Below are 55,677 nucleotides of genomic sequence, written 5' to 3' on the forward strand. Positions count from 1 at the left end.
CGTGGCGATCGGCACCGAGCACGACCTGCCGGTCTACCGCGTCACCGGACTGCTCAACCATGCAGGCGTCGCCGCCGCCGCCAACGACCCGGTGACCATGCGCCAGGTGACCACCGAGGCCCTGGAACTCGCGCGCGCCTACCGCATGCCCGAGGCCATCGCCGCCGCCGAGATCGCGCTGGCGGGCCTGGCGCTCATCGAAGGCCGATACGCCGACGCCGAGCACCTCTACATCAAGGCCGACGAGGGCATGCGGCGCGTCGGATCGGTGCACGCCACGGGCTTCCACCAACTCGCCCTGGCCGTGCTCTGGCTGAACGACGGCACGCTCGGCGCGCACCTGGACGACGTGCGCGCCCTCCACGCCATGCTCGGCCCCATGGCCTCCGACCTGCTCGCGCTGGCCCTCCACGCCAACGGCCTGGACGCCGAAGCCCGCGAGGTCCGCGCGTCACCCGGCCCGATCCGCCCCGACTTCTTCTTCACCTTCCTCACAACGTTGCGCGCGATGGCCGTCGTCGCCCTGAACGACCGCGACGCCGCCGAGGAGCTCTACGCGACGCTCCTCCCCCACCGCGACGGCCCCCCGGCAGGCGCCGCAAGCCTGTCGGTGGCACTCCGCCCGGTCGCCCACACCCTCGGCGAGCTGGCCGTCCTCCTGGACCGCCCCGAAGCCTCCGCCCACTTCACCCAGGCCGCCACCATCGCCGACCATTGGAACGCCCCCCACTGGGCCGCCGAATCCCGATCAAAATCAACCCCCTGACCGGCCCCACGACGTCGGCCCTACGACGCCGATGAAGCGCGAGGTCCTCGCTCTCCGCCGCCAGGGCAGGACCGCTGACGGCCGACCAGTTGGAATCCATCACGCGCCATAGCCGACGCCATCGTGGTGGGCTAGGGCTTGGTGGGGAGTTGGCCGGCCTTGTTCACCACGCCGCGTTGGAGGATGGCGGTGATGGCGGTGGTCATGCCCTTCTTGGCGTTTTTGGTGTCTTCCACCATGGAGCCGCGTTCACCAAGGTAGGTGAGTGTCTTCCGGTCGAAGATCCACTCGTTGCGCTCGCCGTAGGCGACCAGCGCGACGGCCACGCCGTGCCGGCCGGCCGCGTCGACCGAGTCGGGCACCACGACCACACCGGGGATCCTGGCGGCGGCGCGGTAGATGGCGGCGGCGAGTTCGGGCGGCAGGATCTGCTCACCCAGTAGCTGGCCGAGCGCCTGGAAGGCCGCAGCGTCGCGGGCGGATGGGGCGGCGGTCTTGCCGGACTTGGGAATTTTGGCGTAGACGCCGTCCAGCAGCGCGCCCGGCTCAGTCGGCAGGGCGGCGAGCTTGCGGTAGGTCATGTCCTTCCCGGTGCCGACCAGGGGCAGTTTCCGGCCGCCCTCGCGGAGCAGGCCGTGCCCGCCCACGCTTTGCGCCAGCCAGATCTCCCGCTCCCGCAGCGGCTCCAGCACCCGCGGCCCGTTCTCCTCCTGGCTGGTCCAGGCGACCTTGCTCTTGATGTAGACGAACTGGTCATCGCGCACGGGCGGGGCGGTCTGGTGCGCGGCGGCCAGCGAGATGCGGTCCAGCAGCACCGTGGCATTGTTCTGGTCACCGGCCCCGGCCGCAGGCGGACGCGAGGGCGAGGTGTGCCCACCGAGCGGGAGGGCGAACAGGCCCGCCGCCACGGCCGCGGCCGCCAGCGGGACCGCCAGCAGGGCCGGCCGACGGCGCTTCGGCCGTCGCGGGGCGGTCGCGGGCTCTTCGATCTGCAGCATCAGATGATCCTTGAGGAGTCGGCGCCGGCCGGCGGAGAGCTCGGGGTCGCCCGGGGGCGGCAGGAGCCGCACGAGCTCGGAGAGCTCGTCGGGTTCGGGGCCGCGCCGTGGGGTGCCGTTCACGAGTGCCTCTCCTGCCTCGCCCCGACCGCGGGCTCGCGGTCGTCACCAATGAGCTGTCCGCCGCCGAACGCCGGTTCCCGTTCGGCGGCGGTGAGTCTGCGCAACCGGGCGCGGGCTCGCGACAACCGTGACCGCACGGTGCCCTCGGCGATGCCGAGCGCCTCGGCCGCCTCCGCGTAGTTCAGGCCCGCCCACACGCACAGCGTGAACACCTCGCGCTCGGCCTTGCGCAACCGGCCCAGCGCGACGCGGGCGGCGGCCAGCTCCTCGGCATCGGCGAGCCGTCCCACCAGCTCCTCGGAGAAGTCCGGCACCACCTCCCGGACGGGCAACCGGCCCATCGCCGCCTCATGCCGCCGCGCGGACCGCGCCGCGTTGCGCAGGACATTGGTCGCGATACCCAGCAGCCACGGCCGCAGCGACTCGCCCTCCAGCCGGATTCTCTCCCGCACCCGCCACGCCTCCAGGAAAGTGAGCGACACGACGTCCTCGGCCGTCGCCCAGTCCCCGCAGACCCGGACCGCATATCGGTACACGACCCGTGCGTGCTCATCGAAGAGGTCCCCGAACGCGACGGGGTCACCTGCCCGTATCCGGGCTCGCGCTGACAACTCCACACCCTGTCCTGTCCAACCGTCCCGTCCGGTTCCCTGTGATCCCGGTCATGATGACGAACACCCCGGATGACCGGTCCCCACAGCCGGGTCATCGAGTCGGTTGGGAACTAGCCACCTCGCGACCGACGGCGGGCCACGCGGGCGCCGCGCGCCGGATCACGCCCCCACAACCGGGCGGTTTCGGGACGGGGGCGGCGTCCGCGCAGCTCACCAGCGTTCCCGTATCGAGCGCTGCGTTGGTCGGGTTGGACGCTGTGTCGACCCGGAACTCGGGGCCGTGTCACCAGAGGAAGCCGGCTCTGCGCGACGGCGGCGACGGTTCATGCAACGCAACAATGATCATTCTGCGAGACCTCTGGATCACGCGCGGGTTCAGCAGTCGAGTCGGCCGGTCACTCGTGGATGGATCGCCGGGTCGGTGTGGTCGTGGTGGCTCGCCAGGTGGGTGTTAGGCAGCGGTACCGGCTCATCGACGCCTCGACGCCTCGCGCTGTATTCGACAGGCTCAGTCGCGCATGGGCGCAGGTGCCGGGGCGGCAAATTGACCCATGGATGAGGGGAGCAAATGAACCTTCTGGCGGGTCTTTGGTTTCCGTAGATTTATCTCTGTCAGCAAGAAAGACCTGGTCAGTGGCCGGGTTGAAGCTCTGGGAGAGATCATGAACGCTGCGCTGAACCTGTCGTCCGCCGCTTCCGTCCTGGTGCGCGCCGACGAGGCCGAGATCGTCGAGGACGGCGCGCTCAGCCTGATCACGCTGCTCGCCGACGCGGGTGAGACCGGCGGCGCGCTCACCGCGAACAAGGCCACCCTCCGCAAGGGGTCGCCGGGCGCTCCGGCGCACTTCCACGCCAAGGCCACGGAGATGTTCCTCGTCCTGGACGGCACGGCGCGCTTCCTCGTGGACGACGAGATCGTGACGGTCGAGAAGGGCGGCTTCCTGACCGTCCCGCCGCGGGTGCCGCACGCCTTCGCCCCGGCCCCGGACGCCGAGGCCGAGCTGCTCGTCGTCTTCACGCCGGGCATGGAGCGCTTCGACTACTACCGCCTGCTGGAGCGCGTCTACCGCGGCGAGGCCACGATGCAGGACATCCGCGACAGCTCGGAGAAGTACGACAACCACTACTTCGAAAGCCCGGTGTGGGCCAAGGCGCTGGCCGAGGGCTGACCCTCCGCGTTCGGCTCGGAGGGGTGCCCCTCCGAGCCTGGCCATGTCGATTCCCCCCATTCTGCGCAAGCGGTCCTCGTCATGCCCTCCACCACACACGCCGCGCCGCAGCCCGCGCGATCGCGCTCCTGGCGCTGCTCGTTGTCGCGTTCGGTGGGGTTCCTGCTGCTGGGCAGAACACCCGACCAGGTCTGGCGCCACCGCTCGTTTGCCTGCCGAGTCAGCGACCTCATCTCGGGTTCGGTTTCTACGCCACGAGGGGAAGCTCAGGTCGACTGGGCGCGTGCCTGCGCGTACATCTGCATCCACGCGCAGGCCACCTCGATCGGGCCGAACAGGGTACGGCCCAGCTCGCTCAGCGCGTACTCCACCCTCGGCGGGTTCTCCCCGTAGTCCGTGCGCCGTACCAGCCCGTCGCGCTCCATGGCCCGCAGCGACTCGGTCAGCACCTTGGGGGTGATGCCCCCGAGCGCGGTCTGCAGCTCGGTGAACCTGCGCGGCTCCTCCCGCAGGCACGCCGCGATCCTCACCGTCCACTTGCCGCCTATCTTGATCGGCGGCAGGCCGGGCGCGCACCCGGCGAACATGTCCTGTTCAAGTGGGGGCATGCCTCCACACTATCGTTGCGGTAAGCGGCCATAGCGGACCTAACGTCTGCCCATGGATACCGATGTGATCGTCGTGGGGGCCGGCCCTACCGGCCTCATGCTCGCCGCCGAACTCGCCCTCGGCGGTGCCTCCGCGCTGGTGGTCGAGGCGCTGCCCGAGCGCAGCGGCCAGTCCAAAGCACTGGGGGTGCAGCCGCGCACCGCCGAGGTGCTGGAACTGCGCGGCCTGCTGGAGCCGCTGCTGACCGGCGGCGTCCAACGGGTACCCGGCGGGCACTTCGCCGGAATGCGGCTGGACTTCACCGCCTGGGACACCGCCCATCCCTACATGATCGGCACACCGCAGTCGAAAGTGGAGCCGGTGCTGGAGGGACGGGTGCGTGAGCTCGGCGTGCGCGTGCTGCGCGGCCAGCCACTGGTGGAGCTGTGGCAGGACGACACGGGGGTGAGCGCACGTCTAGGGGACGGCGCCGTACTACGGGGGGCCTGGCTGGCAGGCTGCGATGGCGGGCGCAGCACCGTACGGACGCTACTGGGGGTGGATTTCCCCGGCCTGGAAGGCCGGCAGGCGATGGCGGTGGCCGACATCAGGCTCGCCGGGCGGGTGGGGGCACGCTGGCGGCTGCCGGAGATGACACCCTCGCCGGCCGGCCGCGCCTACCTGACGCCGCTGGAGGGCGGGGTGCACCGGATCCTGTTCTACGGGCCCGAGCAGCAGGACCTGCCGCGCGAGGCGCCGGTCACCGAGCAGGAGGTCGGCAGGGCGCTGATGCTACTGCCCGAACCGGAGGCGCGCCTGGAGTCGATCGTGTGGGCCTCGCGCTTCAGCGACGCCTCCCGGCAGGTGGAGGACTACCGGCACGGACGAGTGCTGCTGGCCGGCGACGCCGCCCACATCCACTCCCCGATGGGCGGGCAGGGCCTGAACCTGGGCGTGCAGGACTCCTTCAACCTGGGCTGGAAGCTGGCCGCCCAGGTGCGCGGGCACGCGCCCGCGCACCTGCTGGACACCTACCACGCCGAGCGTCACCCAGTGGCGGCCAGGGTGCTGGCCAACACCCGCGCCCAGTCGCTGCTGCTGGTGGCCCAGGAGGAGCATCTGGCGCTGCGTGAGATCGTGGCCGGCCTGCTGGCGGTACCGGAGGCCAACGCGGTGATCGCGGGCATGATCTCCGGGCTGGACATCCACTACGAGCTGCCCGGCCCGGCGCACCCGCTGCTGGGCCGGCGCCTGCCCGGCGCGTCCGCGCTGCCCGACAGGCGCGGCGCGCTGCTGGGGGCGGGCTCGGAGCTGCGGACGCTGGCCGGCCAGTGGGGTTCCAGGGGGGCGGTCCCGCAGGAGGCAGGGCAGGAGACCGCGAACGAAGCGGTGCTGGTACGGCCGGACGGCTATGTCGCCTGGGCCGGACACCGGGAGCAGGACCTGGCCGAGGCGTTGCACCACTGGTTCGGGCCGCCGGCCTGAGCCCGAGCCGCGGAGAGCGGGCCGTGTGTGCCCCACCCCCACAGAGCCACGGACGTGGGCAGGTAACGGCGACGGGCATGCGGCCGCACGTTCAACGCCGGGTTCGGGCACGACGACGCGGCCCCGGGGGGCAGGCTCGGGGCCGCGCTCCAACAGGCTCGATCAGCCGATCGGTGGTGCGAGGTATTCCAGCGCGTAACCGTCGCCGGAGGGGGTCACGCGGGCGATGCCGGGTGAGTCGAGGTGGGCGCCGGCCACGAAGTGGTGGGGTCGGGCCAGTTGTTCGAGGAGCGCCGCTCGCGCGGCCCGCGCCTGGGGCTGGTCGCCGTCGAGTTCCCAGGTCACGTTCGGCTGATCGAACTGGAGCGTGGGAACGTGAACGGTGTCGCCCCAGGCGAGAAGGCGGCCGGCGCCGCTGCTGACCTCGTAAACGGTGTGACCGGGTGTGTGGCCCGGCGTCGGGATCGCCGTGGCCCAGTCGTTGATCGCGACCTTCTCCGACACGGGGACGACCCGGTCGCGGATCGGCTCGAGCCGTCCGGTGAACACCGAGGTGTCGCCCGCGCCGATCCACACGCGCTCGAGATTGGCGAACGCCTCTGAACCGTTCGGCGCGATCAGGCCGCTCACGTGGTCTTCGTGCTTGTGGGTGATGGCCACGTCGGTGACACCGGCGCGGTCGACTCCCGCTTCGTCGAGCGCGTCGTAGATCAGTCCCATGGTGGGGTCGTGCCAGGCGTTGGACGCGCCGGTGTCGATGAGAAGCGACCGCGTGCCGTCGGTGACGAAGAAGGCGTTGACCGACAGCCGCAGGTTGTCGCCGACCAGCGGGACGGCGTCCGGCAGCTCGCCGAGCGCGTACCCGTCCTCATCGCGGAGCCGCGTCGGCGGCATGTCGATGTACCCGTCTCGCAACGAGACCACCTGCAGATCGCCGAAGTCGAACGTGGCGTGGAGCCGCCCACTCGAGATCAAACGCATGGAACCTCCGTCATGTTGGGCGCACATCGTGCATCTCCGATAGAAGATACAGATCTTCTATCGGAGAAACCATACACTGTGTGCGGCGCAGCACCCCATCGACGAGGAGCACGGTGATCGACCAAGACGGAAACGCGGCCGAAGCGCAGCAGGGTGACGACCTGGCCGGCGCGTTCGGCGGCAACGTGCGGCGACGCCGCGAGGAGGCGGGCCTGACGCTGGAGCAGCTGTCCACACGGTCGTCGGTCAGCCGGGCGATGTTGTCCAAGGTCGAACGCGGTGAGAAGAGCCCGACCATCGGCGTCGCGTCCAGAATCGCCCACGCGCTCAACGCGTCGCTCTCGGACCTGATCGGCGCGCCGACCGCCGCCGCGTCCGGCGTGGCCATCGTCATGCGCAAGAACGACCGCCCCGTCTTCCGTGACCCGGAAACCGGCTTCGAGCGGCACATGGTGTCAGCGGCCCCGGGCGCGGGAGGGGCCGAGATGGTCGTCCACCACCTCCCCGCGCAGGTCTCCACCGGACTGCTGCCCGCGTATCCGCCGGGCACGGAGAAACAACTCGTGGTGCTCGAAGGCACCCTCACCGTCGCGATCGGCGGGATCAACGAGACCCTGAACGCAGGCGACTCCCTGTTCCTCCAGGCCGACGCGGACCACGGCTTCGCCAACCGAACGAACGCCCCCTGCGAATACATCATGGTCATCTCACGCAGAACCTGACCAGCCACACCCCGCAAGCCCGCACGAACCCGACCAGCCCATCACCGATCTCCCGGCTCCTTCGGGACGCCGACTGGCGAGCGGCGCCGCGAACCGTCGTCCGGTCGACACCCGAAGTCGACTGCGCGGATGCCCGCACTCCCTCGCACGCTGACACCCTCCGGGGTCAGCGTGCGAGGGCGAGCTCGATTCTGCGCCGGGTCACGTCCACGTGGATGATCTTCACAGTAAGAACATCGCCGAGCTTCACCGATACTTCCCCAGGTCGGCGCCCTGCAGCAGGCCTACGAAGCCGTTGGATGCCTCTTCGACGCGGACGAAAGCACCGAGGGAAGCGATCTTGGTGACGGGGCCGGTGATGGTCTGGCCGCCCCTGCGCTGTAGTCCGCCAAGGGCTCGACCTGGAGTGCCTTGAGGGAGAGCGGTACGCGTCCTCGGCGGGTGTCGACGTCAAGGACCCGGGCGCTGATCTCCTGTCCGACGGCGACCACGTCGGACGGACGCTTGATGGGACGCCCGGACAGCTGGGGAATGTCGATCATCGCGGTGAAGCCGCCGATGTCCACGAAGGTCACTGCGAAGCCGGCGATCTCGATCATCGTTCCGGTGACGATCTGGCCTGGACGTAATGTCTGCAGGAAGGCCAACTCCCGTTCGGCGGGCTCCGGCAATATTCGCTCGCCTCCGCTCGTGGCCTGGATGATCACGACGGGTGCTCCGGGGTGACGGGGTCGCTGCGGAAGGTCAGTGCTTCGGGGCTGAGGCCGAGGGCATTGAGCAGGAGGTGGATCGCCGCGTCAGTCTGCTTCCGAGAGCGGCTCACGGGCAGACCCACCCAGATGTACGTCGTGGCGTCGTGGGCCGCATTGGCCCGGCTGAGAGCGAAGTCGGTCCTTTGAATGCAGAACATGGCGGCGTCGACCGGCCCGGGTTCTTCCCAACTACGCTCGATCTGGAGCCGCAGCCGGGCGGCGAGCGGTTCCAGGGGTGCCGCCAGGCCTGCGACGATACGGAACCGACTGGAGGCGTACTCCCACATGCCGGACTGAAAAGCGGGGTTGCGCTTGCCGCCCTGGCAGGACGCCGCGGCCTCCCAGTCGGGTTCTGGACCCGGTACCTCGATCATTGCTGCAGATTTCTGTGTCGGTGGTGACCGTAATGTAGCGGTGGGCCGCCCCCCAACGCTGACCTCCCCACAGCTCACAGCCTGACCACTTCGGCGGCGACCATTCGCCACGACTTGTGGGCGCCTCTCGGCCTACTACCTCGATCTCCGTGCATGATCTGGGTGTGGAGAGTTCGTGGGGCGATGACCTGACGGGTCCGTTGGCGGATGCCGAGCGACCTGCCGATGTTCGTCAGGCGGCCGCGTTGTGCATGGCAGCGGAGTTCGGGCCGGACGGCTTCCGGTGGATCAAGTCTCGGCGGTGTCTGGAGCGACGCGATGGCGCTGGACGGGTTGAGCGCCTGACGTTGGAGCCGAGCTATTACAACAGGACCGGCTCATTCATGGAGTTCGCGGTTGCCCAACTGCACGTGGATGAGCGGGCCGTGGGTTCCTGGCGGATCGCCAACCACACCTCGACGGTGATCCGCCCGGATGGCGCCCTGGATGTTGTGTGTTTCACCAGCTGTCATGACCTGGGCCGTGTCGACTTTCGGAACACGGTGGGACTGACACGGCCGGAGAAGCGGGTGGCCCATCTTGCGACGCTCTGCGGGCAGATCCGGCAGATCGTGCTTCCCTGGTTCGAGAGCACCCGGGATCCACAGCGGCTGGTGGAGGCGGTGCCCGAGGCCCTTCTGGGACCGTTCGCGTACGCGCCCGACCTGGTGGAGTTCCTCGTTGTGCGCGGAGAACACGAGCAGGCACGCCTGCTGATCGAGCGGGTCCTGGAAGTCGAGCCGAAGCAGCGAGAAGCGTTTGAGGAAGGACGGCGGCTGGCCGGTCTTGGGATCTCCGGCCGGCCTCGCTGGCACACTCCTCAGGTCCTCGGCTGGACCAGCGCCGTTCTTGACCTCTGCTGAGTCAGCCAACGGACGGGACGTCGATCCCCGTCCCCTGCGGGTTGTGCCCCGGCTGTCGGGGGTGGCCACCAGTTGGGGTGACGGTAAGGGGGGCCAGGTTTCGTGGAGGTGGGTCCAGAGTAGGGCGCCGGGTGTGGTGGGGTGGCGTCGGAACACCACGGTTGAGCGGCGGGAGCGGTCGGGGTGCGTCTCGGTGTAGGACGCCACGACCAGGTCGCCGTCGGCGGCGACCAGCGACACGTCGTGGATCGTGATGGTGAGGTCGGGGGCCGTGCCGTGGGCCGACCTCATCCAGGTGAGCACCTCGGCCGCGGTGAGGACCGTGCCGTCCGGGGTGACCAGGGTGAAGTCCGGTGTGTGCGCGGCGGCGAGGTCGTCGAAGGACGAGGTGGGCAGGTCCCCCGTCAGCCATCCGGCGATGACCTCGTGGTGGCGGACGATCTCGGCGCGGCAGGCGTCCAGCAAGGTCATGCCAGCTCCCGCCAGGGCTGGGCGGCGGCCCAGGCGCGGGCCGGGGCGGGTTCCACGCCCAGGAGTTTCGTGCCGGGGCTCTCGGCATACAGGGACGGATCCTCGGCGGCGATCCAGCGGTAGGTCCCGGCGACCCCCTCGGCCATGGCCGGGCCAAGGGCGTGCGCCAGGCCGGTCGCGAACTCCTCGACGTCCTGCGCGACGTAGACGACCTCGCGGCCCAGCGCGGATCCCACCGCCGCCGCAAGTTCCGGACCGGTCAGAGCCTCCGGCCCGCCGATGTCCAGGGCTTGGCCGATGACGCCGTCCACGGTCAGCGCCGCCAGCGTCGCCTCGGCCAGGTCGGCGTGCGACAGCCAGGAGACGCGGGCGTCGGCGGGCAGCGGGTAGCCCAGCACGCCCTGGTGGACGAGCGGGCCCGCCACCCACGGGGCCAGCAGGTTGTCCAGGTAGACCGGCGCACGCAGCACCACCGCGGGCAGACCAGAGCCGAGCAATGTCTCCGTCGCCGCTCGGCGTCCCTCGAACACCGCCACCCGCGTCGGGACGGCCGGGACGCGGTTGCCCAGGTTGAGGACCACGCGCCCAAGGCCCGCCGAGCGAGCCGCCCGCACGAGCGTCGCGGCCATAGCCTCCGCCTGCGCCGGGTCCTCCAGCATCGGGAGCGTCACCGACGCGCCGGTCGCGCCTTCGAACGCCGCCGCCAGCCGGCCGGCGTCCAGTAGGTCCGCCGCGAACGGCTCGGTGCCGGGCAGCGTGCGGCCATCACGGCTGACGCCCCTCACCCGGTGCCCCTCCGCCAGCAGCCGCCGCACCACCGCGCCGCCCTGGAAACCGCCCGCGCCCACCACCGTGTAGGTCATCGTCATCCCCTCGATCGTCGTTCGTGATCAGTCTCGGGGTGCGGCGCGGTACCTTCGATAAGGAAAAGTCCTCGTTGCTTAAAGGATCGTCCATGGACGCCGATCTGCTCGGTGAGCTGCTCGACCCGCTGCGGCTGTCGGGGGTCTTCCACAGCCGATGGCGGGCGCACGCGCCGTGGGGCGTGGTCGGCGAACGGGACGACTGCGCGCTGCTGCACTACGTCCAGGAGGGCGAGTGCGTGATCGAGGCGGTGGAGGGCGTCGGACCCGTCCGGCTGCACGCCGGTGACCTGGCGGTTTTCCCGCACGGGGACGGGCACCGGCTGGGCGACGCGTCCGGCGGCTCGGCCGTGCCGCTGGCAGGACTGCTGCCAGCGCGGCGGCCCGGCGCGGTCGCCACCGTCGAGATCCCCGGCGACGGGCCCGTGACGACCATGCTGTGCGGCGGCCTGCACTACGAGGCCGCCGCGGCCTCCCCGCTATACCGGGCGCTGCCGCCGATGCTGGTGCTGGACCGGACGGACCTGGCCCGACACCCGCTCCTGGCCGACACCCTGCACAAGCTCGCGGAGGAGTGGACAGACGGCGAGCCGGGCGCGGGCCTGGTGGCGCTGCGCGCGTTCGAGCTGGTCTACGTGCTGGCACTGCGGGCGGCCGTCTCCAGGGACGACTGCGACGCCCCGGCCGTCCTGCGCGCCATGCGGGACCCCGCGATCGGCCGCGCGCTGCTGGCGCTGCAGACCCGCTACGCCGAGCCGTGGACGCTGGCGTCCCTGGCCGCTGAGGCGGGCCTGTCGCGGTCGGCGTTCGCGGCGACGTTCCGCGACCTGGTCGGAGCCCCGCCCATGCGGCACCTGGCCGAGCGCCGCATGCGGGAGGCCGCGCGGCTCCTCACCACGACGTCCATCCCCACGGCGGCCGTCGCCGAACGGGTCGGCTACGCCTCCGCCGTCGGCTTCCACCTGGCCTTCCGCTCCTGGGCTGGCACGACGCCCGGCGAGTACCGCCGAGTCCGTCCGGCGGCCTGAACAGTCACGAAGGGCCAGGTGGAAGCCCGCCAGGTCCAGGTTGAAGAACCTGCGCAGCGAGCGGTGCATGGATCGTCCGTGGAGCTGCCGACACGGCCGTCCGCAGGTTCCCCGACCCTGGTGATGGGCTGCTGCCGGACCAGGCATTTCCCGCAACTCGCGCGGAGGCATCACATGCCCTTGGTCCAACACGAGGTCGCAGGTCGACCGGTGCTGGCGGCTTCGCGGCCTGACCGTCCGATGGTCGGTCCGCCTCGTGGTCCTGCGCCGAAAACCGGTCGCGACCGGGCCCGTGGCACCTTACCGTCGCGGGCATGGATCTTCCCGACTGGGCTCGTGGCGTCTCGAGGATCGCGGTGCTCACCGGTGCCGGGATCAGCACCGACTCCGGCATCCCCGACTACCGGGGCGCCAATGGCGTGTGGACCAAGAACCCCGAGTTGCTGGGCCTGTTCAACCGCAAGGCCTTCCTTGCCGAGGCCGACGTGCGCCGCCGGTTCTGGGCCGCGTTGTCCGTCCTGGAGGGACGCGACGCCGAGCCCAACGCCGCCCACCTGGCGCTGGCGCGGCTGGAGTCCACCGGCCTGTCGTTGCGGGTCCTCACCCAGAACGTCGACGGCCTGCACCAGCGGGCCGGGTCCACGCAACGCAAAGTCCTCGAACTGCACGGGTCGATGGCCACCACCACCTGCACCCGGTGTGCCGCCAGGACGCCGACCGAGGAGGTTCTCCACAGAGGCGAGGACGATCCTGCCTGCGCCTCGTGCGGCGGGATCCTCCAGCCGTCGATCGTCCTGTTCGGGCAGTTCCTCGACCAGGATCTCCTGGGCAAGGCCGCCAACATCGCCCGGGTCGCGCAACTGTTCGTCGCGATCGGCAGTTCGCTGCTGGTCGAGCCCGCGGCCGGCCTGTGCCGGGTCGCCGTCGAGGCCGGGGCCACACTGGTGATCATCAACCGGGACCCGACACCGTACGACGACCTCGCCACCGAAGTGATCAGGGAGCCGATCGGCGTGGCCGTCCCCGCGCTATGCGCGGCACTCACCGCGTTGAATCCTGGGACGAACTGACCGTTCACCCCTCAGTCCCGTGCATGCCCGACGACGCCGAGACGGCGAGTTGTCGGTGCGCCACGCCAGACTTGCGAGTGCACGTCCGACGTCGGCCACCGAGGGGTTCCGCATGCATCAGACCCAGTTCTGCGCGTTTCTCGGGCACGACTGTGTCGCGGAGGAATGGTCGGAGGTGCAGTCCTGGGAACGACGAGCGCTTGTGCTGGCGTCCCAGGCGCACTTGCTGTCGTGCTGGATCGCCGAGGACGCGCCGGAAAGTACGGCCGTCCCGGCGCTCCTGCTCGCGGCCAGTGAGTACGACGCGCCGAACGACATCGAGGCGCCGAATGTGGCGACGGCGTACGAATGCGGGCTGTTCCCGCACATCGATCCGCCGTCGAACACCGCCAGGCACGTGCTCGGGCTGCAAGCCATCGACGAGGAGGAGTTGCAGCGGCTTGTCTGGGAGGAATTGTTGAGCCCGTGGCCCACAGGCGAAACCGTGGCGAGCGAAAGAGTCATGGCATTGGGCCGTGAGTTCCTAGAGGAGGTGACGCACTACTTTCGGGACGCGTACGTCGCCGAGACGGTGAACATCACCGACAACATGCCCGTCCCGGAGGAATTGCATCTCGTGGTGGCGACCTCAGGCGACGAGCTGACACGGTTGAGCGTCCTGCGGTCCGCGACCGCGCCGGCGCGGCGCGACGACCTGATCCCCGATCCAGCCTGTTCCTTCGGCGGCCATGCATGCCCCGACAAGCATGTGCTCGACCAAGACGCCGCAGATCGCGCGCATGTGGCGTTGCGCGCGGTCAGTGCGGGCGCGACCCTCAGCCTGAGGCTGTCGGACTGCCCATGGACGGCCGAACTCAACGGCGACGAAAAGCCGTTCGACGTCGCCGAGTGGTACGCCGCCCTGGACGGCCTTCGCACCGAATGCCTCAACAACTACATCGACCACACCGAGGACATCGACGACCACTCCCTCGTCTACGCCGCCGTCCTCGGCGACGAGATGTTCTGCGAACTCCTCGACATCCCACTCCGCCGAATCTCCGGCCCCGCACCCCAACGCGCCCTCCACATCACCGGCTCCTGCGAAGACGGCGACTGGCTCAGCACCGAACGGCCCTCCAGGTTCGTCCTCTTCGGCCCCACCGAGGCGATCTTCCTGCAGATCGACGCCGTCGACGCCTGACCACGCTGGACGTGCCCTCGGGGTCACACATGCACAGCTGCGCACCCCTCCCCCCACCCGAGCGACGAGTGACCGACACCGCGCAGGCGCCGAAGTCCGCCCGGCACCACGACAAGGTCACAGCGGGCTCAGGCAGGCAGGCCACGCCGCACGCCTCGGTGACACCGAGTGCGGCCTCCAGGCCGGGCTTCGAGATCCGAAGTGGGTGCAGAAGCTCACCGACGAGGACCGCCGGGCGCTCTCACCCCTGTTCTGGGTCCACATCAACCCCCAGGCCCACCCGAGAAGATCCGGGCCTACGCCGACGCCCCTGACCAGGACGGCGCGCCCATGGGGCTGAGGAGCTGGCGGACAGCCCGTTGGCGTTACAAATGATCATCGGTGAAATGGAGGTTGGCGGCTGGGGAACCCCAGCAGCCGTCTTCCCCGGGCGCAGGGCCTTCGGCCTCGCCGCCGCAGACGTTCGTCTCGCTGGACCTCTTGCGCGTCAGTCCGGCAGCCAGTGCAGCTCGTGCGCCAGGGTTTTGGCGACGACACGGATGCGCCGGTGTAGTGGCGACTGCTCGCGTGGGAGGACCAGGTGGATCGTCAGGCTGGGCGCGCCCCGCAGCGGTCGCCAGGTGAGACCGGCCGGTGATGCCGTGACCGCGGCCTCTCCGGCCGGGGCGAGGGTGACCCCGTCGCGCAGGTCACGCTGAGACATGTCGAAGGAGACTGCGGGCGTGTGGAATCGAGGGTGTGGTCGGATGTCTCGGAACAGTGCGGACAGCTGATCGTGGATCACGGGGTTGGCCGCACGGTCCGGGAGTCGCAGCGGATACGCGGCCGCGTCGGCGATCTCGATCTCCGGGTGTTCGGCCAGCGGATGGTGCTGTGCCAACTGGACCCCGATGCGCTGACGCCGCAGCAGGAACCGGCGCACGCCACGGCCCGGCTGTTCACCGCGGGTGATCCCGGCATCGATGCGGCCGTCGGCGACCGCAGGGGAGATCTCCGGTGTCGCCATCGGGACCGCGCCGACCTCCAGTCCGCTGTTGCCGCGAATCAGCCCGTCCACCAGGGCCGGTGCCGTCTCGGCCCCGGCGCTGAGGCTGTATCCGATGCGCAGCGTGCCCAGTTCACCGGCCGCCGCGCTCCGGGCGGTGTCCCATGCCCGGTCCAGCGCCGCCAGCGCGGACGGCGCGGACTCCGCCAAAGCCGCACCGGCCGTGGTCAACACGACGCTACGCGTGTTGCGGGCCAGCAGGGCCGTGCCGAGTTCCGCCTCCAATCGGCGCATCCGGGCGCTGAGTGCGGGCTGTGCGATACCGATCCGTGCGGCCGCGCGGGTGAAGTTCAACTCCTGCGCCAGCACCAGGAAGTACCGCAGGCTCACCGTATCCGGCGCCACGCGCCCTCCCTGCCGATTGATAACGATCCATTCTGAGCCTATCCCGTACCGGTCTTTCCCCCGACCGCACATCAAGCCCTAACCTGCGCATGCCGGGATCGATCGATCTGAGTGTCAATTCGAAGTCAGACGTGTCCGGCCGAACACAGGAGGTTTCCATGGCTAAGGGCTACTGGGTCAGTGTCTACCCCGCCATTTCCGACCCTGAGAGGCTGACTCCCTACGACAAGCTGGCCCGTCTGGCCGTCCAGGCTGGGGGCGGGCGCGTCCTGTCCCGGGGCGGTCGAATCGTCGCCCACGAGGCCGGAATCACACAACGCGTCGTTCTGATCGAGTTCGACAACTTTGAACAGGCCGTCGCGGCATACGAGAGCGAGGCATACCAGAAGGCGCTGGTCGCCCTGCCCGACGGCGTCGAGCGCGACTTCCGCATCATCGAAGGCATCGACTGACCGGCGGGCCAAGCCATCGCTGAGCATCCGTCACCTGAAACGCACACAGTGCAGGACGGCACCGGCTGAGGCAGGACGGTACGCGTCCGGGACGCGTTCGGTCGGCCGTTGCGGCCAGGTCCGGCTATCAGCGGAACGCCGTTCGCGGTTGCCGTTCGTTGAGCGTCGAAGGGGGCCGATGTCCTGGCCGGATGTCACGGTGGTCGATGCGTGCGTGCGGCGCGACGGCCGGGGCGGCAGCCCCACGGCCGTCACCGACGACGACCCGGCGGCGACGGACCCGGACCGGCGCGCGGTCGCTGCTGCGGCCGGCACCTCGCACGCGGCGTTCCTCGGCCCGGGGCGGACGCCGGACGGTGGCCGGCCGGTCCGGTTCTTCACCGCCACCGCCGAACTGTCCGGCTGCGGTCACGGCACCGTCGCCGCGCAGGCCGTCCGGTTGACCCGCACCGCGCTGGACGAGCTGAACGACCGCCAACACACCGGCGGGCGCACGTTCGACACCGTCGCGATCCGCCGCCCCGCCGGCATCGAGGTGTGGTTCGACCAGGGCCTCGTCGCGCTGCGTCACCCGGCGCCGGACGAGCGCGCCGCGATCGTCGCCGCGCTCGGGCTCACCGCGGACGACCCGCATCCGACCGACGCGCCACGGATCGCCGCGCCCGGCGCACCACGCATGCTGGTACCGGTCCACGACCGGTCGGCGCTGCTCCGAGTCCACCCACACCTCGGCAGGCTGACAGCGGCGTGCCGGCGGTACGGGCTCCTCGGCTGTTTCGTGTACGCACCGCCGGTGGGCGACCGACCGGGTGCGGCGCGGATGTTCGCGCCGGCGATCGGTGTCGACGAGGACGTCGCCAACGCCAACAGCACCGGCTGCCTGGCCGCCCACCTCCTCGACACGACAGGGGCGCAGACGGTCGCGATCGAGGTGGGGCAGGGTGACACCCTCGGTCGACCGGCCAGGGTGCTCGCCTCGGCCCGACGCGGGCCGGCGGGCATCACGACCCGGGTCGGCGGGTTGGCGGTGGTCCGCGACGGACACCGAGGCGACGACTAGACCGTCCCTCTTCTGCGATCCGCGCATGGGGCCGGGGCTGTCCGCTGCGTTCAAGCGTTGGCACCCGGTGGCGGCCGTCAGCGGAGCGCGGCATCGAGGGGGCGCGGCTGGGTGTCCATCGGGAGACGCACAGCTTGGCGGCGACGACGGTTGGAGGGCTTGTGCTGCCTGCCGGTTCTGCTCCATGGTTTCGCTACCGGTTCAGGGGTGGTTCGCGGCCTGTGCGGCTGCCAATCCGTACGGGGCGAAAACGATCGTTATTGTCCCTGCATAACGGCGCTGGCTTGCCCACCGAAGATGATCCTGCCTATCGGGACTTCTCCGAGCGCCGGCCCTCAAGGGCCGATCCAGGATCGGAGACTGCTCGAGATCATCACTAGCGCCGTTTCCGTGAATCATGTTAGTCCCGGGCAGGCAAGAACAAGGGCAGGCCGCCGTCCGTCGCCTCGCTCTACCGGGCCTTGCCGAAGCCGAGGCGGCAGCCGAACAGGCCGCCGCGAACGACCGCGTGACGCTGCGCCCAAGCTCGCCCCGATCCGGCAGCGCAGCGATCCGGAAACACCCGCGGGAGCCGAGCTCCACGACCGCCTCCAGGCTCAGGTCCTCCAACGCCGCGCGGGCCAGTAGCCCAAATCCGCACCCACTACTGGCCCCGCCACCCGCCTGTTGCCGGTTTCCGCCGTACCTTGGCTGCCCCAAGGTCAGCCCGTGGTGAACTCGAAGGTCGGGTTCCGCCTGGCCCCCACCCGCTCCAGCGCCTCGGCCAGCAGGTGGACCTGGTCCAGGGAACTGCTGGCCGGGTAGAGCACCAGGTCGTCGACGCCCGCGTCCGACAAGGCGATCAGCTCCTTGAGCAGGCGCTCGTCGGAGTCGAGTGAGTCGGCGCGGACCGGCTCGTAGTACGGCGACTCCTTGGAGCCGTAGTAATGAGCCACGTACTCGTCGGTGAGCTGGACGGCCTCGGAACCGCAGCAGAAGTAGCGGCCGGTGAGGATGTGCGGCTTGCCGGGCCGCTCAGCCGTGGCCCATGCCTCGGTGACGCCCTGCACGCCGTTCACCAGCAGGTCCAGGCTCAGTGTCGGCGCCACCCAGCCGTCACCGAAGCGGGCGGCGCGGGCATAGCCCGCGGGGATCAGGCCACCGATGAGCAGCTTGGGACGGCCCTTGCCGGGCAGCGGGGTGGGTCCGGAGACGCTGGTGACCTCCCCGTCCCAGACACGACGCATTTCGGTCAGGGTGTCGTCGAAGAGTTTGCCGTGGCCCTTTTCGGGAGCACCGCTGAGGGTGAAGTCGTCCGGCCAGGCCCCGATGCCCAGGCCCGCCGTGAGCCGGCCCTCCGAGATCAGGTCGACGGTAGCGAGCTGCTTGGCCAACAGGATCGGGTTGCCCCGCCATCCGACGTTCAGCACGCTGGTGAACAGCTGGACGCGTTCGGTCACCGCTGCGGCGATGCCGAGGGAGACCAGCGGGTCCAGGATGTCGTAGACCAGGCGGTCGATGGATCCCAGGGAATGGAAGCCGAGGCGCTCGCTGTCCTCCGCCCACTGCTTGACCTCCCGCGCAGGACGTCCGGGAACGGCGATCGGCAGACCAATTCCAATATTCACGAGCACTCCGTCTCAACCAAGATCTCACTACGGGAACAACGGTCCGGACAGCCCGTTTTTTCCGGCCGTCCTCATGCGCCCGCCGAGGCGCATGGGCGGGACGATATTCAGCAAGATCGGCATCGGTCTTGTACGGATCGGACACGCTCCAGGGATCTCCCACCTGACCGCCGCCGAACAGGCGCCCACCGACCGGTACCGCCGGGGGGCCGGCCGACCGCTCCGAGCAGTTCACCAAGCAACTCGCCGGTCGAGTACTGCCTCTACAACCGCGGTGGTAGCCAGCGTGCGCTGTTTCAGTACGGCACCCCGGGCACCCGATTGGCTTTCACCCCAGGTCATCGGTGCGGCGCGGGCGGTAGGGGTCGAGTTGTTGGTGATCGACCGTCCTGGCTATGGGATGTCCGCTCGCCGGCCGGGGCGGCGGGTCGTGGACGTTGCTGCGGATGTGTCCACCGTGGTGGAGGCGGTGGGGTGGGATCGATTCGCGGTCTGGGGTGGCTCGGGTGGAGCGCCGCACGCCTTGGCCGTCGCCGCGCGGCTGCCAGATCGCGTCACCGCGTGCGCGAGCGTCGTCGGCCTGGCTCCTTACGATGCTCCCGGCCTGGACTGGTACGCCGATATGTCAGCGGGCAACGTCGAAGAGTCCCAGGCAGCCGCACGGGGAGAACGGGTCTATCGCCCGCTCGTCGAGCGGCTCGCAGCCGAGGCAATAGCCGACATCGAGGCCGGCGGCATCCAAGTTTCCGACGCCTACCAGCTACCCGAGGTCGACCGTCGCGCGCTCGCGGCCCGCCGCGAGGAACAGGGCTATCTCGACCGTATGGACCTGACCTACCGGCACGGCATCGACGGATGGATCGACGACTGCATGGCCCTGACCGAGCCGTGGGGCTTTGAGCTGTCGAAACTCACCACACCCACCAGCGTCTGGTACGGGCCCGCCGATGTCCTGGCCTCCCGCGCCCACCACGAGTACCTGCTCTCTGTCATCCCCGCCGCCCAACGCCGCGAGCTCCACGGCGACCACCTGGTGAACAACACCGACCTCGCCGCGGTCTACGACTGGCTAGCGGAGCTCTGAATCCGCAGCCCCGAACCGATCCGCCCACTAAACACCTACTTTGGCCACCGCGACGCCCACTGCGAGTACCGACCCGCGACGCTGCCCGGCCTCCCACAGTGCTGGCCCGCCCTGGCTGCCGCGCTCGCGACCAGACAGGAGGAGGAATGGCCAGACCGTCGTTGGCGGCACCGGCCGGTAACGCGACAGAGCAGAGGCTCTGCCAGGCTTCCCGAACGCATCGCCCCAGGTCAGTGGGTTCCGTTGACAGCACCATTGCGGTCACGGCCCGACACGGTTGTCCACAGCAGGAATCCCTCCAGCCCACAACCGCCGCTCAAGATCGATCTCAGCGCTCATGGCTGTCCCAGGGTTCCTCAACCCCGATGGTGAGCGCATCGACGCGGTCCATGAGGTCGGAGTACTCGCTGTCGGCGTCGTCGATGATCTCTTGAGGTGTGCGCGCTCGGCGCGGTCCGAAGTGGTCTTCGGCGATGCGGGCGATCTCGGGTTGCGGGTCGGCGTCCCAGTAGGAGGCCCCGGAGGTGATGGCCTCATAGGGGCCGATGCCGCCCGCGAGCAGGTAGAGCAGGTCGCGCAGGTTCGGTGCGACGGGTCCCATGGCGCCCTCGCCTTCGAGGAAGACGACGGGCTGTTCCTCGACAGGATGTCCCTGGTGGACCAGCCAGAAGGCCGCCAGGCCGCCGCTGCCGTCGTGGCCGAACACCCGGAACTCTCGTTCGGCCGCAGGGTTGCAGGTCCACGCGTGCGGCCCGCCGAAGGTGAAGTGGCCGTACATCTCGAAGGCGATCTCGCCGAATCCGTGCGCGGTCTGGTGATCGTGCAGTGCACGCAGGGCGGCAGGGAAGGGTTCGTCGGCACCGGGTTCCGGCCAGGACGGGTACTCCCGCGCTGGCGCGGCGGCCAGGACCGCATCCGCCGACTTCAGCAGTTCGGGATCGTCCTCGTCCCGCTCGTTGAGCGTAAGGAGAAACCAGATGAAGCGGCCGTCGTCGTGATAGCGCGCCTCGAGGGTGCTGCGCTCGTCGCGGCGCAGGATGTGGACGATGTTCCCGTACTCCTGGACGCTGCTGTGCAGTGCTCGTGCGCGCGCCTCGGGCTCGGGCAGCGCCGTGCTGAGGCCGTCCCCCATCGGCAAGGGGTAATCCTCCTTGATCCACACCTTGGCGAGGTAGCCGAGCAGCGGGCCGCGTCCCCTCACCCGGATCGAGGGATAGCAGCCGGGCACTCGCGCGGTCGCCTGGTAGGTGAGCTCGAACCCGTGCGCGTCCGAGCCGGTCGGGGCGATGTCTTCTCGGTCGGTGAACGTGGGAAGGGGCTTCAGGGGGTAGTTCCGGTGCAGCTCGATCAGGTCCGGGTCGTCGGTGCGGCGGCCGAGCAGACCGTCGAGCAGTTCGAAGGGGGGCGATTCGATCACGCCGGAAAGCTATCGCCCGATCCGGACATCCCCGCGGTCCGAACACGGGGTGTCGGCGGAGCGCAGTCCGGCGGCGGCCGCAGCAGCGGGGGGCTTGTTCGACCTCGGCGCCGGTGCGGTGGACGTCCAGGACGGCGGTCCGGAGCGCGACCGCGTGGCCGTGGGGCCCCGCTCGTCGGCCAGCGGCCCAAGGCCGGGGTTGCAGCGGGCCTGGTACTGGTCGCCGTTGGCCGCGCGCGAGACCAGCTCCCAGTACGCGAGGTTCTGACAGGACGGCTCCTCGCAGCGGTGCGCCACCTCAACCCCATACACCGAGCCTGTCCTGTTGGCCATCCGTGTCGGCGGTGGCGACTTCGGCAAGAGCTTCAACTTCACGCCCGAAAGTCAGCGCCGCCGCCCTACGCAACCGCCCAGGGGTCATCGAGCACCGGCTGGCGTCGCCAGGGCGGGCCGGACCCGTAACGCAGCGGCGGAGGGCCGTGTTGCCGTTGTAGTCGATGGCGCGCATCCGCGGTAGCGGCGCCATCTGGCGGGACATGTCTCGGTCGCGCACGTGTCGAGTGCGGTGAGCAGGGCATCCGGGGCAGGGGCGTCGGTCAGGCACATCCATCCCAGCGCGGCGCTGACGCGCACTGGCTCCCCGACCAGTGCAAGCCGTTCTGCCTCACTGCCCGCCACGGCGAGACCGAGGCCGCGCTCCGACGCCACGAGACACCTGCTCGTCAACCGCGACAACCTCCGCGCGGCGGTCGCGACGCTGGTCAATGCCACTGAGGATGCGTGATCCGCTCTGGTGGGCAACGGCACGGCGTGCGCGTCGGACTCCGCCTCGTCCACGCCGGAGCTCGCGACGCCGACTGATCGCGACCCGCGACCGACCCGAGGACACGTTGGCCACCACACCTCCCGTCACGACTTCGACGCGAGGCGGATGCATGTGTTTCGCGAAACGCAAAACTAGTTACACGTATCGCGAAACCAAATATTAGGAGCGTGCGTGAGTAGATGAGAATGACCCTTATCATTCACTTGCCCGGCGAGGTGCGCGCGGCGGCCATCCCCGCCAGCGATACCTACGAGCCCGCGACGCCCTTGCCAAGCGACGCGAGAGCATCAGCGGTCCGCGCCACGAGATGGCAGTGACGGCGACGCGAGAGCGTCAGTGGGCGACACGAAAGTGGTATGGCACGCTGACCGGCGGCGAGCTGGCCGAGGACGCCGATTTCGCGAGCTTCGCCCGGCAGACCGCCGCATCCGCCCGTTCCCTGTTCGGCGAAGGCGACGAGCTCCAGGCGGTTCTCAAGGCATGGAGGACGGTCGGGGTGCCCGCCGGGTAACGGAGGAGGCGGCGCGGGCGGTGATCCTTGCCCCCTCCAACGCTGCCAGCAGGCCGGTCATCAACCAAAGGCTGGGCGTGAGTTGCACGCCGCGACTGGGATCTGAATGGGGGCCCGGTCTTTGGTGCCGTAGCTAACGCCGAGCGACCGAGTTGTTACAAAGTGAACGTTCCAGCAGGCCAACCGCCTCACGCACACTCAAGATCAATCTCAGCGATAAGTACTGCTCCTGGGTTCCCCGGCCCCGAGTCAGGCGGGACGTCGTGACGCCTGCCGGACCGGCACCGCCATCAAGGCCCTGGCTCGCCAGCACCAGATCGCTCACAAGACCATCCGCCCCGAACCCGGCCAGAACGTACCGGAAGCAATCCACGGCCCGACGGGAGTTCGCGACTAATCCCAGGTCAGAGGCATATCCGTTGGATCCTTCGTCATTGCTGCGGGGACCCCACACTGTGACGGGCTGTCGATTCACTCTTCCTCTGGTGACACCGACCCGAGCACCGGCCCTACCTACAAGGTCGTGGTGGGCACCGGCCACGGCGGGCGAGGGTGAGGCCGCAGGACCAGGTCCAGGCCCGCCCGCCAGACCTCGCCCGGGACGGGTGATCTGCTCGGCGAGCTCGTGGTCGGGGTGATCGAGAAGCCGAACGCCCGCCGCGGCCGGTGTTGTCTGAGCCGTGCGGCGGGCGTTGCGGTTGTGGTGTTCTTCTGTCAGCGGGGTGGGGGTGCCTCACATGTCAGTACAGGATGTACAGATGCCACTTCGTTCGGTGGTCGGTGCCGGTCCCCTTCACGCACTTGGCCTTTTGGTAGCGATGATTCCGCAGCACCCGGTAACCGGCCACCATGCAGTCTTCCGGGAGCCAGTAGCTCTTCCAGAAGTGCCAGGTCGCCGCCAGCTCCCGGACGGTGGTGCTGGACGGCGTGGTGGCGGTCGTGACTTCGCTGCTGGCGGCGGTGGCCGCCTGTGCAGGCGCCGTCAGGACGCCCAGCGTGAGCGCGAAGGCGGACCCCAGCATGACGGCCTTGCGTGCGATCGGTGACCCCGCACCCGCTGGCGGGTTAGCGGCGCGCGCCTTCGGCTCGCACTCCGTTCTGATCGCCATGGCGTTCTGTCCTTTCGGTGATCTCTTGACGAGGTTCCATTCACAGAGTGAGTAGCGCGAAGTGGCATGTATAGGCCTTTTCGGCACACTGAAAAGGCCTTGTCCGCGCGGCGATCGATGGCACAGCGGCGGCCCGGAGAAGGGCTGGGGCTGGGGAGACGGAAGGGCACGTCAGGTCAGCGGCGGCGCTTGCGGGAGAGCCGATGCAGCACGCCGACCTGGATCAGCGCCTCACGCATCGTGTTGTAGGTGCCAGTGCCGGGCAGCGGAGACCCGCCGTGCTGGCCGTGGGCCTGCCAGCGGGTGGTGAATGTCCGCAGGTTCCTCAGCCCCGATCTTCTTCTGTTCGTCGCCGGGTCACCCGCTTCGTCCAGTTCATCGTCGTCGCGATCGCGATCGAGTGGTCTTTCTTCTACGTGCCGAACGTCATCGAGAGCACGGCCACGGCCTCGGGAAGACCGCCACCCCAGGGGCGGGCCGTCCCGCCGCGTGGAGAGCACGGCCGAGGTCCTGACGTACCTCCGCGAGCGCCACCACCGGGGTTGAGGAACCTAGGGACAGCCACCAGCGCTGAGATCGATCTTGACATCGAACCGGAGTGGGAGGCGCTGCTGCCACGACCGCAGGCCGGGGACACGTTGAAGTTCTGGAAGTCCGACCGGTGGGGCCGCTCGGCCGGGCACGTGCTGACCACCGTCACCGAGCTGCGCGAGCGCGGCGTGAAGGTGATCGGCCTGACCGAGAACTTCGACCTGGACACCAAGGAGGGCCGGTTCATGTTCGCGGTCCTGGCCGCGGCCGCCGAGTACGAACTGGAGCTGCGCGCCGAACGCCAGGCCGAGGGCATCGCCGCCGCCCAGCGTCGCGAGGCCGAGGGGCGGATGCTGCCGGGCAGGCAGCGCATCGGCCGGCCCCATGTGCTGGGCCCGGCCGAGCTGGACATGCTCCACCGCCTGGTGGACGAGGGAGTGTCGGTGACGAGGCCGCTCGCAGGCTGAAGATCGGCCGGTCCACCGCCTACGAGGCGCTGGCGGCCTCCAGCAGGCCAGCCCGGCCTCGCGGGGGGGGAAGGGTCAGCGGAAGCTCCCGGGTCCCGTGGCCCAACGTCCGCAGGGAAGACCGGCACGCCGCTCACCGCCCTCGTCGGGGCGCTCGCCGCGCACCGGCACGGGATGTGGGTCCGCGAGGACATCCGCCTCCGTGACACCCTCAAAGCCGCCCGCGAAACCGCGATCGCCGCCAGCGACCTCTTGGTCGCCGCCGTCGGCCAACACCTCCGCCCCGAACACACCACCAACTGACCGGCCCGACCAGAAAGGGACCCACGATGTACTGCACCCAGTGCCTGCGCGAAGGCATGCCCGTCCGGCTGCCCACGGAAAAGATGATCAACCTCCGCAAGGAATACGCCCGCCCTGCCTGCGTCGTCGTAGGCGGCGAGTCCCTGTGCGTCGGGCACCTGCCGCCCGAACTGAGGCCTGACACACAGGACCGGCCGTAGCGAGAGAGCCCTCGTCAGCATGAGCGGCCCCTGCCCACCGCAAACGATGGGCAGGGGCCCGCCTCGTTGCGCAGACCGGCTCTCCAGTTCGGCCCGGGATCCGGACACGAGTTTCGAACGCGCCAGGCCGTTCAGACGACCACCACCAACTCACCATCTCGAAAACGCCTTCGATTCCCAACAAGATCAACTACCGAAGTCCCACACACACGGGACCGGGTCCGGACGCGTTGAGAAACGTGTTGCGAAGTCGAGTGTTCAACAACGCTGCAGACACCCGTTTCTCTACGCTGGGAGGGTGACCGCCGCCCCCGTCCCCTCGCCGTTGGCCCCGCCAGACGACCCGCTGCTGCCCGAGCCCGCCGCCCCCGGCGGTGCCCTGATTGGCTACGCCCGGGTGTCGACTCGCGACCAGCGGCTGGACCGCCAGCTGGCCGCGCTCACCGGCGCGGGCTGCATCCGGATCTTCGCCGACAAGCAGCCCGGCAAGAACGCCGACCGCGCCGAGCTGGCCAAAGCGATGGACTATCTGCGGCCCGGTGACACCCTGGTCGTGGCGTCGCTGGACCGGCTCGGCCGCTCGTTGCAGGACCTCATCACCATCGTCGCCGAGCTCCGCAGGCAACAGGTCGGGTTCCGGTCCCTGCATGAGGCCCTGGACACCACCACACCCGGCGGCCGGCTGGTCTTCCACGTGTTCGCCGCGCTGGCCGAGTTCATCCGCGAACTCATCATCGAGGGCACCCGCGAGGGCCTGGACGCCGCCCGCGCACGCGGGCAACGCCTCGGCCGCCCGCCAGCGATGACGCCCGAGCAGGTCCGGCACGCCCGCGCCCTACTCGCCCAGCCCGACGCGACCATCGCCTCGATCGCCCGGCTGCTGGGCGTGAGCCGGGCGACCATCTACAAGTACGTGCCCGAGCTCAAGACCGGCCAGCATCCCCAACTCCAGCCCGGCGCCCAGGGCCTCCGCGCCGAGCTCCCCGCCGGCTGACCGCGACGATCACCCCTACCTTGCGGCTCGCCGGAGCTTCGGGAGCCCTGGGCCGACACCGCTGAGAGAGCGGGCCCCGGTCATGTCGCGCTCCAGCTCGCCGCCCAGCGCCTCGGCACTCCACCCGCACGCCCGCGCCGAGCCGCCATCCGGCGGGCAGCAGGCCCAGCACCCGCTCGGCCTCGGCCACCGCGCTCGCCTCCGGCGGACCTCCCTTCTGGCCGCCCGGACAGTGAGTGCGCTGGATGCTGGACCGACCGGCAGAGGTCAAGATCACTCTCAGCGCCAACGGCTGTCCGCAGGTTCCTCAGCCCCGATGACGCACTCCCGATGCACATCGACGAGTTGGTTGAGTGCCTGTGTCACAACCCGGCCCGATACGGATGATCTCCGGCGTGAGTCCTCTGGCCGATCCGGGCGCGGGTCGCCGCCGCACGTGCCACCGGCCATGCGGGCATCCACGGGGAGGCCTGCGCTCCTGCCGTCGGACTCACAACCCTTCTTCTCCCACCTCCGGCAGCGTCCCGGCCACTCCAAGATCTCTTCGTGCTGCCTCATAGAAGGCTCGGCGTTGACGGCCCGCCTCAGCGAGCACCGCTTCCAGATCGCCGTCCACCTCATCCAGGGCAATTCGCTCCAGCCTCCAGACGGTGCGATGCCACAGTCGTCCTGTCCGGATCGCCTCTGACTCCCCTAGCAGCAGGACCGACTCCCAGCGCACCCCCTGCTCGGCCCGGGCCGTGGTCAACTCCAGCCGCCCCTCTTCCAGAGTCAAGGGGTGGGGGTATCCGCGAAGGCCCCGTCCAGCGGCGACTTGGCGCGCCAACACGACACAGCGAATGACCGAGTGCCCATACTCGGCGTACGCGGTGGCACGCCGCTCATCCCAGCGGGTGTCAGTCTGTCTCCTCCAGCGGACTCGCTCGGTGGCGGAGGTGGCCAGGTAGGAGGCGCCCGCGCCGATGAGGACACCCGCAAGCGTCGGAAGTTGGCCTGCAATGCCCGCCACCGCGTCCTCCTGCTCATTTTTCTTTGGGGCCATCTGGGTGATACAGCGTGTGTGCCCATGGCACAACCCGTGACCTGCGGTAGATGATCTTTTGGAGCAGGGATACCGGCGCATCACTCGGGCCGGATCGCCGACCGGGATCCGCTCGCTTGGGGCCCGTGACACGTTTCTTACCAGCACCCCTACTGACACCTCGTGTCGCCGTCACTGACACTTTCGTGGCGCTTGGCAACTCCCGCCAAGACGACTGTTGACGGGGCGAACTGACCCGCCCGGTCCATGCGCCACCCTGGGTGTGCTCAGGGGCAGGGCTGAACCCCGGCCCACCCTGAACTCGCGGCGGCCTGCGGGAGCGACGAATCCCAAGGGCGGCTCCCAGAGGTCCATCCGGAACCGGATGGACCTCTGTCGCGCTTCGGGCTCTGTGTCGCTTTCCGAGGGCCTCAAGCCTTCGTTCGAGCCTCGATCGGAGGGCCGGTTCTGCGGGGACGTCCGAGCTGGAGTCCGAGTGTTCTCCGGGCTGTCAGGTGCTCCGCGGCACGTACACGATGACCGCGACGCCGAGCAGGCAGACCGGCGCGCCGATGATGTCCCAGCGGTCGGGGCGGAACCCGTCGGCGTCCACGGCCCGGGCCAGGGGTCCGGCGACGAACACGCCGCCGAAGGCGGCCAGGATGCGGCCGAGTCGGACCATAGGCGCCCGGAGGCGCTGGAACGCGACACCTCGGACAGGTATTGACTGAAAATTCGCTCAGGAGCCAAGATGAGGCGCTGAGTGAATTTTCAGGAAGGGTGTGGGTGAGGGTGCGGATGCCGGCGGAGTTCGGGGAGCACGAGGCGTGCCTGATGGCGTGGCCGACGCGCGAGGCGCTGTGGGGCGAGGCATTCGCCCAGGTCAAGCGGGAGTATGCGGCGGTGGCCCGCGCCGTCTGTGAGTTCGAGCCGGTGGTCATGGTCGCCCGGCCGGGGACGGTGGGCGAGGCGCGCGAGCTGTGCGGCCCGGGCGTCGAGGTGATCGAGTTGCCGATCGACGACTCGTGGCTGCGGGACTCCGGGCCGATCTTCGCGGTGGACGGCGACGGGGGGCGGGTCGGGCTCGATTTCCGGTTCAACGCCTGGGGCGGGAAGCACTATCCCTGGGTCGACGACGACAGGGTCTCCCGGCTGCTTCTGGATCACCTCCGCGTGGACCGGGTGCCGTCCTCGATGATCCTCGAGGGCGGCGCGATCACGGTGGACGGTGAGGGGACCGTCATCACCACCGAGCAGTGCCTGCTGCACCCCAACCGGAACCCGGCGATGAGCCGCTCCGGGATCGAGGCGGAGCTGCGGGCCCGGCTGGGGGCCGAGAAGGTCGTCTGGCTGCCGTATGGCGGTTTCGACGACGATGAGACGGACGGCCACGTGGACGGCGTGTGCGCCTACGTCGGCCCTGCCCGGGTCGTCCTGTTCGCGCCGGAGGATGAGAACCACCCCGACTACGCCCGGATGCGGGCCAACCGGGCGATCCTCGAGCACACCACCGACGCCCGGGGCCGCAGGATCGAGATCGTCGAGCTGCCGCAGAGCGGAAGGGCCGTCGTGGCGGGCCGTCCCACCGAGGTCAGCTACCTGAACTTCTACATCGCCAACGGCGGTGTCGTGGTGCCGATCGCCGGAGCCCCCCAGGACGCCGAGGCGCTCGCCGTCATCGCCTGGGCGCTGCCCGGCCGCAAGGTCGTCGGCGTCCGGACCCCCGCCATCGCGTACGGAGGCGGCGGCGTCCACTGCATCACCCAGCAACTCCCGGCCCTGTGACTCGCACCGTGCCGCCTCCATCAGGTCGACCGCGCTGGGCCGACCCGCATCAGAGTGCCCCCCACCAGGCTGACCCGCACCAGGCCGGCCCGTACGAGAAGGAGAAAGCGTGCCCCGAGTACTGCGTGCAAGCGCGCTCGCCCTGGTCCTGCTGGCGGCCGCCTGTGACTCCGGCGGGTCCTCCGGCGGCGGCGCCGGGTTCGCGCTGTCGCCGTCCACACCTCCGGCCAAGGGCGACATAGCGTCGTTCTCCTGGGGGCTGTACGCCGAGCCGCCCGGACTGGACTACGCCACCGCGTTCGACTACCCGCAGAACGAGATCCTCTCCAACGTCTGCGAGAGCCTGATGCGCTGGACCCCGCAGCTCACGCTGGAACCCGGCATCGCACAGGAGGTGGGCCGACCGGACCCGCTCACTTTCGTCTACCGGATCCGGCCCGGCGTGAGGTTCCACGGCGGCGGGACGGTGACGGCCGACGACGTCGTCCACAGTCTGAACCGGCATCGGGATCCGGCGGTCGGGTCCACCTGGGTCTCGGCCTTCGAGCACGTCGCCTCGATCGCCAAGACCGGGCCGCTGGAGGTCACGGTCAAGCTGAAGAGCCCCGACGCCCTGTTCCCCCAGTGGATGGCGACGTCCGCCGGGACCGTGGCCAGCGCGAGATCCCTGAAAGCCGAAGGGACCAGGTTCGGCACACCCGACGGGAAGGTGGACTGCACCGGACCGTTCACGCTGGGGCGCTGGAACAAGGGGCACTCGATCGAGCTGGACAGGTTCGACGGCTACCGGGGCAGGCGGGCGCGCTCCGGCAAGGTGATCTTCAAGTTCATCACGGACGAGAACGCCCGTACCAACGCCCTGCTCAACGGTGACACCGACGGCGGCTACCTGCTCAATCCCAACAGCTACGCGAAGCTGAAGGGCGGCGGCCTCTATTTCGGCCGAAGTGCCACGACCGTCAACCTGAACGTCACCAACCTCAGGGGCACGCTCGGTGACGTCCGCGTCCGCAAGGCCCTGTCCCTGGCGCTCGACCGCAAGGGCTTCGTCAAGGCCGGACTGCAAGGCAACGGCGTCCCCACCAGCTCGCTGGTCACCAAGGACGTCTGGCCGCAGGGCGTGGACGGCGAGGCCGGACTACCGTCCCCGGAGACCGACATCGCCGCCGCGCGCAAGCTCGTCCAGGACGCGGGCGCGACCGGCAAGACCGTCACCGTCGCGACCAGCCAGATCGGCCCCGACGTGTCACTGCTGGCGACCGCCGTCCAGGCGGCCGGTACCCAGATCGGCCTGAAGGTGGACCTGAAGACGGTCGCGCCGGACGCGTTCACCGCGCTGTTCTCCGATCCGAAGGCGCGGGAGGGCATCGACGCGTTCCCAGAGACCTACTACCTGTCGGTCGCCGATCCGCTGAGCATGTACAGGGTCTTCCGGACCGGGCAGTTCGAGAACTACCAGGGCTTCTCCGACCCCGCCTACGACCAGGCCGTCGACGCGGCCGACAGCGAGTACGACCCGGTGAAGCGGGCCAAGCTCACCCAGGAGGTGCAGCGGCTGGAGAGCCGGCAGTACCTGTGGATCCCGGTCGCCGAGTACCCGATGTCGCTGTACCTCAACAAGCGGATCACCGGAGCGCCGACCTCCATCGCGTTCATGTACTACCCGTGGGCGGCCGACGTGGGCGCGGCCCGGTGATCGGATTCCTGGCCAGGCGGCTGCTGGAGTTGGCCGGGACGCTGGCGGTCGCCTCCTTCCTGGTGTTCGGCGCGGTCTACCTCGCCCCCGGCCGTCCGGAGACCTTCCTGCTCGGCGGACGCGGCGCCAGCCCGCAGCTGCTCGCCGCCATCCGCTCGCAGTACCACCTGGACGACCCGTTCCTGGTGCAGTACGGCCGCTGGCTCGGCGACGTGCTGACCGGCCGGTTCGGGGAGTCCGTCCAGTACCGCAGCTCCGTCCTCGCCCTGGTCGGGTCCCGGCTGCCGACGACCGCGACGCTCATCGGCATGTCGCTGGTGCTGGTGCTGGTGTTCGGCATCGGGCTGGGCTGGCTCGGCGCGGTGCGCGGCGGAGTGGCCGACTCGGGCGTGCTGGTCGGCACGTCCCTCGCCCTGGGAACGCCTTCGTTCGTCGCGGGCGTCGTCATGCAGTCCTACCTCGCCATCAAGTTGCACTGGTTCCCCGACCAGGGCAGCGGAACGGGCTTCGCGGACCTGGTGTACCACCTGGTGCTGCCCTCGATCGCGCTCTCCCTCTACTGGATCGGCATGCTCGCCCGCGTCACCCGGACGGCGATGCTGGATGTGCTCGGCCAGGAGCACGTCATGGTGGCCCGCAGCCGTGGCGTCCCCGAGGCGCAGGTGCTGCGCCGGCACGTGTTCCGCAACGCGCTCGGCCCGATCGTCACGACGGCCGGCCTGATCGTCACCGGACTGGTGATCAGCACGGTCCTGGTCGAGGCGGTCTTCACGTTGAACGGTGTCGGCGCGTTCCTGGAGAAGTCGGTGACGGTCAAGGACTTCCCCGTCGTGCAGGCGATCGCGCTGCTCATCGTCGCGGTCTTCGTCCTGGTCAACCTGGTCGTGGACCTGCTCTACCCGTTCATCGACCCGCGCGTCGCGCTCGGCGCGCGCGAGGGGGGCGCATGAGGCTCTACCGGACCTGCCTGGTGTTCGCCGGAGCGCTGGTGCTGGTCGCGCTGGCCGCTCCGCTGCTCGCCCCGCACGACCCCAACGGGGTCGACCTCGGCGCGGCGGTCTCCGGCCCGTCGGCCGTCCATCTCCTCGGCGCGGACGCCTCCGGCCGCGACACGCTCTCGCGCCTGCTGATCGGCTCGCGGACCGCGTTGCTGGGGCCGATCGCAGTGGTGGTCTTCTCCACCGTCGCCGGGGCGGCGGTCGGGGTCGCGGCGGGCTGGCGCGGCGGGTGGCTGGACACCGTCCTGTCGCGGGGAAGCGAACTGCTACTGGCGTTCCCCGCGCTGCTCGTCGCGATGCTGCTGGTGGCGCTGTACGGTCCCGGGCTGCTGACGCCGGTGATCGCGCTGTCCCTGGCCTACCTGCCGTACGTCTCCAGGCTCGCGCGCGGTCTCACCGTCAGCGAGAAGCAGCGCCCCTACCTGGACTCCTACCGCGTGCAGGGGTTCTCCGGCCTGGCGATCTGCGTGCGCCACCTGGTGCCCAACATCGCCCCGACCGTCCTGGCCCAGTCCACCGTGAACTTCGGTTACGCACTGCTCGACCTGGCCGCCCTGTCCTACCTGGGACTAGGGCTGCCGCCCCTCACCCCCGACTGGGGAGCGATGATCAACGACGGACAGGACGCCATGATGCAGGGCCATTTCCTCCCGGCCGTGATCCCCTGCGTGGCGATCGTGCTGACCGTCGTCGCGTTCAACGTGGTCGGCGGGGCCTGGGCCGACCGGATCTCCCGGAGGGCCGCATGACCGTCCTGTCCATCGAGGACCTGCGGCTGGAGCTGCCCGGCGCGTCCCGTCCGGTGCTGGCCGGGGTCGACCTGGAGGTGCGCCCAGGGCAGACCGTGGCCCTGGTCGGCGAATCGGGTTCCGGGAAGAGCCTCACCTCGCGCAGCGTGCTGGGCCTGCTTCCGCCCGGCGCCCGGGCCCGGGGAGCCGTGCGGGTCGCGGGCGAGGACGTTCTCACCATGACGCCCGCCCGGCTGCGCGAGCTGCGGTCCCGCCAGGTGTCGATGGTCTTCCAGGACCCGAGGGCGGCCATCAACCCGATGCTGCGCATCGGCGCGTTCCTGACCGAGAGCCTGCGCGCCAACCTGGGCGAGTCGAAGACCGGTGCGCGCGGCCGGGCCGTCGAGATGCTCGCGGCGGTCGGCCTGACCGACCGGGCGCTCAGGCAGTACCCCCACCAGTTGTCGGGCGGAATGCTGCAACGCGTCATGATCGCCGCCGCGCTGCTGGCCGACCCGGCGCTGCTACTGGCGGACGAACCGACGACGGCGCTGGATGTGTCCACTCAGACCGAGATCGTGGCGCTCCTGGCCGACCTGCGCGAACGGTTCGGTACCGGCCTGCTGTTCGTCACCCACGACCTGGGCCTGGCCGCCGCGATCGCCGATCACGTCTACGTCATGTACGCCGGGCGGATCGTCGAGCACGGCACCGCCGAGACCGTCTTCGCCGCCCCCCGCCACCCGTACACCATCGCCCTTCTGGAAGCGACTCCGTCGCTGGCGCAACCGGACGGCCGGCTGCGCGCCATCCCGGGACGGCCCCCGGACCTGCGCACCGAGCTGACCGGCTGCGCCTTCGTACCCCGCTGCACGAGAGCGACCGGCGAATGCCACACGACCGTCCCCGTCGGCCAGGTCGCCTGCCATCACGCCGGAGGCACGGATGCTTGAGGTGAACGGCCTGGTCAAGCGGTACGGCGGCATGCTCGCCGTCGACGACGTCTCCTTCACCCTCCCAGCGGCCGGGTCGCTCGGGATCGTCGGCGAGTCCGGCTCCGGCAAGACCACGACCGCGCGGATCATCGTTGACCTGGAACGGGCCGACTCCGGGCGGATCACCGTCGACGGCGCTCCGAGGCCGAGACGCGACCGTCTCCGGCGGGCCCGCCAGATCCAGATGGTCTTCCAGGACCCCTACCTGTCCCTCGACCCCCGCGTGCCCGTCGGCGCGGCCTTGCGGGAGACCCTCCGGCTGCACGTCCCGGGCGCGGAGCCCGCGGCCCGGGTGGCGGAACTGCTGGACCAGGTCGGGCTCGGCCCGGACCAGGCGGCCAGGCTGCCCCGGCAGCTCTCGGGCGGCCAGCGGCAGCGGGTCGCCATCGCCCGGGCGCTCGCCGTGCGGCCGTCGGTGATCGTGCTGGACGAGGCGGTCGCGGGTCTCGACGTGTCGGTGCAGGCGCAGATCCTCAACCTGCTGGCCGACCTGCGCGCCGAACTCGGCGTGGCCTACCTGTTCATCACGCACGACCTCGGTGTCGTCCGCGCCATCACCGACCAGGTGGTGGTCATGCACCACGGCCGCATCGTGGAACGCGGCGACACCGCGAGGGTGCTCGCCGCTCCCGGCCACCCTTATACGCGGCTGCTGCTCGACTCGGTGCCCCGGCCCGGCTGGGATCCGGCGGGCGTCGCCGCCGCCCGGCGGGCCCTGCCGCCCACTCACCCGGAAGGTTCCGATGCATCTCACTCCGACCGAACGTGACCGCCTGCTGCTGTTCACGGCAGCCGAGCTCGCGCGTGCCCGGCGGGCGCGCGGGCTGCGGCTGAACGTCCCAGAGACGATCGCGCTGGTCGCCGACACGGCGTGCGAGGTCGCCCGCGACGGCGGACGGCTGGAGGAGGCCGTCGCCGCCGGACGGTCCGTGCTCGGGCCCGGCGACGTTCTGCCGGGCGTCGCCGACTGCGTGACCGAGGTGCAGGTGGAGGCGGTCTTCGAGGACGGCACCCGGCTCGCGGTGATCCCCGCCCCGGTCGGCGGCGGCCACGCCGCAGACAAGGCGGCCGAGATGGTCGAGCCGGTCTTCGAGGACGTCGTGACGTTGCGGGTGGAGAACACGGCCGACGTGCCGATCAGCGTCACCTCGCACTTCCACTTCTTCGAGGTGAACCCCCGCCTGCGGTTCGACCGGCGCCGCGCCTACGGGCGCCGGGCCGCCATCGGAGCGGGCGAGACGATCCGGTTCGACCCCGGCGCGACGGTGGAGGTGGCAGTGACGCCCTTCGGCGGGGCACGGGTGATGGTCGGCTTCGCCGGGCTGGTGGACGGCCCACTCGACACCGACGGCGCGTTGGAACGCGCCATGGAACGCGCGATCGCGTGCGGCTACCTGCACGCCGACCAGAAGGAGGACCAGTGAGCTACGCGGCGGTGCACGGACCGACGACCGGAGACCTGGTGCCGCTCGGGGACTCCGGGCTGCGGATCCGGGTGGAGGCCGACTCACAGCGGCCCGGCGAGGAGTTCCTCGCGGGCTTCGCCAAGACCGCCCGGGACGGCATGCACCTGAAGGCCGCCACGGTCCGCGACGCCTGCGACCTGGTGATCAGCAACGTGCTGGTCATCGACGCGCTGCTCGGCGTCCGCAAGGCGTCCATCGGCGTCCGGGAAGGACGGATCAGCGCGATCGGACGCGCGGGCAACCCCGACACCCTGGACGGCGTGGACGTCGTCGTCGGGACGGGGACGACCATCGTCTCCGGGGAAGGGCTGATCGCCACCGCCGGGGCCATCGACACGCACGTCCACCTGATGTCGCCGCGGATCATGGAGGCGTCGCTGGCCTCGGGGGTGACGACGATCATCGGGCAGGAGTTCGGGCCGGTCTGGGGCGTCGGCGTGAACTCCCCGTGGGCGCTGAGGCACGCCTTCGACGCGTTCGACGCCTGGCCCGTCAACATCGGCTTCCTGGCTCGCGGGTCGTCGTCCGACGCCGGCCCGCTGCTCGAGGCGCTGGAGGCCGGCGCGTGCGGGTTCAAGGTGCACGAGGACATGGGCGCGCACACCCGCGCCCTGGACACGGCGCTGCGCGTGGCCGAGGACCACGACGTCCAGGTCGCGCTGCACACCGACGGGCTGAACGAGTGCCTGTCGGTGCGGGACACGCTCGCCGTCCTGGACGGGCGTACGATCCACGCCTTCCACATCGAGGGGTGCGGCGGCGGGCACGTGCCCGACGTGCTGACACTGGCCGGAAGGCCGAACATCATCGGCTCGTCCACCAACCCCACCCTGCCGTTCGGCCGGGACGCCGTCCCCGAGCACTTCGGGATGATCGTGTCCGCGCACGGCCTGAAGACCGACCTGCCCAGCGACGTGGTCATCGCCCGCGACCGCATCCGCGCCGGGACCATGGGCGCCGAGGGCGTGCTGCACGACCTCGGCGTCATCGGGATCACCTCCTCCGACGCCCAGGGCATGGGCCGCGCGGGCGAGACCGTCCGCCGGACGTTCGCGCTCGCCGGTCGGATGAAACAGGTCCTGGACGCCTCGCCGGCCTCCGACGACAACCAGCGGGTGCTGCGCTACATCGCCAAGCTGACCATCAACCCCGCCATCGCGCAGGGAGTGGCCGACGAGATCGGCTCGATCGGCGTCGGGAAGCTCGCCGACATCGTGCTGTGGCAGCCGGAGTTCTTCGGAGCCAAGCCGCACCTGGTGCTCAAGGCCGGATTCCCCGCCTGGGGAGTGACCGGCGACCCGAACGCCTCCACCGACGTCTGCGAGCCCCGCGTCCACGGGCCACTGTTCGGCGGCCACGGCGCGACGGCCGCCGAGTTGTCCGTGGCGTTCGTGGCCGGGGCCACCGGCCAGGACGCCCTCACCACCCGCCGCCGCCGTGTCGCCGTCCGCGGTACCCGCGGCATCGGACCGGCCGATCTGGTCCGCAACAGCCGCACCGGCCGGACCGAGGTGGCCCCGGACACCGGACGGGTGACCTTCGACGGTCGGCCCGTCCACGCCCCGCCCGCCGACCGGGTCTCCCTCGGCCGCCTCTACTTCCTGTAGGGCGCACTCATGACATCAGCGCGGGGCGACGAGGCGTCAACCCAGTTCGACGGCGATCGCGTCGCGCATCAGGTCCCGGGCGCGGTCCAGGGTCAGCGTCCCGCTGAGCCAGCGCTGACTCAGTCCCTCGACGAAGGCCGTGAGGCGTTCGGCGGCGGCCACCGGGTCGGCGTGGTCAGACGCCTGCGTGACGAGTTCGGCGATCTCCTCGACCCACACCCGGGTCGCGTCGCGGAGCTGCTCCTGCAGGTCCTCGTCGAAGACCGCGCTGGCCCGCAGCTCGCCCCAGGCCGTGCTGTTCTCCTGGACGGCCGGGACGTCCTGGAGCTCCAGCAGGAGGGTCTGTTCCAGTTCCTCGCGCGCAGTGGCGGCGCGCGGGCGGTCCTCGGTCGTGTAGTGGGACGCGCGGTCGCTGACGAATTCCAGCGTCTGGCGCAGCAGCCCGGCGCGGTCCTTGAAGTAGTAGTAGAGGAGGGTGGTCGACACGCCCGCCTCCGCGGCGAGCCTCTCGACCCGCAGGCCCCGCACGCCGTCGCGGGCGATGCTCCGGGTCGCCGCCTCCAGGATCGATCGCCGCCGGTCCGTCACGGATGGCGACGGTACCAGATATGATATTGACTGAAAGTTTGGTCAGCCGAGTGGAGTGGTCCTGTGTCGGAGCGTCAGCAGCTCATCCTGTCGGCCGCCGTTCGCGTCATCGCCCGCGACGGAGTGCGGGGGCTGCGGATGGAGGATCTCGCCGCCGAAGCGGGCGTGTCCACCGCGCTCATCTACTACCACTTCAGGAACCGCGCCGGGCTGATGCGCCGCACGCTGGAGTACGTCAGCGAGCGGGCCGGGCGCTACACCGACGAGGCGATCGCCCCCGACACCGATCCCCGGACACACCTGGAACTCCTCCTGCTGCACGAGCTCCAGGACACCCCGGCCATCAGGGAGAACAGCACCGCCTGGGGCGAACTGCGGGCCAGCGCCACCTTCGACCCGGTGCTGCGCGAGCCGGTGCGCGCGGCGACCGCCGAATGGGTCGACGACATCGGCGGGCTGATCGAGGAGGCCGTGGCCGAGGGGCGGGTGGCCTCGCACGTGTCGCCCGAGGGCGCCGCCGAACGGTTGACGGCCCTGGTCGAAGGGCTCAGCGAGCGCTGGCTGAGCGGCACGATGACGTTGGATCGGGCCCAGAATCTGCTGCGGGACGCGATCGCCCTCGAGCTTGACCGCGCCCCTCGGCGGACCAGTACAGCCGGCAGCGGCATTTCTTGATGGCAACACCTGAATTCCGGTCAGTGGCGGGCGCGGTGACAACTCGGAGTCATGTTGGCCTCTCTCGCGGATGGACCCTCTGAGCATCGCCGGATGATCCTGGAGGCGGCGGTGCGCCTGGTGGGTCGCGAGGGCCTGGGCGGGCTGCGGACCGGGCCACTGGCCGCCGAGGCCGGGCTGAGTCCAGGCTGGATTCCCCGCCTGTTCGAGGACCGGGCCTCGTTCGTCCGGCAGCTCGTCGAGGTCGTCCACGACCGGGCGGTGGCCTACACCGGCGAAGCCGACGCGATCACGGCCGATCCGCGCGCCCGGCTCGAACTGCTGCTCCTGCTCGAACTCCAGGAGACCCCCGAGGTGCGGGAGACCAGCGCCACCTGGGCACGGCTGCGGGCCTCGGCCGCGACGGATCTCGCTCTGCGGAATCCGTTGCGGCGGGCCACCCAAGACTGGAATCGCGTCCTGTGCATCGCGATCCGGCGGGGGACGTCCTGGCGGCTCCCGAGGACGCGGCGGAGCGGCTGACGGCGCTGGTCGAGGGACTGAGCGGACGCTGGCTGAACGGTTCGCTCTCTCTCGACCGGGCGCAGAAGCTGCTCGGCGACGCGATCGCCGTCGAACTGGACCGCCCCTGAAACTCCGCCCGAGGGTTGCCGCGCACGCAAGCGATCCGAGCATTGACTGAATTTTCAGTCACACCGGAGGATGAGAGGCACCTGACCAAAGGAGGTGCCTCATGGGCAAGACGATCCCCTCAACCCCTGTGCCCCTCGCAGACGGTCCCGCTCGTGGACGGCACCGGCGCGAGATCGAGCAGCACTCCATCGACTGGGTGCCCCTGTCGGAACGGCACGGCCGGACCTCCAGCCTCGGCGCGATCTGGTTCGTCGGGAGCCTGAACCTCACCGGCTTCGCGACCGGAGTGGTCACCCTGTCGCTGGGGGCGACCCTCTTCTGGACCACGGTCGCGACCGTGCTCGGCTCGCTGTTCGGCACGTTCTTCATGGCCTTCCACTCCGCGCAGGGCCCCCAGCTCGGCCTGCCCCAGCTCCTCCAGTCCCGGCCGCAGTTCGGTTACCTCGGCGCCGCGCTCACGGTCTGGGTGTTCGCCCTGGTCAACTACGTCGCGTTCAACACCTCCGACGCGCTGCTGGCCGGGGACGCGGCGCACACGCTGTTCGGGCTCCCCAACACGCTCGGCTACGTGCTGGCCGCGGTCGCCGCCGCGGTGATCGCGCTGTACGGGTACGACTGGATCCACCGGATCAACCGCTGGCTGACCTGGCCGTTCATCACGGTGATGACCGTCCTCACCGCGACCGCGCTGTTCGGCGGCGGCCTGCGCGCGGGGGCGTGGGCACCCGGACGGTTCGACCTGGCGAGCTTCATGCTCGTGTTCGTCTTCGTCGCGGGCTTCCAGCTGGGCTGGGCGCCGTACGTGTCGGACTACTCCCGCTACCTGCGGCCCGAGGTGTCCACACGGGCCGCCTTCTGGTGGACGTACCTGCCGAGCGCGGTCTCGGCCGTCTGGGTGTTCGTGCTCGGCGCGGTCGTCTCGGCCGCCGCGCCGCACGACGCCACTCCGGTCGCCGCGCTGAAGTGGTCGGCCGACCGGCTCATGCCCGGGTTCGGCGCGGCCGCGGTCGTCCTGCTGCTCGCCGGACTGCTGTCGATCATGGCGATCAACCAGTACGGCGGCAGCCTGACGATGATCTCGGTCGCGGACTCCTTCCGGCCCGTCCGGCCGACCCGGGCCCTCAGGGCGATCACCATCGGGCTGATGTTCGTGCTGGTCGGGATCTGCTCGACCGTCGTCGGCATCGACCGGTTCAACTGGTTCTTCGCCCACGTGGTCGTCGCGCTGACCTACCTGTTCATCCCGTGGACCGCCGTCAACCTGGTGGACTTCTTCCTCGTCCGGCGCGGTCTCTACATCGTCCGGGAGATCTTCAACCCGCACGGCGTCTACGGCCGGTGGGGATGGCGCGGGAACCTCGCCTACCTGCTCGGCCTGGCCGCCATGACCCCGTTCATGGTGATGACCGGCGTCTACACCGGGCCCGCGGCCGCCCGCCTCGGCGGCGTCGACTACTCGATGCTGATCGGCCTGCCCGTCGCGGGGCTCCTCTACCTGCTGTTCTCCCGGAGCCTCGACCTCGCCGCCGAGCGGGAGCTGGTCCGCGCCGAAGGCCTGCTCACCGACCTGCACTGATCCACCCGACCGAACTGGTCCATCCCCGACCGGGTGACGCGGCCGAACCGATCCACACGACTGACATGGTCCACCTCGACCGAAGGGACGATCCGTCATGCACGACACTCCGATCAGCCGTCGAAAGATGCTCGCGGGGACCGGCCTGGCCGTGGCCGGCCTGACCGCCGCCCAGCTGCTGGGTGACGCTCTGCCCGCGTCGGCGGCCACGTGGCGGGTGCCCGCCGAGGACGAGCCCCACCTGCGAACCTGGATGACCTGGCCGTCCAGCACCACGATCTGGGGCAGCCTGCTGGCAGGCGTCCAGGCCGACATCGCGACCCTCGCCAAGGAGGTCGCCCGCCACGAACCGGTCTTCATGGTCGCCAACGGCACGACGGCCGCGTCCAAGGCCCGCAGCATGTGCGGCTCGACCGTCACGGTGCTCTCCTCGATCCCCGACTCCGACTGCTGGATCCGCGACACCGGCCCGATCTTCCGCGTCGACGGCACGGGGAACCGCGACGCGTTCGGCCTGAACTTCAACGCCTGGGGCGAGAACGCCACCAGCTACTACGGCATCCCCGCCTCGGCCTACGACAACGACCGCACGATCGCCGGGAAGGTCGCCGCCTACGCCGGGGTGCCCTTCACCAAGGCCGGGGTCACCGGCGAGGGCGGCGGCATCGAGTACGACGGCGACGGCACCCTGATGGCCACCGAGAGCTGCTGGATCAACAGCAACCGCAACCCGGGCAAGACCAAGGCCCAGATCGAGGCCGAGCTGCTGGCCCGCTTCGGCGCGACCAAGATGATCTGGCTTCCCGGCCTCGTCGGCCAGGACGTCACCGACGACCACATCGACGGCACCGCCCGCTACATCCGTCCCGGCGTCGTGATGGTCCAGCTGGACGGAGCGGTCAGCTCCCCGGTCTGGGCGGCCAACGCCCAGGCCATCCACGACGCCCTGGTCGGCGCGACCGACGCGCGCGGCCGCACGCTCCAGGTCATCACCATCCAGGGGCCCGACACCCTGCCGCGGATCCCCCGCGGCAAATGGTCGGCCTTCCTCAGCTCGTACATGAACTGGACCGTCACCAACGACGCGATTGTCACCGTCCAGTTCGGCGACACGGCCCGGGACGCGGCCGCCAAGACCGCCATCTCCGCCGCCTTCGGCCGGCCGGTCGTCCAGCTGAACCTGGACAACCTCTACGGCAACGGCGGCGGCGGCGCGCACTGCGTCACCATGCAGGAACCCAAGCCCTGAGGGTGATCCCCCGTGACCCGGCCGGGTCACGGGGGATCACCATCCCCGCGCCCTGCCGGGCCGGCCGTAGCCTCTCCCGGCGCAGGTGCCTCCCAGGCTGATGCGTCCGCATCAGATCGGCTGGATCATCCACTCGGCACGCGCGGAACGGTCTGTTCGCCGCCCTTACGGGGCGGTGCCGGTGAATTCGGTCCTCGCTCCGGCGATCACCACGCACGTCAACGAAGCGGCGATGATCATCTCTGCCCAGAGGAAGGCGGTGTAGTCGACCAGGCAGCCGAAGGGAGGGGTTCCGGGAGCGGTGTTGCGGAAGGCGGCCAAGGCGAACAGCGTCGCCGCCATCCAGCCCAGGGCCGGCCAGACCAGGCCGCGCCGACGGGAGACCAGGAACCAGGTGGCGAGCACCACCGCGCCTGCCAGTGCCCACATGGCGGCCATCATGAACAGCGCGAACAGCAGCACACTGGTCGTCCGCTCGATGCCCACGTCGAAGGAGGCCGCGCCGTCGATCTGCTCGGCCGCCATGTCCTGGGTGAACAGCGGGTCGCGACCGGTGAGGGTCATGCTGACGGGCACGGCGGCGCCGCCCGCCTGCGCGGCGACCTCGATCAGGGTTCCGTAGGCGTCGAAGGGGTAGTCGGCGACCGACCCGCTGCTCAGCGACACTGGCACGTCCACGCTGGAGATGCGGGCGTGGGCGGGGAAGCGCAGGTCACCGCGGACCAACGCGGAGGTGAGGAGCGTCAGGTCGGTGGCCGGTGCCAGACCGCCCGACTCGCCCAGGTCGCCGCGCGGCACGACCAGCAGGCGCAGGGTGAGCTGCCTGGCCGTCGCGTCCACGTGCTGGATCGAGGCCCGGATGTCGATGCGGTCCGGGGCCGTGCTGACGGCGGCGTGGCGCACGCCGAGCGTGCGGCGCTCGTCGATCTGGAGCCAGGCGCCCAGGACGATGACCGCGACCACGGCCATGCCGGCCGCGACCGCCAGTAGGCGCCGGATCATGGCATCCCCCCGCTGTTCCAGCGTGGTCTGCCCGGCGCGCCCTGCGTCCCAACGGAGCCCACGCGAATGTTTAGTTCCGCTTGGGCATTTGCTGGGTGGAGCAGTGGATGCCGCCGCCGCCCTCGCCGAGGGTGTCGACCGGCACCTGGACGACCTCGCGGCCGGGGTACAGATCCTTGACGATGGCGGCCGCGTCCCTGTCGGCCTTCTTGTCGCCGAAGCGGGGCAGGATGACGCCGCCGTTGACGACGTAGTAGTTCACGTAGGTGGCCAGGAAGCCCTCGCCGCGGCGGCCGATGTCGACCGGTTCGGGCAGTTCGACCAGCTCCAGCTTCTTGCCGCGGGCATCGACGGCCGAGCTCAGCACCTTGTGCGCCTGGTCGTAGGCGGCCGTCCAGGCATCCTGGGGGGCGTCCTCGGGCGGGGTGCTGACCACCACGACGCCGGGTTCGGAGAACCGTGCCAGCGCGTCGATGTGGTAGTCGGTGATGTCCTTGCCCTTGACGCCCTTCACCCAGATGAAGGTGGTCGCGCCGACGGTCTCCCTCAACGCGCGCTCGATGTCGGCCTTGGACTTGCCGGGGTTCCGGTTGTCGTTGATCAGCGAGCTCTCGGTGGCCATGAGCGTCCCCACGCCGTCGACCTCGATCGAGCCGCCCTCGGCGACGATCGGCGCCTGGATCCTGGTGACATGCTCCCTGGCCAGGATCCGGCGGGCGACCTTCCCGTCGCGGGAGTGCTCCTGCTTGCCGCCCCAGCCGTTGAAGTTGAAGTCGACCCCGGCGATGTCCTTGCCGGAGAGCACGAAGGCGGGGCCGGTGTCGCGCGTCCACAGGTCATCGACGGGAATCGGGACGACCTCGACCTGCGAACCGCACGCGCGCTGCGCGGCCACGACGTCCTGGGGGTTGGCGAGCAGGATCACCGGCTCGAACTCGCCGATCGCGCGGGCGATTCCGGCGATGTCCTCGCGCACCGCCGCCGTGTCGGACTTCCAGATCAACTCGGTCGGCCACGACATGAAGGTCCGCTCGTGCGGATGCGTCTCCTCCGGCATCAGCCACATGGCCTTCCCCGCCGACGTGCTCCGCCCCGATGTGCCCGCCCCTTCGACGCCGGTCGGGGATGAGCCACAGGCGGCCAGCGCGCCGCCAACGGCGGCCAAGAACGCTGTCTGTAGCGTCTGACGTCGCGAAACCCGCACAACCATCCCCCTGACTGAAAAATCCATCAGGGCCGACCCTACCTGACCGACCCGGTAATCGAGGACAGCGAGGTCAGGGAAGGCGTGTTGGGACGCCGCCCAGGTCAGCGCGTCATCGCCCGTCGCGCCTACTGCCAGGGCGCGTTCTGCCAGGACGCGTTCCGGTCCGGCCGTCCGGAAGGCCCGGGCCGGGGCCGGCCGGTCTGGGCCACGCCGAGCGCAGCGCGTCGGCGGACGCCGCCCCCGGCTCACCCCCGAACAAGCCACCCTCGCCCAAGAGCTCTACGACGCCCGCATCAAAACCGTGCAGCAGATCGCCGGCCTCTTCGACGTCCCCCGCCCCACCGTCCACGGCCACCTCGACAAGAGCACCACCGTGCTCCGCCAGCCGAAGAAGCGCCCCGCGGAAGCGTAACCAGCAGACAACGATCTTCAGTGGGGCCTGCCTTGCGGCTCGCCGTAGCCTTCCTCAGGGGTCCTGGGCCCTGACGGTGCGTTAGTACTGCCCGATGTAGTGCTGGACGCCGCCGCCCCTGGGGAGCCGCCGCGCCCACTCCGCAATCCTGCTCGGGGACGGGTCGTCGGACAGGACGGCCATCGCCAGGCCGGGCAGCGTGACATTCTGCCGCCAGAGCTCCTGCCACTGTTCGTACCGCAACGACAGGTAGTGCAGACGGCTCATCCGGCCCAGCGCGGCCAGGTCCATGACCGGCGATCCGCACAGGTCCAGTGCGTAGAGCCGGGGCACGGTGACCAGCGGTTCGAGGTCGACGGCGTGCTGCGCGCGCACCCGCACCGCGCGCAGCGTCGGATGGCCCGCGATCGGCGTCAGGTCGAGGGCCTCCACGTCCTCAAGCGTCAACGCCTCGACGGCTGTCTCCCGGAGCGGGCCGAGATCGGCCGACCGGCACTGCGTCAGCTCCAACTTCAGGAGCCGGATGCCTCGGACGGTGCGCAGATCAATGTCGCCCCCGCCCCGCACCCACAGACTCTGGGTGTTGTGGCCGGGATTCAGCACCTCACGACAGGCCCAGACCGTGGACGCGTCGGGCTCGTTCTCGCTCTCCCGGGCGAGGGCCATGTCACCGAGATCGATCCGCAGGTCGTCGTCCCCACACGTCCAGTCGCCCCACTCGAGTGCCTCCACGTGGCGGCGCAGCAGCGAGGTGACCGAGTCGGCGACGTAGGTGGGGCCGTCTCGCCGCAGGCCGATGCGGATGACCTGGCCGGGACGGCCGCCCGGCCCGGGGTCCATGTCGACGGCGAGGTACTCGTTGTTCCCACCGTCGGCGAACGGGATCCAGCCATCCCGGTCGATGGAACGCCGGACCGCCCCGGGCGGGCCGTCGTCCAGCATGATCCTCCATGGGTCCGGGTCGAACAGCGGCACGTTGTCCATCCAGTAATGATCACTTCCCAGTTCTGACACAAGGGACGCTGGAAGCCAGTCGTAGCCATTGTCAATGAGTCCCAGGTCATCACCGCCGTCCATCACGTCGTAGAGGGCGCGCAGATCGTCGGGAAGCGGGTATTCCAGGTCTGCGAACATTTCCTCGCGATCCGCTGCCGGCGGCGGCAGCTCATCGGAGTGGCCGAGGATCTCCTCGCGGCGCTGGAGGTAGGCGCGCAGCAGGCAGACCGCCTCGGCGGGATCTCCGGCCTGCGTCGGATCGGCGGGCCCGTCCACCTCATCGCCAGGGCCGCTGGGCAGTGCCTCCTCGTCGAGGACGCAGGCGGCGCCCGAGTTCTCCGCGCGACCGCCAACGGCGGCCTCGAACCACCCCGAAGGATGCACGACCACCGTGACCGCCATACCACGGCCGAGGCGCAGCGCCTTGCGCAGGTCGAACGGGAGACCCTGGTTCTTGAGGGTGCCGTCAGGCAGGGTGAAATGGCCTTTGGTACCTCCGCCGATGGTGAACGTGGCGCGTCGCCAGCCGTCCGGGGCCCGGGCGGCGGTCTGTACCGCCAGGCGCCGCAGCACCTCGGTAGCCTGGGGGTCCTGCTCGTTCTCCGCGGCCCGGAGGCCGGTCAACCGCCAGAAGTCCGGACGGCCGCGCAGACCGTCGTGGTCGGGGTCGGCGAGGATCTCCTCGGTGATCCACGGGGCGAGCCGGACCGCCTCGGCGAGATCGTCGAGCGCGGCGTCCTCGTCACCGAGCAGCGCATGGACCCACCCGCGGTAGTGGCGCACCTTGGCGCCGGGGTGCAGGGCCGCGGCCTCGTCGATCACCCGAAGTGCCTCGCGGGCACGCCCGGACTCGCCGAGCTCCAGGACCCGGGACAGCCAGCCGAGCAGATACCCGGGGTCCTCCCGGGTGGCGCGCTCCCAGTCCACCGGCCGGATGCCCGCCAGCAGACAGGTCGCGGGACCTGCCATGCCGCCGTCCGCCGCCCGTTCCATGGCCGTTGCGGCCTCCGCCGGATCGGCCTCCATGAGCAGCCAGCCACGCCACAGCTCGGCGAGTCCGGGTTCTGCGCCAGCGGCCAACGCCCGATCGAACGACTCCAGCGCCACGTGCAGCATCCCCGCGTCCAACGCGGCGAACGCGACGTCCAGCCAGCGATCGGACGAGCCGTCCGCGGCGGCGATCGCGGGGATCAGCGGCCCCGCTGGGCGCCGGGGCATCTCCTCCAACATGAACCCGCTGAGCCCGATCGGCCGCACCGACCGTTCCCGGAACACCGCCGCGCGGGCCATCAGCGGCTTCAGAACGTTCTTGGCGAGAGTCCCGCCTGGTGACGCCGCTGCAAGAAGGTCGAGCCCGGCGGCTGTCCGGTCGACGCCCTCGAAGCCCATCCCCGCGGGATCGGTGAAGCCGAGAACGTCGACCACGAAGACCTCGTCGCCGGCCGCGAAGATCAGCCCTTCCGGGATGTCGCCTTCGCACCGCCCGGCCCGGGTGGTTCCGTAGGTGCAGCGCCAGAACGTCCCGTCCGGCCAGACGCGCTCCATCGTCCCGCTCCTGCGCCATTCCCAGCCCGCGGCCGCCAGCCGCTCGCGCACCCTCGCCTCCGTCATGGCACCCGATTATGGGACGCCAAGATCACCCATGACGGACTTTCCGTCCACATGGCGGGGTGTTCGACAACGGGAGGCGACATCGCCCGACCAGTCGTCTGAGTCGCGGATTCCTCCTGGAGATCGGGCGGTGGTTGGGCCTTGCACCGATGCGGTCGGGTTCAGGTCCTCAGGCGAGGTTGGGTTTCGTTGCTATCCAGGTGCGCAGTTGTTCGGCGAGGGCAGGGTCGTGGAGGTCGGCCAAGTGGTGGGCGGCTGCGCTGATGAGGTTCTTGGCCTGCCGTGAGGCGCGCATCGCCGGGAGGTTGTCAGGGCTCAGGACGCAGGGAACCCGTGCTTGGTCGAGGGTGAGTGGGAGGGCGCTGAGGCAGTCGCGGACGATCTGGTCCGCGGTCGGCAGCTCCTCGGCGAGCTCGGCGGTGTAGCCATGGAAGCCGAGGGAGGAGCTGAAGGCGGCGATCCGGACGGCCGTCTCACCGGCAGAGAACGCACCGTCCTGATGGGAGCGGTCAACGGCCCACAGGTAGAGGCGGGTGGCGAGGACGCGTTGATCGGCATTGCGGTGGATCGTCTGCTCGATCTGGAGGAACAACCGCAGCCACCAGTTGGCCTCGTCGCCCACGTCGGGTCGGTGGCGGTTGATCCAGGCAGAGCGCCGCTCATCGGATGCCTGGAGAAGGTGCCTGATGCGCTGCTGGTCGACGGGCGCGTCGGTGGCCTTCCGTGCGACTGCCTCAGCTGGCAAGGGGGCGATGATGCGGTCGATTTCGCCGTCGGCGGCGAGGATGTGGGCCCCGGTGTCCGGCTGCCAGTACTCCTGATACCCGGCGTTCGTGCTTGGTAGCTCGACCAGGTCGACGCCGAGGTCCGCCAGCGCGTCCCGAAGATCCTCGAAGCGGAGCGAGACCTGCAGCGGACCGTAGCGCTCTCGGATCGGGCCGGCCGCGACATCGGCTCCCGCCGAGCTCAGGCGGTGTAGCTGCACGGTGAAATGAGTGCCTCGCCATTCCGGCCTGTCAGCGCCGCGCTCCCAGAAGAACTCGACCAGGCCGTGATCCCGCCACATCTGTCCCTCGCTCCGGTTCTCCGCCGGAGTGGCGCCGAGGATCTTGTCGACCTCTTCGGGACTGCTGGTGTGGTCAGCGCCCAGGACCGAGCCACGGGCGACGACATCGATCGCGAACTCCAGCGTGCTCACGGCCGTGGCCCTCCCTTCACGAGCTCGAAGCCGGACATCCCGCCCCTGCAACCGCGGACCAGAGCTTAACCAGCGCCGCCTGACCGGCCCTCTCCCCCGGGCCGCAGAAGAAGCTGGGGTGGTAGGTAGGTCGCCAGAACCGGGCTGTGGGAAAGTGCGCACCTGGGACGGGAAGCTTGTGGGCGGTATGCGGTGACTGGACGGCCAGCGGCCTTGAGTCCGGACGGACGTGCCCGCACATTGGTGACCGGGGCCGCGACCGGCCGCCGGGATTATCCGGCCTCGCCGTTCCGGGTCCCGGCTCGTCCGCCTCGTGTGTGTTCGGAACCGGTGTCTGAGCGCGCGGGGCCTGCCGCCCTTGCCCGGTCGGTTTGCTGCTCATGGTCGTGGCGTTCCAGCGGCGGCGGAGGCGATCGCGCTGGATGTGACCGACGCCGAAATCCGGCACGTGAACGGCCTCACGCGAAGGAGGGCGCAACCGACAGGCTGGACTCGCGGCGTTTCATGCTCCGCTCCTACCAGGAACGACGTAGCCCGATGATCCCTTCTGCGTATTCCAGCTGCCCGCTTGGCTGGCCGGGGCACTGATGCGTGGGGCCCGCTGCGGATCCTGTGGCTGGTGAACGGCGGTCCTGTTCCGCCCTGAAGCTGGCAGCGGTCCTGGTCTGCAGCGCGATGGGCAACCGGTTGGCGCTGGCGTGGTGGTCGGTGGCCGCCCGAGAATGTCTTGACGAGCCGGTCGGCGACCTCGATGGGGTCGAACCGGTCGAGCAGTTGTGGGGCGTGTTTGCCTCGGGGTTCATCCTGCCGACGCGGGGGCGGCGTGCCGACGGGGGCCGACCGGCTGCCGCCGTGACCGCGCTCCGGCTGGTGGTGATGGCCTCGCAGCGAGCCAGGCGTGAGGGAGAGCGGTGGGTGCGGCGGCTGCTGGGCGGCGGTCGCCGCACCCACTCGGGTCAGCCGAGCGCGGTGAGTGCGGCGAGGATGTCGGTGGGCTCGGCGCGGGCGGTGTAGTCGGTGTCGACGAAGGCCCAGGCGATGGTGTGGTCGGTGCCGATGACGTAGGTGGCCGGTAGCGGCAGGGTGCGGGGGTGTCCTGCGTTGACGCGCTGCAGGTCGAAACCGAGCTTGTCGTATACCGCGGCCAGCCCCTCGGTCACCTCGAAGGCCAGACCGTAGGCGGCGGCGGTTTCCGAGCCCACGTCGCTGAGGACGTCGAAGGCCAGCGCGTGCTTTTCGGTCAGCGTCAGCGACTCGTCGGGGATCTGCGGTGAGACCGCAACCAGGCGCGCGCCTCGTTCGGTGATCTGGTCGTGGTGCTGCTGGAGCGCGCGCAGCGCCAGGTTGCAGTAGGGGCACCAGGCGCCTCGGTAGAAGGTCAGCACGACCGGCCCGACGGCGAGCAGGTCGTCCAGCGCGACGGTCTGGCCGCTGGCCGAGGGGAGGGAGAAGCCGGGCGCGGTGTCGCCGACGGTCAGGGCCTTGTCGGCCTGCCCGGAGGCGGCGAGTTCGGCGGCGGCCGCGCCCATGATGGCCTTGACCTCGTCGGGCATCTGCTTGCGGCGGGCGGTGTAGAAGGCGCGCAGTTCGGCCTGGAGGCTCATGAGGGGTCCCTTCTTGGAATGTACGGTCCAAGTTGACGGCAGACGAAAACTACGGGGCGGCGAACGAGCGGCACTCCGTCGTCACCAGGGCGCGCAGCAGCGCGACCGCCCTGGTGAAACGGCGGGTCCGCCCCGAGGGTCGGGAGTGCGGCATGGCGTCAGGATGACACATCGACTGCTATCTTGGAACCACTGTTCCAAGATAGCGAGGTGGCGATGCCTGACATCAAGCACTTCGACCCCGACGCCGCGTTGGAAACGACCCTGCGGCTGTTCTGGAAGCAGGGGCCGGAAGCGACCGGCATCCAGGACGTCGTGTCTGCCACCGGCCTCAGCCGTTCCAGTCTGTATGCGACCTTCGGCGGCAAACACGATCTCTACCTGGCGGCGTTGCAGCGCTATGTGGAGCAACGCTCGGAGCCGACCTTCCAGCGGCTCGCTAAGGACGAGCGCGGCCTGCCCGCGATCGCCGACTTCTTCTCCGAACTGGTCACCGCCCGCTGCACTGGACAGTTCGCCCGTTGGGGCTGCATGGTCGCCAACGCTCACGCCGCCACACAGAGCCTCACTGCGCAGAACACCGCCGGGCAGGACGCCGATACGCGGGTGCGGGCCGTTCTCGACCGGCACCACGAGCAGCTCTGCCAGGCACTGACCCAGGCGCTCACCACCGCCCGGTCCTTGGGACAGCTGGCCCCCGGCACAACGCCCCGCTCCGCCGCGGAGGTGCTCGCCTTGCTCGCCTACGGGGTCAACCTGCGCTCGCGCAACGGCGCCGACGCGCACACGCTCAACCAGACGATGAAGACCGCCCTGGACGCCCTCATGCCACCGCGCCGATAGCTCGATGAAATGGCCACGGATCTTGCGATCCGGCGGCACCGACCGATCAACGGCGATAGCGAGCCGGAGGGGCGAGCCAGCGCCGTCCAGGGTCCGTTCAGACGCGGTCAGCCGTTGGGGATGCTTCCTGACCAGGATGGTGTGGTCGCCGCAGTTCGGCGGCTCGGAAGTGGCATGCGGGACGTCCGGCGCACCGGGATCCGAATCCGCCGACGGCGTGGCACCGCTGGTCGATTGCCCGCACGGCGCGCTACCGCAGTTGTCGACTCTGGCGTTGGCGGGGCCGACAACCGTGGAGACGGTTCAGCAGCAGGACGACTTGTCGGCCGGGACCTTCGCCTCAGTGGTTGCGGGGATGCAGCAGGCCGAGTCAGTGGCCTTCTCGAGGGTGTCGGCGTCGCCCTTCACGACGTAGACCTCCCAGGGCTCTCCGCCCGGGGCGGTGACCCAGACCTTGTCCTGCAGGGCGTAGCAACAGGAGGTGTCGTTCTCTTCGAGGGTGACCAGTCCTTCGCCGGTGAGGCGGTCGGTGGCGGCCTTGACCTGGTCGGTCTGCTCGACCTCGACGCCGAGATGGTCCAGGCGGGTCGGCTCGTCGCCCTCGCCCTCGATGAGGACGAGCTTCAGCGGCGGTTCGGCGATGGCGAAGTTGGCGTAGCCGGGACGGAGCTTGGCGGGCTGGACGCCGAACAGCTTGGAGTAGAAGGCGATCGAGCCCTCCAGGTCGGACACACGCAGGGCGAGCTGGACGCGAGACATGGGTTCCTCCTCGGAGCCGATGTGGTGTTCGGGTGGGTTGTCCGCGAATCAGGGGCGGAGCCTGGTGCGGGTTGCGAATGCGGCGGCGCGGGTCCAGCCCCCCTGCGCTTCTGCGCGGCAGGAGGTGTCGCTATCTGTCCGGCCCCGCGGGCTCCACTGCTCCACGCCGGGCGCGGGTGATGATCACACGGACAGGGTGATGAGGTGACGACTCATGCCCTCCTGATTAGATAGTTGTCTAAGTAGTGCCCGACCCCGAGTTTGCGCTCTTGGATAGATGAATGTCAAATTAGAGGCATGTCGAAGCTGCTGGAGATCGAGGACGTGTCCGGGGGGCGGTGCTGCGCCCCGCTGAGTGGGCCGCTGCTGGGTGAGGACGAGGCCGTCGAGCTGGCGAAGGTGTTCAAGGCGCTGGCCGACCCGGTCCGGCTCCGGTTGCTGAACATGATCGCCGCGGCCGCCGGCGGTGAGATGTGCGTGTGCGATCTGACCGGTTCGTTCGACCTGACCGCGCCGACGATCTCCCACCATTTGAAGGTGCTGAAGCAGGCGGGCCTGATCGAGGGCGAACGCCGCGGCACCTGGGTGTACTACCAGGCGGTTCCTCAGGCGCTGACCCGCCTGTCCGGCCTGTTCGCGCTGCCGACCCTCGCCACCGCCTGACCGTCCTCCGGGCTCATTGCGGGGCCGCCGCCGATGCACGTCGTACCGGTTGGATGGCACGCAGCGGGCAGGCCAGGACGTGGCGAGCATCGGCCCCCGACTCCGCGCAGGGGCGCCGCGGCGAACTGGCGTTGCCATTCGGGGCCCACGAACCCCAGCCCCGGATGCGTCCCACTGACCCCGTCCCGGCGGATCGGCGGGCCATCGCCATCGAGTGCGCCGAGGTCGTCCAGGTACTCGACGGCCGGTATCCGGCCTCGAGCAACAGCACGCCGGCCTTCCGCTAGACCCGCCCTCCCACGGGACCCAAATCGGAATGATTGATCACGACACCACACACGCCCTGATCGTGGTGTGGCTGATGCTGGATGCCGCCACCCTGGTGGATGGTCTGGGGGGCGGGGCGCGGCCATGAGTGGCATGAAAGGTTGTGTGGTCGCGGGGCGGCTTCACGGTGTGGCACCACGCGCGCGACTGTGGGCGGTTCCGCGTTTCCGCCGGCATTGTGGGGTGGACTGAGCCGCGAGGATGGGTCGTGATCTGCTCGTTCAAGACATCGGAGGGACCGTGACGTAGACGCGCTCGAGCCGGGAGCGCTCCGCCTCAGCCGACCGAGCGCGCAGGATTTGTGCCCCGGCGACCGCGGAGACCGCGAACCGTGCGTCGGGATCGGCCGCGGCCACCAGGTCGAGGTGGGCCAGGGTGCCGTTGCTCGGACGCGTGTACCAGATCGACGGGGTCAGGAAGCCCCCGTCGTGGTACTCGTCCCAGTCGGCGACCGTGACCATGCGAAGAAGTCGTCCTCCCCCCCGCTCGGCGGCGCGGGCCACCAGCCGCGCCACCGCGCGGCGGACCCGCAGCGCGTTGCGCTCCGGCTGGGGCAGGCCCTAGAGGAACTACAACTGCGCGTAGCGGGAGTAGAGGGGGACCTCGTCGGAGTCCTCAACCAGACCGAAGAACCCGTCGAGGTCATCGAGCCCCTCGTCGGCGAGTGGGGCGTCGAACCCGTCGGTGGACATCGTGCGCTACACATCCCATCCGTACGATCGGAAGCCAGTCCGTGGTCTTCTGGCTGTACTACGGGCCCCGTCGCGGAACCTACCCGTCCTGGTTCAGGGCTGCCCCAAGCCTGTCGGCGAGCCCGAAAGAGCTCCCTGACAGACATGCCGGCCAGGCGGCATCTCTGTCGCGCGGTAGTTTGCGCGGTCAGCGGCGGGGAGCAACCGTCCTTTGCCGCCGGTCAGCAGCGGATGCCGCGTGACCAGGGCGACCTTGGACTGGGCGGTCAGGCAGGTCATCACCTCGTCCTGGCCGGGATGGCCGCCGGGATGACAGGGAGGGCGCGGCCCGGCAAGGCGCTGCGGTGGGCCAGGGAGAACGACATCAGGGGCTGTCGTAGTGCGGCGGCCAAGAACCGGTCGTCCGCGAGGACGCCGTCCGGCAGCGGAAACCCCTCCCCCAATCCTGGGGCTGATTCCCGGTGAGGGTGAGGCCAGGCAACCTGGGGGGCGGCGAGAAGCCGAACGCTCAGGCGCGGGGTGCGGTCAGTTCGGTGAGGAGGGTTTTGACGCGGGTGCGGATCTCGTCGCGGATGGGGCGGACGGCGTCGAGGCCCTGGCCTGCGGGGTCGTCGAGTTTCCAGTCGAGGTAGCGCTTGCCGGGGAAGACGGGGCAGGTGTCGCCGCAGCCCATGGTGATGACGACGTCGGACGCGCGGACGGCGTCGGCGGTGAGGATCTTGGGGGTCTCGGCGGAGATGTCGATGCCCTCTTCGCGCAGGGCCTCGACGACGGCGGGGTTGACGTGGTCGGCGGGCTCGGACCCGGCGGAACGTACCTCAACGGCGTCGCCGGCCAGGTGGGACAGGTAGGCGGCGGCCATCTGGGAGCGTCCGGCGTTGTGCACGCAGACGAACAGCACGCTCGGCCGGGCGGACTGTCCCGGAGCGGCGGACGGATCGGACACGTGAGCTCCCTGGTGTGGTGGTGACCAGCCGCATCGGGCCCCTTCGCTGTCTCAACCGGTCTTCTGCCTGGTCGGGGGCTGTTTGGGGCGCGACGACACCGACTGCTAACGTATCAGCCCATGGTGATGTCAGTCGAGAATGATGTGACCAGGCTGCTGGCCGACCCGCTGCGGGCGCGCATCGTGGAGCTGCTGGCCCGCGAGGCGCTGTGCACCTGTCACCTGGTGGAGGAGACCGGCGCCAAGCAGACCAACGTGTCCAATCACCTGCGGGTTCTACGTGAGGCCGGGTTGGTGGAGACCGAGCCGTGCGGCCGGTTCACCTATTACCGGCTGCGCCCCGAGCCCATGCGCGCGCTGGCCGTCCGCTTCACCGAATTGGCCGCCGCCGCCGAGCAGACTCGCAACGATGGCAGCCGGAGGCCCTGTCCGTGACCCAGACCAGCCATCCTGCCACCGCCACCGCCACGACCGGTGACCCGGCGCGGAACCTCGCCGGCAGGCTCTCGACGCTCGACCGGTTCCTGCCAGTGTGGATCATCGCCGCGATGGTCCTCGGGCTGCTGCTGGGACGGGCCGTCCCGGGCCTGGACGACGCGCTGTCGAAGGTGGAGGTCGTCGGGGTCTCGCTGCCGATCGGCCTGGGCCTGTTGGTGATGATGTACCCGGTGCTGGCCAAGGTCCGCTACGACCGGCTCGACACCGTGACCGGCGACCGGCGGCTCATGCTGTCCTCGCTGGTGGTCAACTGGCTGGTCGGCCCCGCGGTCATGTTCGCGCTCGCCTGGGTCTTCCTGCCCGACCTGCCCGCCTACCGCACCGGACTGATCATCGTCGGCCTGGCGCGCTGCATCGCCATGGTGATCATCTGGAACGACCTGGCCTGCGGGGACCGCGAGGCCGCCGCCGTCCTGGTCGCGCTGAACTCGCTGTTCCAGCTGCTGGCGTTCGGCGTCCTCGGCTGGTTCTACCTCAGCGTCCTGCCCGGATGGCTCGGCCTGGCCACCGACGACCTGAACTTCTCCGTCGGCAAGATCGTGGTGAACGTCCTGGTGTTCCTCGGCGTCCCGCTGCTGGCGGGGTACCTGACCCGCCGCATCGGGGAGGGGAGCCGCGGCCGCGCCTGGTACGAGGAACGGTTCCTGCCCCGGATCGGCCCGGTCGCGCTGTACGGGCTGCTGTTCACGATCGTCGTCCTGTTCGCGCTGCAGGGTCACACCATCACCTCGCGGCCCGCCGACGTCGCCCGGATCGCCCTTCCGCTGCTGGCCTACTTCGCGATCATGTGGTTCGGCTCCTTCGCCCTCGGACGCGCCGCCGGTCTCCCCTACCCGCGCGTCGCGACGCTCGCGTTCACCGCCGCGGGCAACAACTTCGAACTGGCCATCGCGGTCGCCATCGCCACCTTCGGCGTCACGTCCGGCCAGGCCCTCGCCGGGGTCGTCGGCCCGCTCATCGAGGTCCCCGTCCTGGTGGGCCTGGTGTACGTCTCGCTGTGGCTGCGCCGCCGCGCGGACGCGGGTGTCGTGCCGGGCGTCTGACGGCCTCGGACCTGTCGGACGTCGTCGTGGTGGGCGGCGGCAAGGCCGGGCTGGCGGCGGGCTACTGCCGACGCCGTACCGGACTGGACTTCGTCATCCTTGACGTCCAGAACGAAACCCGACGGGGCCTGGCCCGCCTGGCCGAACACCACGTCGGCTGCCACGCAGGAACCCTCACCGCCGACCAGTACCGCGCCCACCGGCTGGATGCGGGCTTCATCGACGTCACAGTCCCGTCTGCCAAGCAGCATTCGGTGATCATCCAGGCCGTCACACCAACGTGACCTGGCCGGCCCCACGGATCACGGTGGGCAAGACCGGCCCGGGCGGACGACCGGCGGCCGCCGATGCGTGTTCGTTGGAGCGCCAGATCGATCGGCGAGGTCGCAAGGAGAACCTTCGGTCGACAGGTCAGCAGCACAGGAACTGCGCCTCAAGCAGTAGTGCGCCAATGCCTGACGACACGAATTGAGCCGCACGGCGCCTCGGGCTCGTCCCGCTGTCGCGCGGGCCACATCGCGTGAACGTAAGGGGTTGCCGCATTCGGCGGCGCGATGCGCTGTGCCGCCCTACGCTCGTCCGATGATCGAGTTGAGCGGCTATGAGCAGACCTGGATAGACGTCCTGGACGAGCTGCAGAACTGCCCGGAGATCGAGGTCCTCAACGAGTACCGAGAGATCGACCCGGAGGTCGAGGACGCCGAGACCAGCCTCAGCGCCGTCGCCCACGTCACCAGAATGCCGCTGGGGGCGTCCTTCCGGGATTGCCATTTCCGGTTCGAATACCTCGGCAGCGCGTGGCAGAGCGCAGAGAGCAAG

General features: G+C 70.1%; 58 protein-coding genes and 1 pseudogene (2 of these 59 running past the window's edge). 33 read left to right on the forward strand and 26 right to left on the reverse strand.

Features of this window, described 5'->3' with window-relative positions:
* Nucleotides 1-766 carry the 3' end of an ATP-binding protein gene (locus P696_RS0104140; RefSeq protein ID WP_026411334.1) on the forward strand. It extends 2,453 nt beyond the left edge of the window, so the window shows 766 of its 3,219 coding nt (coding positions 2,454-3,219); the start codon falls outside the window, past its left edge; its stop codon occupies nucleotides 764-766.
* Between the two features lie 131 nt (nucleotides 767-897).
* Here the strand turns inward: P696_RS0104140 and P696_RS0104145 are convergent, their stop codons facing one another.
* Nucleotides 898-1,887: a CU044_5270 family protein gene (locus P696_RS0104145; protein ID WP_026411335.1), complete on the reverse strand. Its 990-nt coding sequence runs from the start codon at nucleotides 1,885-1,887 to the stop codon at nucleotides 898-900.
* The gene (locus tag P696_RS0104150; RefSeq protein ID WP_026411336.1) at nucleotides 1,884-2,504 is read right to left on the reverse strand and encodes an RNA polymerase sigma factor; all 621 of its coding nucleotides are present in this window, start codon (nucleotides 2,502-2,504) and stop codon (nucleotides 1,884-1,886) included. The genes P696_RS0104145 and P696_RS0104150 overlap by 4 nt, the downstream gene beginning before the upstream one ends.
* Before the next feature lie 659 nt (nucleotides 2,505-3,163).
* Here P696_RS0104150 and P696_RS0104155 point away from each other — a divergent pair.
* Nucleotides 3,164-3,670 carry a cupin domain-containing protein gene (locus tag P696_RS0104155; protein WP_026411337.1) on the forward strand — a complete coding sequence of 169 codons (507 nt, stop codon included), beginning with the start codon at nucleotides 3,164-3,166 and terminating at the stop codon, nucleotides 3,668-3,670.
* A 266-nt stretch (nucleotides 3,671-3,936) separates the two neighbouring features.
* Here P696_RS0104155 and P696_RS43155 read toward each other — a convergent pair whose 3' ends face one another.
* Entirely contained in the window at nucleotides 3,937-4,278 is a 342-nt protein-coding gene (locus tag P696_RS43155; protein ID WP_051466753.1) for a winged helix-turn-helix transcriptional regulator, read from the reverse strand.
* A 52-nt stretch (nucleotides 4,279-4,330) separates the two neighbouring features.
* On the opposite strand from P696_RS43155, the gene P696_RS0104165 reads away from it, so the two are divergent.
* A complete protein-coding gene (locus tag P696_RS0104165) occupies nucleotides 4,331-5,743 on the forward strand; it encodes an FAD-dependent monooxygenase (RefSeq protein ID WP_026411338.1) in 1,413 nt (470 codons plus the stop codon).
* Nucleotides 5,744-5,905: 162 nt separating this feature from the next.
* Here the strand turns inward: P696_RS0104165 and P696_RS0104170 are convergent, their stop codons facing one another.
* Entirely contained in the window at nucleotides 5,906-6,724 is an 819-nt protein-coding gene (locus P696_RS0104170; protein WP_026411339.1) for an MBL fold metallo-hydrolase, read from the reverse strand.
* A gap of 113 nt (nucleotides 6,725-6,837) precedes the next feature.
* Between P696_RS0104170 and P696_RS0104175 the strand changes: the two genes are divergently transcribed.
* A complete protein-coding gene (locus P696_RS0104175; RefSeq protein WP_026411340.1) occupies nucleotides 6,838-7,446 on the forward strand; it encodes a helix-turn-helix domain-containing protein in 609 nt (202 codons plus the stop codon).
* A gap of 284 nt (nucleotides 7,447-7,730) precedes the next feature.
* Here P696_RS0104175 and P696_RS43160 read toward each other — a convergent pair whose 3' ends face one another.
* Nucleotides 7,731-8,153: a S1 RNA-binding domain-containing protein gene (locus tag P696_RS43160; RefSeq protein WP_026411341.1), complete on the reverse strand. Its 423-nt coding sequence runs from the start codon at nucleotides 8,151-8,153 to the stop codon at nucleotides 7,731-7,733.
* Nucleotides 8,150-8,572, reverse strand: a complete 423-nt coding sequence (locus P696_RS0104185; protein ID WP_026411342.1) for a hypothetical protein — start codon at nucleotides 8,570-8,572, stop codon at nucleotides 8,150-8,152. Before P696_RS0104185 ends, P696_RS43160 begins: the two co-directional genes overlap by 4 nt.
* A gap of 149 nt (nucleotides 8,573-8,721) precedes the next feature.
* On the opposite strand from P696_RS0104185, the gene P696_RS57890 reads away from it, so the two are divergent.
* Entirely contained in the window at nucleotides 8,722-9,474 is a 753-nt protein-coding gene (locus P696_RS57890; protein ID WP_245627489.1) for a hypothetical protein, read from the forward strand.
* Nucleotides 9,475-9,639: 165 nt separating this feature from the next.
* On the opposite strand, the pseudogene P696_RS59185 reads toward P696_RS57890, so the two are convergent.
* Nucleotides 9,640-9,945, reverse strand: a pseudogene (locus tag P696_RS59185) (nuclear transport factor 2 family protein); the annotation flags it as partial.
* On the reverse strand, nucleotides 9,942-10,814 hold the full coding sequence (locus tag P696_RS0104195; protein WP_051466756.1) for an SDR family oxidoreductase: 873 nt from the start codon (nucleotides 10,812-10,814) through the stop codon (nucleotides 9,942-9,944). The pseudogene P696_RS59185 and the gene P696_RS0104195, both read right to left, overlap by 4 nt.
* 86 nt (nucleotides 10,815-10,900) lie before the next feature.
* On the opposite strand from P696_RS0104195, the gene P696_RS0104200 reads away from it, so the two are divergent.
* From P696_RS0104200 to P696_RS0104210, 3 genes are all read left to right on the forward strand, one after another.
* Nucleotides 10,901-11,836, forward strand: a complete 936-nt coding sequence (locus tag P696_RS0104200) for an AraC family transcriptional regulator (protein WP_034482825.1) — start codon at nucleotides 10,901-10,903, stop codon at nucleotides 11,834-11,836.
* Nucleotides 11,837-12,150: 314 nt separating this feature from the next.
* Entirely contained in the window at nucleotides 12,151-12,906 is a 756-nt protein-coding gene (locus tag P696_RS0104205; RefSeq protein ID WP_026411345.1) for an SIR2 family NAD-dependent protein deacylase, read from the forward strand.
* A gap of 112 nt (nucleotides 12,907-13,018) precedes the next feature.
* The gene (locus tag P696_RS0104210) at nucleotides 13,019-14,089 is read left to right on the forward strand and encodes a hypothetical protein (protein ID WP_026411346.1); all 1,071 of its coding nucleotides are present in this window, start codon (nucleotides 13,019-13,021) and stop codon (nucleotides 14,087-14,089) included.
* 487 nt (nucleotides 14,090-14,576) lie between these two features.
* On the opposite strand, the gene P696_RS0104215 is transcribed toward P696_RS0104210, so the two are convergent.
* Nucleotides 14,577-15,479, reverse strand: coding sequence for a LysR family transcriptional regulator (locus P696_RS0104215; protein WP_026411347.1), 903 nt, complete (start codon nucleotides 15,477-15,479; stop codon nucleotides 14,577-14,579).
* Nucleotides 15,480-15,637: 158 nt separating this feature from the next.
* Here P696_RS0104215 and P696_RS0104220 point away from each other — a divergent pair, with 158 nt between their 5' ends.
* Together P696_RS0104220 and P696_RS0104225 are read left to right on the forward strand one after the other, a co-directional pair.
* Nucleotides 15,638-15,931 carry a DUF1330 domain-containing protein gene (locus tag P696_RS0104220; RefSeq protein ID WP_026411348.1) on the forward strand — a complete coding sequence of 98 codons (294 nt, stop codon included), beginning with the start codon at nucleotides 15,638-15,640 and terminating at the stop codon, nucleotides 15,929-15,931.
* Between the two features lie 178 nt (nucleotides 15,932-16,109).
* Nucleotides 16,110-16,991, forward strand: a complete 882-nt coding sequence (locus P696_RS0104225) for a PhzF family phenazine biosynthesis protein (protein ID WP_026411349.1) — start codon at nucleotides 16,110-16,112, stop codon at nucleotides 16,989-16,991.
* A gap of 701 nt (nucleotides 16,992-17,692) precedes the next feature.
* Here the strand turns inward: P696_RS0104225 and P696_RS43170 are convergent.
* Nucleotides 17,693-18,598, reverse strand: a complete 906-nt coding sequence (locus P696_RS43170) for an LLM class flavin-dependent oxidoreductase (RefSeq protein ID WP_064743891.1) — start codon at nucleotides 18,596-18,598, stop codon at nucleotides 17,693-17,695.
* A gap of 91 nt (nucleotides 18,599-18,689) precedes the next feature.
* Between P696_RS43170 and P696_RS56785 the strand changes: the two genes are divergently transcribed.
* Nucleotides 18,690-19,682, forward strand: a complete 993-nt coding sequence (locus P696_RS56785) for an alpha/beta fold hydrolase (protein WP_281174909.1) — start codon at nucleotides 18,690-18,692, stop codon at nucleotides 19,680-19,682.
* Nucleotides 19,683-20,010: 328 nt separating this feature from the next.
* Here the strand turns inward: P696_RS56785 and P696_RS53950 are convergent, their stop codons facing one another.
* Together P696_RS53950 and P696_RS55660 are read right to left on the reverse strand one after the other, a co-directional pair.
* The gene (locus tag P696_RS53950) at nucleotides 20,011-21,099 is read right to left on the reverse strand and encodes a hypothetical protein (protein ID WP_051466762.1); all 1,089 of its coding nucleotides are present in this window, start codon (nucleotides 21,097-21,099) and stop codon (nucleotides 20,011-20,013) included.
* A 9-nt stretch (nucleotides 21,100-21,108) separates the two neighbouring features.
* Nucleotides 21,109-21,411: a hypothetical protein gene (locus P696_RS55660; protein ID WP_157429505.1), complete on the reverse strand. Its 303-nt coding sequence runs from the start codon at nucleotides 21,409-21,411 to the stop codon at nucleotides 21,109-21,111.
* An 827-nt stretch (nucleotides 21,412-22,238) separates the two neighbouring features.
* Here P696_RS55660 and P696_RS0104250 point away from each other — a divergent pair.
* Entirely contained in the window at nucleotides 22,239-22,436 is a 198-nt protein-coding gene (locus tag P696_RS0104250) for a M4 family metallopeptidase (RefSeq protein ID WP_026411351.1), read from the forward strand.
* 740 nt (nucleotides 22,437-23,176) lie between these two features.
* Here P696_RS0104250 and P696_RS0104255 read toward each other — a convergent pair.
* Both P696_RS0104255 and P696_RS56790 read right to left on the reverse strand, forming a co-directional pair.
* Nucleotides 23,177-23,545 carry a hypothetical protein gene (locus tag P696_RS0104255; RefSeq protein WP_157429506.1) on the reverse strand — a complete coding sequence of 123 codons (369 nt, stop codon included), beginning with the start codon at nucleotides 23,543-23,545 and terminating at the stop codon, nucleotides 23,177-23,179.
* A gap of 176 nt (nucleotides 23,546-23,721) precedes the next feature.
* Nucleotides 23,722-24,045: a hypothetical protein gene (locus P696_RS56790; protein WP_170026307.1), complete on the reverse strand. Its 324-nt coding sequence runs from the start codon at nucleotides 24,043-24,045 to the stop codon at nucleotides 23,722-23,724.
* Here P696_RS56790 and P696_RS58675 point away from each other — a divergent pair.
* A complete protein-coding gene (locus P696_RS58675; RefSeq protein ID WP_281174914.1) occupies nucleotides 23,962-24,543 on the forward strand; it encodes a recombinase family protein in 582 nt (193 codons plus the stop codon). The two genes, P696_RS56790 and P696_RS58675, sit on opposite strands and share 84 nt — an antisense overlap.
* A gap of 801 nt (nucleotides 24,544-25,344) precedes the next feature.
* Nucleotides 25,345-26,040, forward strand: coding sequence for a recombinase family protein (locus P696_RS43190; RefSeq protein WP_425394122.1), 696 nt, complete (start codon nucleotides 25,345-25,347; stop codon nucleotides 26,038-26,040).
* A gap of 490 nt (nucleotides 26,041-26,530) precedes the next feature.
* On the opposite strand, the gene P696_RS55665 is transcribed toward P696_RS43190, so the two are convergent.
* Both P696_RS55665 and P696_RS53960 read right to left on the reverse strand, forming a co-directional pair.
* Nucleotides 26,531-26,815 (reverse strand): hypothetical protein, encoded by a 285-nt coding sequence (locus P696_RS55665; protein ID WP_157429507.1) that lies wholly within the window; start codon nucleotides 26,813-26,815, stop codon nucleotides 26,531-26,533.
* A gap of 757 nt (nucleotides 26,816-27,572) precedes the next feature.
* Nucleotides 27,573-27,743, reverse strand: a complete 171-nt coding sequence (locus P696_RS53960) for a YnfA family protein (protein ID WP_084336749.1) — start codon at nucleotides 27,741-27,743, stop codon at nucleotides 27,573-27,575.
* Between the two features lie 104 nt (nucleotides 27,744-27,847).
* On the opposite strand from P696_RS53960, the gene P696_RS0104290 reads away from it, so the two are divergent.
* The 8 genes from P696_RS0104290 to P696_RS0104325 all read left to right on the forward strand — a co-directional run bounded on the left by P696_RS0104290 (nucleotide 27,848) and on the right by P696_RS0104325 (nucleotide 36,336).
* Nucleotides 27,848-28,846: an agmatine deiminase family protein gene (locus tag P696_RS0104290; protein WP_211245600.1), complete on the forward strand. Its 999-nt coding sequence runs from the start codon at nucleotides 27,848-27,850 to the stop codon at nucleotides 28,844-28,846.
* 109 nt (nucleotides 28,847-28,955) lie between these two features.
* Complete coding sequence (locus P696_RS0104295) at nucleotides 28,956-30,542, forward strand: ABC transporter substrate-binding protein (RefSeq protein ID WP_026411355.1); 1,587 nt, start codon at nucleotides 28,956-28,958, stop codon at nucleotides 30,540-30,542.
* Nucleotides 30,539-31,492, forward strand: coding sequence for an ABC transporter permease (locus P696_RS0104300; protein WP_026411356.1), 954 nt, complete (start codon nucleotides 30,539-30,541; stop codon nucleotides 31,490-31,492). Before P696_RS0104295 ends, P696_RS0104300 begins: the two co-directional genes overlap by 4 nt.
* Complete coding sequence (locus P696_RS43195) at nucleotides 31,489-32,289, forward strand: ABC transporter permease (protein ID WP_034482830.1); 801 nt, start codon at nucleotides 31,489-31,491, stop codon at nucleotides 32,287-32,289. Before P696_RS0104300 ends, P696_RS43195 begins: the two co-directional genes overlap by 4 nt.
* On the forward strand, nucleotides 32,286-33,221 hold the full coding sequence (locus P696_RS43200; protein WP_051466766.1) for an ABC transporter ATP-binding protein: 936 nt from the start codon (nucleotides 32,286-32,288) through the stop codon (nucleotides 33,219-33,221). The genes P696_RS43195 and P696_RS43200 overlap by 4 nt, the downstream gene beginning before the upstream one ends.
* Complete coding sequence (locus P696_RS43205; RefSeq protein ID WP_051466768.1) at nucleotides 33,214-34,032, forward strand: ABC transporter ATP-binding protein; 819 nt, start codon at nucleotides 33,214-33,216, stop codon at nucleotides 34,030-34,032. Before P696_RS43200 ends, P696_RS43205 begins: the two co-directional genes overlap by 8 nt.
* Nucleotides 34,007-34,687, forward strand: coding sequence for an urease subunit gamma (gene ureA, locus P696_RS0104320; RefSeq protein WP_026411357.1), 681 nt, complete (start codon nucleotides 34,007-34,009; stop codon nucleotides 34,685-34,687). Before P696_RS43205 ends, ureA begins: the two co-directional genes overlap by 26 nt.
* On the forward strand, nucleotides 34,684-36,336 hold the full coding sequence (locus P696_RS0104325) for an urease subunit alpha (protein ID WP_026411358.1): 1,653 nt from the start codon (nucleotides 34,684-34,686) through the stop codon (nucleotides 36,334-36,336). Before ureA ends, P696_RS0104325 begins: the two co-directional genes overlap by 4 nt.
* 36 nt (nucleotides 36,337-36,372) lie before the next feature.
* Here P696_RS0104325 and P696_RS0104330 read toward each other — a convergent pair whose 3' ends face one another.
* Nucleotides 36,373-36,924, reverse strand: coding sequence for a TetR/AcrR family transcriptional regulator (locus tag P696_RS0104330; RefSeq protein ID WP_026411359.1), 552 nt, complete (start codon nucleotides 36,922-36,924; stop codon nucleotides 36,373-36,375).
* A gap of 63 nt (nucleotides 36,925-36,987) precedes the next feature.
* On the opposite strand from P696_RS0104330, the gene P696_RS43210 reads away from it, so the two are divergent.
* The 5 genes from P696_RS43210 to P696_RS0104350 all read left to right on the forward strand — a co-directional run bounded on the left by P696_RS43210 (nucleotide 36,988) and on the right by P696_RS0104350 (nucleotide 41,057).
* Complete coding sequence (locus tag P696_RS43210) at nucleotides 36,988-37,599, forward strand: TetR/AcrR family transcriptional regulator (RefSeq protein ID WP_051466772.1); 612 nt, start codon at nucleotides 36,988-36,990, stop codon at nucleotides 37,597-37,599.
* Between the two features lie 93 nt (nucleotides 37,600-37,692).
* Nucleotides 37,693-38,121 carry a TetR/AcrR family transcriptional regulator gene (locus tag P696_RS43215; RefSeq protein ID WP_211245601.1) on the forward strand — a complete coding sequence of 143 codons (429 nt, stop codon included), beginning with the start codon at nucleotides 37,693-37,695 and terminating at the stop codon, nucleotides 38,119-38,121.
* The gene (locus P696_RS57280; protein ID WP_211245602.1) at nucleotides 38,061-38,231 is read left to right on the forward strand and encodes a hypothetical protein; all 171 of its coding nucleotides are present in this window, start codon (nucleotides 38,061-38,063) and stop codon (nucleotides 38,229-38,231) included. The genes P696_RS43215 and P696_RS57280 overlap by 61 nt, the downstream gene beginning before the upstream one ends.
* A gap of 101 nt (nucleotides 38,232-38,332) precedes the next feature.
* The gene (locus tag P696_RS0104345; protein WP_051466774.1) at nucleotides 38,333-39,808 is read left to right on the forward strand and encodes a purine-cytosine permease family protein; all 1,476 of its coding nucleotides are present in this window, start codon (nucleotides 38,333-38,335) and stop codon (nucleotides 39,806-39,808) included.
* 97 nt (nucleotides 39,809-39,905) lie between these two features.
* Entirely contained in the window at nucleotides 39,906-41,057 is a 1,152-nt protein-coding gene (locus tag P696_RS0104350) for an agmatine deiminase family protein (RefSeq protein ID WP_026411361.1), read from the forward strand.
* A 165-nt stretch (nucleotides 41,058-41,222) separates the two neighbouring features.
* Here the strand turns inward: P696_RS0104350 and P696_RS0104355 are convergent, their stop codons facing one another.
* The 5 genes from P696_RS0104355 to P696_RS0104385 all read right to left on the reverse strand — a co-directional run bounded on the left by P696_RS0104355 (nucleotide 41,223) and on the right by P696_RS0104385 (nucleotide 49,087).
* A complete protein-coding gene (locus P696_RS0104355) occupies nucleotides 41,223-42,059 on the reverse strand; it encodes a DUF4436 family protein (protein WP_034482832.1) in 837 nt (278 codons plus the stop codon).
* A gap of 70 nt (nucleotides 42,060-42,129) precedes the next feature.
* On the reverse strand, nucleotides 42,130-43,125 hold the full coding sequence (locus tag P696_RS0104360) for an agmatine deiminase family protein (RefSeq protein ID WP_211245603.1): 996 nt from the start codon (nucleotides 43,123-43,125) through the stop codon (nucleotides 42,130-42,132).
* 634 nt (nucleotides 43,126-43,759) lie between these two features.
* On the reverse strand, nucleotides 43,760-46,285 hold the full coding sequence (locus P696_RS0104370; protein WP_026411364.1) for an SMI1/KNR4 family protein: 2,526 nt from the start codon (nucleotides 46,283-46,285) through the stop codon (nucleotides 43,760-43,762).
* 169 nt (nucleotides 46,286-46,454) lie between these two features.
* Nucleotides 46,455-47,483: a hypothetical protein gene (locus P696_RS52045; protein WP_051466776.1), complete on the reverse strand. Its 1,029-nt coding sequence runs from the start codon at nucleotides 47,481-47,483 to the stop codon at nucleotides 46,455-46,457.
* A 956-nt stretch (nucleotides 47,484-48,439) separates the two neighbouring features.
* Complete coding sequence (locus P696_RS0104385; RefSeq protein ID WP_026411366.1) at nucleotides 48,440-49,087, reverse strand: peroxiredoxin-like family protein; 648 nt, start codon at nucleotides 49,085-49,087, stop codon at nucleotides 48,440-48,442.
* Between the two features lie 216 nt (nucleotides 49,088-49,303).
* On the opposite strand from P696_RS0104385, the gene P696_RS0104390 reads away from it, so the two are divergent.
* Nucleotides 49,304-49,930, forward strand: a complete 627-nt coding sequence (locus tag P696_RS0104390; RefSeq protein WP_026411367.1) for a TetR/AcrR family transcriptional regulator — start codon at nucleotides 49,304-49,306, stop codon at nucleotides 49,928-49,930.
* Between the two features lie 303 nt (nucleotides 49,931-50,233).
* Here the strand turns inward: P696_RS0104390 and P696_RS0104395 are convergent, their stop codons facing one another.
* Entirely contained in the window at nucleotides 50,234-50,689 is a 456-nt protein-coding gene (locus P696_RS0104395) for an ArsI/CadI family heavy metal resistance metalloenzyme (protein ID WP_026411368.1), read from the reverse strand.
* A 297-nt stretch (nucleotides 50,690-50,986) separates the two neighbouring features.
* Between P696_RS0104395 and P696_RS0104400 the strand changes: the two genes are divergently transcribed.
* On the forward strand, nucleotides 50,987-51,352 hold the full coding sequence (locus P696_RS0104400; RefSeq protein ID WP_026411369.1) for an ArsR/SmtB family transcription factor: 366 nt from the start codon (nucleotides 50,987-50,989) through the stop codon (nucleotides 51,350-51,352).
* Nucleotides 51,353-51,900: 548 nt separating this feature from the next.
* Here P696_RS0104400 and P696_RS0104405 read toward each other — a convergent pair.
* The 3 genes from P696_RS0104405 to P696_RS0104420 form a co-directional block, all read right to left on the reverse strand.
* A complete protein-coding gene (locus P696_RS0104405; protein ID WP_026411370.1) occupies nucleotides 51,901-52,140 on the reverse strand; it encodes a hypothetical protein in 240 nt (79 codons plus the stop codon).
* Nucleotides 52,141-52,248: 108 nt separating this feature from the next.
* Nucleotides 52,249-52,371 carry a hypothetical protein gene (locus tag P696_RS58680; RefSeq protein ID WP_281174910.1) on the reverse strand — a complete coding sequence of 41 codons (123 nt, stop codon included), beginning with the start codon at nucleotides 52,369-52,371 and terminating at the stop codon, nucleotides 52,249-52,251.
* Between the two features lie 508 nt (nucleotides 52,372-52,879).
* Nucleotides 52,880-53,317, reverse strand: a complete 438-nt coding sequence (locus tag P696_RS0104420) for an arsenate reductase ArsC (protein ID WP_034482836.1) — start codon at nucleotides 53,315-53,317, stop codon at nucleotides 52,880-52,882.
* 120 nt (nucleotides 53,318-53,437) lie between these two features.
* Between P696_RS0104420 and P696_RS0104425 the strand changes: the two genes are divergently transcribed.
* The 4 genes from P696_RS0104425 to P696_RS0104440 form a co-directional block, all read left to right on the forward strand.
* A complete protein-coding gene (locus tag P696_RS0104425) occupies nucleotides 53,438-53,752 on the forward strand; it encodes an ArsR/SmtB family transcription factor (RefSeq protein ID WP_026411372.1) in 315 nt (104 codons plus the stop codon).
* Nucleotides 53,749-54,858, forward strand: a complete 1,110-nt coding sequence (gene arsB, locus P696_RS0104430) for an ACR3 family arsenite efflux transporter (protein WP_026411373.1) — start codon at nucleotides 53,749-53,751, stop codon at nucleotides 54,856-54,858. The genes P696_RS0104425 and arsB overlap by 4 nt, the downstream gene beginning before the upstream one ends.
* A 29-nt stretch (nucleotides 54,859-54,887) precedes the next feature.
* On the forward strand, nucleotides 54,888-55,142 hold the full coding sequence (locus tag P696_RS59015) for a hypothetical protein (protein WP_157429508.1): 255 nt from the start codon (nucleotides 54,888-54,890) through the stop codon (nucleotides 55,140-55,142).
* 298 nt (nucleotides 55,143-55,440) lie between these two features.
* On the forward strand, nucleotides 55,441-55,677 hold the 5' portion of the coding sequence (locus P696_RS0104440) for a hypothetical protein (protein ID WP_026411375.1). It continues 471 nt past the right edge of the window; the window shows 237 of its 708 coding nt (coding positions 1-237); it begins with the start codon at nucleotides 55,441-55,443; the stop codon falls past the right edge of the window.

Source organism: Actinomadura oligospora ATCC 43269, assembly GCF_000518265.1.
In the GTDB taxonomy this organism is placed as follows: domain Bacteria; phylum Actinomycetota; class Actinomycetes; order Streptosporangiales; family Streptosporangiaceae; genus Spirillospora; species Spirillospora oligospora.

Bases quoted from the DNA above. Each gene is read 5' to 3' on its own strand.
- P696_RS0104155 (WP_026411337.1), top strand. From the start codon at position 3,164: ATGAACGCTGCGCTGAACCTGTCGTCCGCCGCTTCCGTCCTGGTGCGC.
- P696_RS43155 (WP_051466753.1), bottom strand. From the start codon at position 4,278: ATGCCCCCACTTGAACAGGACATGTTCGCCGGGTGCGCGCCCGGCCTG.
- P696_RS0104165 (WP_026411338.1), top strand. From the start codon at position 4,331: ATGGATACCGATGTGATCGTCGTGGGGGCCGGCCCTACCGGCCTCATG.
- P696_RS0104170 (WP_026411339.1), bottom strand. From the start codon at position 6,724: ATGCGTTTGATCTCGAGTGGGCGGCTCCACGCCACGTTCGACTTCGGC.
- P696_RS0104185 (WP_026411342.1), bottom strand. From the start codon at position 8,572: ATGATCGAGGTACCGGGTCCAGAACCCGACTGGGAGGCCGCGGCGTCC.
- P696_RS0104195 (WP_051466756.1), bottom strand. From the start codon at position 10,814: ATGACGATGACCTACACGGTGGTGGGCGCGGGCGGTTTCCAGGGCGGC.
- P696_RS0104200 (WP_034482825.1), top strand. From the start codon at position 10,901: ATGGACGCCGATCTGCTCGGTGAGCTGCTCGACCCGCTGCGGCTGTCG.
- P696_RS0104205 (WP_026411345.1), top strand. From the start codon at position 12,151: ATGGATCTTCCCGACTGGGCTCGTGGCGTCTCGAGGATCGCGGTGCTC.
- P696_RS0104210 (WP_026411346.1), top strand. From the start codon at position 13,019: ATGCATCAGACCCAGTTCTGCGCGTTTCTCGGGCACGACTGTGTCGCG.
- P696_RS0104220 (WP_026411348.1), top strand. From the start codon at position 15,638: ATGGCTAAGGGCTACTGGGTCAGTGTCTACCCCGCCATTTCCGACCCT.
- P696_RS0104225 (WP_026411349.1), top strand. From the start codon at position 16,110: ATGTCCTGGCCGGATGTCACGGTGGTCGATGCGTGCGTGCGGCGCGAC.
- P696_RS56785 (WP_281174909.1), top strand. From the start codon at position 18,690: ATGGGCGGGACGATATTCAGCAAGATCGGCATCGGTCTTGTACGGATC.
- P696_RS0104255 (WP_157429506.1), bottom strand. From the start codon at position 23,545: ATGGCGATCAGAACGGAGTGCGAGCCGAAGGCGCGCGCCGCTAACCCG.
- P696_RS53960 (WP_084336749.1), bottom strand. From the start codon at position 27,743: ATGGTCCGACTCGGCCGCATCCTGGCCGCCTTCGGCGGCGTGTTCGTC.
- P696_RS43195 (WP_034482830.1), top strand. From the start codon at position 31,489: ATGAGGCTCTACCGGACCTGCCTGGTGTTCGCCGGAGCGCTGGTGCTG.
- P696_RS43200 (WP_051466766.1), top strand. From the start codon at position 32,286: ATGACCGTCCTGTCCATCGAGGACCTGCGGCTGGAGCTGCCCGGCGCG.
- P696_RS43205 (WP_051466768.1), top strand. From the start codon at position 33,214: ATGCTTGAGGTGAACGGCCTGGTCAAGCGGTACGGCGGCATGCTCGCC.
- ureA (WP_026411357.1), top strand. From the start codon at position 34,007: ATGCATCTCACTCCGACCGAACGTGACCGCCTGCTGCTGTTCACGGCA.
- P696_RS43215 (WP_211245601.1), top strand. From the start codon at position 37,693: ATGATCCTGGAGGCGGCGGTGCGCCTGGTGGGTCGCGAGGGCCTGGGC.
- P696_RS0104345 (WP_051466774.1), top strand. From the start codon at position 38,333: ATGGGCAAGACGATCCCCTCAACCCCTGTGCCCCTCGCAGACGGTCCC.
- P696_RS0104350 (WP_026411361.1), top strand. From the start codon at position 39,906: ATGCACGACACTCCGATCAGCCGTCGAAAGATGCTCGCGGGGACCGGC.
- P696_RS0104355 (WP_034482832.1), bottom strand. From the start codon at position 42,059: ATGATCCGGCGCCTACTGGCGGTCGCGGCCGGCATGGCCGTGGTCGCG.
- P696_RS0104360 (WP_211245603.1), bottom strand. From the start codon at position 43,125: ATGTGGCTGATGCCGGAGGAGACGCATCCGCACGAGCGGACCTTCATG.
- P696_RS0104370 (WP_026411364.1), bottom strand. From the start codon at position 46,285: ATGACGGAGGCGAGGGTGCGCGAGCGGCTGGCGGCCGCGGGCTGGGAA.
- P696_RS0104385 (WP_026411366.1), bottom strand. From the start codon at position 49,087: ATGAGCCTCCAGGCCGAACTGCGCGCCTTCTACACCGCCCGCCGCAAG.
- P696_RS0104390 (WP_026411367.1), top strand. From the start codon at position 49,304: ATGCCTGACATCAAGCACTTCGACCCCGACGCCGCGTTGGAAACGACC.
- P696_RS0104395 (WP_026411368.1), bottom strand. From the start codon at position 50,689: ATGTCTCGCGTCCAGCTCGCCCTGCGTGTGTCCGACCTGGAGGGCTCG.
- P696_RS0104400 (WP_026411369.1), top strand. From the start codon at position 50,987: ATGTCGAAGCTGCTGGAGATCGAGGACGTGTCCGGGGGGCGGTGCTGC.
- P696_RS0104405 (WP_026411370.1), bottom strand. From the start codon at position 52,140: ATGGTCACGGTCGCCGACTGGGACGAGTACCACGACGGGGGCTTCCTG.
- P696_RS58680 (WP_281174910.1), bottom strand. From the start codon at position 52,371: ATGTCCACCGACGGGTTCGACGCCCCACTCGCCGACGAGGGGCTCGAT.
- P696_RS0104425 (WP_026411372.1), top strand. From the start codon at position 53,438: ATGGTGATGTCAGTCGAGAATGATGTGACCAGGCTGCTGGCCGACCCG.